This is a genomic window from Flavobacterium frigidarium DSM 17623, from assembly GCF_000425505.1.
Lineage (GTDB): Bacteria > Bacteroidota > Bacteroidia > Flavobacteriales > Flavobacteriaceae > Flavobacterium > Flavobacterium frigidarium.
The window spans coordinates 1-57,671 of record NZ_AUDO01000014.1; the positions used below are offsets into that span (position 1 = coordinate 1).

The 57,671-nt window shown below is 34.6% G+C and carries 54 protein-coding genes and 2 tRNA genes (1 of these 56 running past the window's edge); 22 read left to right on the forward strand and 34 right to left on the reverse strand.

The annotated features are described in order from the left end of the window. The first annotated feature begins 496 nt into the window (after window positions 1–496). Complete coding sequence (asnS, locus tag H603_RS0109820; protein ID WP_026708437.1) at window positions 497–1,933, forward strand: asparagine--tRNA ligase; 1,437 nt, start codon at window positions 497–499, stop codon at window positions 1,931–1,933. 92 nt (window positions 1,934–2,025) lie between these two features. Further along, a complete protein-coding gene (gene rpoN / locus H603_RS0109825; RefSeq protein WP_026708438.1) occupies window positions 2,026–3,489 on the forward strand; it encodes an RNA polymerase factor sigma-54 in 1,464 nt (487 codons plus the stop codon). Between the two features lie 131 nt (window positions 3,490–3,620). Here the strand turns inward: rpoN and H603_RS16685 are convergent, their stop codons facing one another. The 3 genes from H603_RS16685 to H603_RS0109840 form a co-directional block, all read right to left on the reverse strand. After that, on the reverse strand, window positions 3,621–3,854 hold the full coding sequence (locus tag H603_RS16685) for a type II toxin-antitoxin system RelE/ParE family toxin (protein ID WP_051219267.1): 234 nt from the start codon (window positions 3,852–3,854) through the stop codon (window positions 3,621–3,623). Further along, window positions 3,845–4,087: a hypothetical protein gene (locus tag H603_RS0109835; RefSeq protein ID WP_026708439.1), complete on the reverse strand. Its 243-nt coding sequence runs from the start codon at window positions 4,085–4,087 to the stop codon at window positions 3,845–3,847. Before H603_RS0109835 ends, H603_RS16685 begins: the two co-directional genes overlap by 10 nt. Before the next feature lie 222 nt (window positions 4,088–4,309). Further along, window positions 4,310–4,945, reverse strand: coding sequence for a thymidine kinase (locus tag H603_RS0109840; RefSeq protein ID WP_026708440.1), 636 nt, complete (start codon window positions 4,943–4,945; stop codon window positions 4,310–4,312). Window positions 4,946–5,186: 241 nt separating this feature from the next. On the opposite strand from H603_RS0109840, the gene H603_RS0109845 reads away from it, so the two are divergent. The 7 genes from H603_RS0109845 (at window position 5,187) to H603_RS0109875 (ending at window position 12,279) form a co-directional block, all read left to right on the forward strand. Next, entirely contained in the window at window positions 5,187–6,464 is a 1,278-nt protein-coding gene (locus tag H603_RS0109845; protein WP_026708441.1) for a hypothetical protein, read from the forward strand. 66 nt (window positions 6,465–6,530) lie between these two features. Next, window positions 6,531–7,253 carry a 16S rRNA (cytidine(1402)-2'-O)-methyltransferase gene (gene rsmI / locus H603_RS0109850; protein ID WP_026708442.1) on the forward strand — a complete coding sequence of 241 codons (723 nt, stop codon included), beginning with the start codon at window positions 6,531–6,533 and terminating at the stop codon, window positions 7,251–7,253. 8 nt (window positions 7,254–7,261) lie between these two features. Continuing rightward, window positions 7,262–7,606, forward strand: coding sequence for a HopJ type III effector protein (locus H603_RS0109855; protein WP_026708443.1), 345 nt, complete (start codon window positions 7,262–7,264; stop codon window positions 7,604–7,606). Between the two features lie 94 nt (window positions 7,607–7,700). Further along, window positions 7,701–9,398, forward strand: coding sequence for a single-stranded-DNA-specific exonuclease RecJ (recJ, locus tag H603_RS0109860; RefSeq protein WP_026708444.1), 1,698 nt, complete (start codon window positions 7,701–7,703; stop codon window positions 9,396–9,398). Continuing rightward, complete coding sequence (locus H603_RS0109865; protein ID WP_026708445.1) at window positions 9,388–10,671, forward strand: MFS transporter; 1,284 nt, start codon at window positions 9,388–9,390, stop codon at window positions 10,669–10,671. The genes recJ and H603_RS0109865 overlap by 11 nt, the downstream gene beginning before the upstream one ends. A 133-nt stretch (window positions 10,672–10,804) precedes the next feature. Next, on the forward strand, window positions 10,805–11,161 hold the full coding sequence (locus H603_RS0109870; protein WP_026708446.1) for a hypothetical protein: 357 nt from the start codon (window positions 10,805–10,807) through the stop codon (window positions 11,159–11,161). Between the two features lie 110 nt (window positions 11,162–11,271). After that, entirely contained in the window at window positions 11,272–12,279 is a 1,008-nt protein-coding gene (locus H603_RS0109875) for a TlpA family protein disulfide reductase (RefSeq protein ID WP_026708447.1), read from the forward strand. A 149-nt stretch (window positions 12,280–12,428) separates the two neighbouring features. Here H603_RS0109875 and H603_RS0109880 read toward each other — a convergent pair whose 3' ends face one another. From H603_RS0109880 to H603_RS0109890, 3 genes are all read right to left on the reverse strand, one after another. After that, a complete protein-coding gene (locus H603_RS0109880) occupies window positions 12,429–13,181 on the reverse strand; it encodes a UDP-2,3-diacylglucosamine diphosphatase (protein ID WP_026708448.1) in 753 nt (250 codons plus the stop codon). A gap of 22 nt (window positions 13,182–13,203) precedes the next feature. Then, window positions 13,204–13,656 carry a 6-pyruvoyl trahydropterin synthase family protein gene (locus H603_RS0109885; protein WP_026708449.1) on the reverse strand — a complete coding sequence of 151 codons (453 nt, stop codon included), beginning with the start codon at window positions 13,654–13,656 and terminating at the stop codon, window positions 13,204–13,206. Window positions 13,657–13,838: 182 nt separating this feature from the next. Beyond that, window positions 13,839–14,606, reverse strand: coding sequence for an enoyl-CoA hydratase/isomerase family protein (locus H603_RS0109890; RefSeq protein WP_026708450.1), 768 nt, complete (start codon window positions 14,604–14,606; stop codon window positions 13,839–13,841). Window positions 14,607–14,723: 117 nt separating this feature from the next. On the opposite strand from H603_RS0109890, the gene H603_RS0109895 reads away from it, so the two are divergent. Then, a tRNA-Ala gene (locus H603_RS0109895) sits at window positions 14,724–14,797 on the forward strand. 180 nt (window positions 14,798–14,977) lie between these two features. Here the strand turns inward: H603_RS0109895 and H603_RS16690 are convergent. The 8 genes from H603_RS16690 to H603_RS0109935 all read right to left on the reverse strand — a co-directional run bounded on the left by H603_RS16690 (window position 14,978) and on the right by H603_RS0109935 (window position 23,140). Beyond that, window positions 14,978–15,790, reverse strand: coding sequence for an HIT family protein (locus tag H603_RS16690; RefSeq protein ID WP_035675839.1), 813 nt, complete (start codon window positions 15,788–15,790; stop codon window positions 14,978–14,980). Further along, window positions 15,783–16,823 (reverse strand): HNH endonuclease domain-containing protein, encoded by a 1,041-nt coding sequence (locus H603_RS0109905; protein WP_026708451.1) that lies wholly within the window; start codon window positions 16,821–16,823, stop codon window positions 15,783–15,785. The genes H603_RS16690 and H603_RS0109905 overlap by 8 nt, the downstream gene beginning before the upstream one ends. 136 nt (window positions 16,824–16,959) lie before the next feature. After that, window positions 16,960–17,460, reverse strand: a complete 501-nt coding sequence (locus H603_RS0109910; RefSeq protein ID WP_026708452.1) for a GreA/GreB family elongation factor — start codon at window positions 17,458–17,460, stop codon at window positions 16,960–16,962. A gap of 313 nt (window positions 17,461–17,773) precedes the next feature. Further along, entirely contained in the window at window positions 17,774–19,276 is a 1,503-nt protein-coding gene (locus H603_RS0109915) for an aldehyde dehydrogenase family protein (protein ID WP_026708453.1), read from the reverse strand. Window positions 19,277–19,482: 206 nt separating this feature from the next. Then, window positions 19,483–20,319: a helix-turn-helix domain-containing protein gene (locus H603_RS0109920; protein WP_026708454.1), complete on the reverse strand. Its 837-nt coding sequence runs from the start codon at window positions 20,317–20,319 to the stop codon at window positions 19,483–19,485. 29 nt (window positions 20,320–20,348) lie between these two features. Further along, window positions 20,349–21,281, reverse strand: a complete 933-nt coding sequence (locus tag H603_RS0109925) for a lipid A deacylase LpxR family protein (protein ID WP_026708455.1) — start codon at window positions 21,279–21,281, stop codon at window positions 20,349–20,351. After that, a complete protein-coding gene (gene mtgA, locus H603_RS0109930) occupies window positions 21,282–22,028 on the reverse strand; it encodes a monofunctional biosynthetic peptidoglycan transglycosylase (protein ID WP_026708456.1) in 747 nt (248 codons plus the stop codon). It lies immediately after the preceding gene. Further along, window positions 22,028–23,140 carry an NAD(P)/FAD-dependent oxidoreductase gene (locus H603_RS0109935; protein ID WP_026708457.1) on the reverse strand — a complete coding sequence of 371 codons (1,113 nt, stop codon included), beginning with the start codon at window positions 23,138–23,140 and terminating at the stop codon, window positions 22,028–22,030. The genes mtgA and H603_RS0109935 overlap by 1 nt, the downstream gene beginning before the upstream one ends. A 126-nt stretch (window positions 23,141–23,266) precedes the next feature. Between H603_RS0109935 and H603_RS0109940 the strand changes: the two genes are divergently transcribed. The 3 genes from H603_RS0109940 (at window position 23,267) to H603_RS0109950 (ending at window position 28,969) form a co-directional block, all read left to right on the forward strand. After that, window positions 23,267–25,168: a S9 family peptidase gene (locus H603_RS0109940; protein WP_026708458.1), complete on the forward strand. Its 1,902-nt coding sequence runs from the start codon at window positions 23,267–23,269 to the stop codon at window positions 25,166–25,168. 78 nt (window positions 25,169–25,246) lie between these two features. Continuing rightward, on the forward strand, window positions 25,247–26,443 hold the full coding sequence (locus H603_RS0109945) for a C1 family peptidase (RefSeq protein WP_026708459.1): 1,197 nt from the start codon (window positions 25,247–25,249) through the stop codon (window positions 26,441–26,443). Between the two features lie 93 nt (window positions 26,444–26,536). Further along, on the forward strand, window positions 26,537–28,969 hold the full coding sequence (locus H603_RS0109950) for a hybrid sensor histidine kinase/response regulator (RefSeq protein ID WP_026708460.1): 2,433 nt from the start codon (window positions 26,537–26,539) through the stop codon (window positions 28,967–28,969). On the opposite strand, the gene H603_RS0109955 is transcribed toward H603_RS0109950, so the two are convergent. The 11 genes from H603_RS0109955 to pdxA form a co-directional block, all read right to left on the reverse strand. Next, entirely contained in the window at window positions 28,962–30,299 is a 1,338-nt protein-coding gene (locus H603_RS0109955; protein ID WP_026708461.1) for a sigma-54-dependent transcriptional regulator, read from the reverse strand. The two genes, H603_RS0109950 and H603_RS0109955, sit on opposite strands and share 8 nt — an antisense overlap. Window positions 30,300–30,568: 269 nt before the next feature. Continuing rightward, the gene (locus H603_RS0109960) at window positions 30,569–30,868 is read right to left on the reverse strand and encodes a hypothetical protein (protein ID WP_026708462.1); all 300 of its coding nucleotides are present in this window, start codon (window positions 30,866–30,868) and stop codon (window positions 30,569–30,571) included. Between the two features lie 44 nt (window positions 30,869–30,912). Then, on the reverse strand, window positions 30,913–31,209 hold the full coding sequence (locus H603_RS0109965) for a hypothetical protein (protein WP_026708463.1): 297 nt from the start codon (window positions 31,207–31,209) through the stop codon (window positions 30,913–30,915). A 44-nt stretch (window positions 31,210–31,253) separates the two neighbouring features. Continuing rightward, complete coding sequence (locus H603_RS0109970; protein WP_026708464.1) at window positions 31,254–31,550, reverse strand: hypothetical protein; 297 nt, start codon at window positions 31,548–31,550, stop codon at window positions 31,254–31,256. 38 nt (window positions 31,551–31,588) lie between these two features. Continuing rightward, window positions 31,589–31,888, reverse strand: a complete 300-nt coding sequence (locus H603_RS0109975) for a hypothetical protein (protein ID WP_026708465.1) — start codon at window positions 31,886–31,888, stop codon at window positions 31,589–31,591. A 261-nt stretch (window positions 31,889–32,149) separates the two neighbouring features. Beyond that, window positions 32,150–33,496, reverse strand: a complete 1,347-nt coding sequence (gene accC / locus H603_RS0109980; protein ID WP_026708466.1) for an acetyl-CoA carboxylase biotin carboxylase subunit — start codon at window positions 33,494–33,496, stop codon at window positions 32,150–32,152. Between the two features lie 88 nt (window positions 33,497–33,584). Then, complete coding sequence (gene accB, locus H603_RS0109985; RefSeq protein WP_026708467.1) at window positions 33,585–34,061, reverse strand: acetyl-CoA carboxylase biotin carboxyl carrier protein; 477 nt, start codon at window positions 34,059–34,061, stop codon at window positions 33,585–33,587. 23 nt (window positions 34,062–34,084) lie between these two features. Next, window positions 34,085–35,083 carry a beta-ketoacyl-ACP synthase III gene (locus H603_RS0109990; RefSeq protein WP_026708468.1) on the reverse strand — a complete coding sequence of 333 codons (999 nt, stop codon included), beginning with the start codon at window positions 35,081–35,083 and terminating at the stop codon, window positions 34,085–34,087. Between the two features lie 175 nt (window positions 35,084–35,258). After that, window positions 35,259–35,453 (reverse strand): 50S ribosomal protein L32, encoded by a 195-nt coding sequence (gene rpmF / locus H603_RS0109995; RefSeq protein ID WP_007137315.1) that lies wholly within the window; start codon window positions 35,451–35,453, stop codon window positions 35,259–35,261. Between the two features lie 9 nt (window positions 35,454–35,462). Then, window positions 35,463–36,014, reverse strand: coding sequence for a YceD family protein (locus H603_RS0110000; protein WP_026708469.1), 552 nt, complete (start codon window positions 36,012–36,014; stop codon window positions 35,463–35,465). A gap of 90 nt (window positions 36,015–36,104) precedes the next feature. Then, window positions 36,105–37,145 (reverse strand): 4-hydroxythreonine-4-phosphate dehydrogenase PdxA, encoded by a 1,041-nt coding sequence (pdxA, locus tag H603_RS0110005; RefSeq protein WP_026708470.1) that lies wholly within the window; start codon window positions 37,143–37,145, stop codon window positions 36,105–36,107. 61 nt (window positions 37,146–37,206) lie between these two features. Between pdxA and H603_RS0110010 the strand changes: the two genes are divergently transcribed. The 6 genes from H603_RS0110010 (at window position 37,207) to H603_RS0110035 (ending at window position 44,373) form a co-directional block, all read left to right on the forward strand. Further along, a complete protein-coding gene (locus H603_RS0110010) occupies window positions 37,207–37,797 on the forward strand; it encodes a riboflavin synthase (RefSeq protein WP_026708471.1) in 591 nt (196 codons plus the stop codon). A gap of 443 nt (window positions 37,798–38,240) precedes the next feature. Next, the gene (locus H603_RS0110015; protein ID WP_026708472.1) at window positions 38,241–38,762 is read left to right on the forward strand and encodes a hypothetical protein; all 522 of its coding nucleotides are present in this window, start codon (window positions 38,241–38,243) and stop codon (window positions 38,760–38,762) included. 387 nt (window positions 38,763–39,149) lie between these two features. Further along, window positions 39,150–39,671: a hypothetical protein gene (locus H603_RS0110020; protein WP_051219268.1), complete on the forward strand. Its 522-nt coding sequence runs from the start codon at window positions 39,150–39,152 to the stop codon at window positions 39,669–39,671. A 113-nt stretch (window positions 39,672–39,784) separates the two neighbouring features. Further along, on the forward strand, window positions 39,785–40,576 hold the full coding sequence (locus tag H603_RS0110025) for a fimbrial biogenesis chaperone (protein ID WP_026708474.1): 792 nt from the start codon (window positions 39,785–39,787) through the stop codon (window positions 40,574–40,576). After that, a complete protein-coding gene (locus H603_RS0110030) occupies window positions 40,569–41,567 on the forward strand; it encodes a hypothetical protein (RefSeq protein WP_026708475.1) in 999 nt (332 codons plus the stop codon). Before H603_RS0110025 ends, H603_RS0110030 begins: the two co-directional genes overlap by 8 nt. A gap of 10 nt (window positions 41,568–41,577) precedes the next feature. Further along, on the forward strand, window positions 41,578–44,373 hold the full coding sequence (locus H603_RS0110035) for a COG1470 family protein (protein WP_026708476.1): 2,796 nt from the start codon (window positions 41,578–41,580) through the stop codon (window positions 44,371–44,373). Window positions 44,374–44,476: 103 nt separating this feature from the next. Here H603_RS0110035 and H603_RS0110040 read toward each other — a convergent pair. The 4 genes from H603_RS0110040 to H603_RS0110055 form a co-directional block, all read right to left on the reverse strand. Beyond that, window positions 44,477–44,550 (reverse strand) — tRNA-Ile (locus tag H603_RS0110040). A 129-nt stretch (window positions 44,551–44,679) separates the two neighbouring features. Next, entirely contained in the window at window positions 44,680–45,081 is a 402-nt protein-coding gene (gene mce / locus H603_RS0110045) for a methylmalonyl-CoA epimerase (protein WP_026708477.1), read from the reverse strand. A 12-nt stretch (window positions 45,082–45,093) separates the two neighbouring features. After that, the gene (locus H603_RS0110050) at window positions 45,094–47,364 is read right to left on the reverse strand and encodes a hypothetical protein (RefSeq protein WP_026708478.1); all 2,271 of its coding nucleotides are present in this window, start codon (window positions 47,362–47,364) and stop codon (window positions 45,094–45,096) included. After that, complete coding sequence (locus H603_RS0110055; RefSeq protein ID WP_026708479.1) at window positions 47,324–48,328, reverse strand: hypothetical protein; 1,005 nt, start codon at window positions 48,326–48,328, stop codon at window positions 47,324–47,326. The genes H603_RS0110050 and H603_RS0110055 overlap by 41 nt, the downstream gene beginning before the upstream one ends. A gap of 184 nt (window positions 48,329–48,512) precedes the next feature. Between H603_RS0110055 and H603_RS0110060 the strand changes: the two genes are divergently transcribed. Then, entirely contained in the window at window positions 48,513–50,177 is a 1,665-nt protein-coding gene (locus H603_RS0110060; protein ID WP_026708480.1) for an Ig-like domain-containing protein, read from the forward strand. Here the strand turns inward: H603_RS0110060 and H603_RS0110065 are convergent. The 5 genes from H603_RS0110065 to H603_RS0110085 form a co-directional block, all read right to left on the reverse strand. Then, window positions 50,174–50,941, reverse strand: coding sequence for an amidohydrolase (locus tag H603_RS0110065; protein ID WP_026708481.1), 768 nt, complete (start codon window positions 50,939–50,941; stop codon window positions 50,174–50,176). The two genes, H603_RS0110060 and H603_RS0110065, sit on opposite strands and share 4 nt — an antisense overlap. A gap of 463 nt (window positions 50,942–51,404) precedes the next feature. Further along, window positions 51,405–52,151, reverse strand: a complete 747-nt coding sequence (locus tag H603_RS0110070) for a succinate dehydrogenase/fumarate reductase iron-sulfur subunit (protein ID WP_026708482.1) — start codon at window positions 52,149–52,151, stop codon at window positions 51,405–51,407. A gap of 44 nt (window positions 52,152–52,195) precedes the next feature. Next, on the reverse strand, window positions 52,196–52,522 hold the full coding sequence (locus H603_RS16695) for a four helix bundle protein (RefSeq protein ID WP_316930270.1): 327 nt from the start codon (window positions 52,520–52,522) through the stop codon (window positions 52,196–52,198). 75 nt (window positions 52,523–52,597) lie between these two features. Then, window positions 52,598–54,598, reverse strand: a complete 2,001-nt coding sequence (locus tag H603_RS0110080; RefSeq protein ID WP_026708483.1) for a fumarate reductase/succinate dehydrogenase flavoprotein subunit — start codon at window positions 54,596–54,598, stop codon at window positions 52,598–52,600. 12 nt (window positions 54,599–54,610) lie between these two features. Continuing rightward, window positions 54,611–55,276 (reverse strand): succinate dehydrogenase cytochrome b subunit, encoded by a 666-nt coding sequence (locus H603_RS0110085; RefSeq protein ID WP_026708484.1) that lies wholly within the window; start codon window positions 55,274–55,276, stop codon window positions 54,611–54,613. A gap of 557 nt (window positions 55,277–55,833) precedes the next feature. Here H603_RS0110085 and H603_RS0110090 point away from each other — a divergent pair. After that, the gene (locus H603_RS0110090; RefSeq protein ID WP_026708485.1) at window positions 55,834–57,126 is read left to right on the forward strand and encodes an aminopeptidase P family protein; all 1,293 of its coding nucleotides are present in this window, start codon (window positions 55,834–55,836) and stop codon (window positions 57,124–57,126) included. A gap of 396 nt (window positions 57,127–57,522) precedes the next feature. Continuing rightward, on the forward strand, window positions 57,523–57,671 hold the 5' portion of the coding sequence (locus H603_RS0110095) for a TIGR00266 family protein (RefSeq protein WP_026708486.1). Its footprint extends 652 nt past the window's final position; 149 of the gene's 801 nt are visible here — the first part of the coding sequence; it begins with the start codon at window positions 57,523–57,525; its stop codon lies beyond the right edge, outside the window.

Below are 57,671 nucleotides of genomic sequence, written 5' to 3' on the forward strand. Positions count from 1 at the left end.
AATTAGCTTACCCGATCTATTAAACCCAAACTTGTTCCGTTGAAAGCTTCTCTACACCGCGGTGCTACTTTCGTGAGACGCTTTCAGCGTGATAAACTATGTGAAGTACTGCGCTTCTAATTAGCTTACCCGATCTATTAAACCCAAGCTTGTCCCGCTGAAAGCGACTCTGCATCGTTGCGCTACTTTCGTGGTACGCTTTCAGCGTGACAAACTGTGAGGAGAAAATTCAATCTTGTCTTGGTTTTTTTAATCTTGAAAATAGTCTTAATACTCGTAATTCCACTATTTACTAGCCCCGATAGTAGAGGCATCCTTTTATATCTCCCGATAGCTATAGGGAGATATAAAAGATATAGCGAATAGCGGGAAAATGCTCCAAAAAAAAGCACTTTGTATGCTTCTAATGCATCATTACTATAATGACATTTAAAACAAATGATTTATATTTGCAGTTAGAACACGAGACAATTAAAAAATCAACTCTACACATAAAATGAGACATACAAAAGTTAAAGACTTACTAAACAGCACCACGACGCTTCAAGAAGTAAATGCAAAAGGATGGGTGAGAACTTTTAGAAATAATCAATTTATCGCTTTGAACGATGGTTCTACCATCAATAATATTCAATGTGTTGTAGATTTTGAAAATACGCCAGACGAATTACTTAAAAGAATTACTACGGGAGCTGCGATATCAGTAACGGGAAGCCTTGTTGAGAGTAAAGGTGCTGGACAAAAATTTGAAATTCAAGTTGCGCAATTAGAAATATTAGGAGACTCTGATGCAGAGAAGTTCCCAATACAACCTAAGAACAAACCAAGTTTAGATTTTTTACGTGAAAACGCACATTTACGTGTTCGTACCAACATGTTTGGTGCAATCATGCGTGTTCGATCAGTTTTATCATACGCCGTACACAGTTATTTTCAAGAGAAAGGTTTTGTGTATGTAAACACACCTATTATCACTGGATCTGACGCTGAGGGTGCCGGTGAAATGTTTAAAGTTACAGCTTTACCATTTGACGAAACACCAAGAAAAGAAGATGGAAAAGTAGATTATAGAGAAGATTTCTTTGGGAAAGAAACTAATTTAACGGTTTCGGGACAATTAGAGGGAGAAACTTTTGCGATGGCTTTGGGACAGATCTACACTTTTGGACCTACGTTTAGAGCCGAAAATTCAAATACATCTCGTCACCTTGCAGAATTCTGGATGATTGAGCCAGAGGTTGCTTTTAATGATTTGAATGACAATATGGATCTTGCTGAAGATTTTATTCAGTACGTTATTAAATATACGCTTGACAAATGTCCTGAGGATTTAAAATTCCTAGAAGGTCGTTTATTAGACGAAGAAAAATCTAAACCACAAGCTGAGAGAAGCGAAATGGCTTTGCTAGACAAATTAAACTTTGTTCTAGACAACAACTTTAAACGCGTTTCATACACGGAGGCAATTGACATTTTAAGAGATTGCACGCCAAATAAAAAGAAAAAATTCAACTATATTATCAATGAATGGGGAGCTGATTTACAGTCAGAACACGAGCGTTATTTAGTTGAAAAACATTTTAAATGTCCGGTAATCTTGTTTGATTATCCAGCAAATATCAAAGCATTTTACATGCGTTTGAATGAAGACGGAAAAACAGTTCGCGCTATGGACATCCTTTTCCCTGGAATTGGAGAAATTGTAGGAGGTTCACAAAGAGAGGAACGTTTTGACGTTTTGGTCGAAAAAATGAAAGCTCTAGGAATTGATGAAGAAGAATTGTGGTGGTACTTAGATACTAGAAGATTTGGATCAGCAGTTCACTCTGGTTTCGGATTAGGATTTGAAAGATTGGTGCTGTTTGTAACTGGAATGACAAATATACGTGACGTAATTCCTTTCCCAAGAACACCAATGAATGCAGAATTCTAGGAATAGTTTAAATTGTTTAAGGTTTAAAGTTGATTAAGATACGAACAACTTTAAACCTTAAACCTTAAACTTTTTTAAACAAAAAATATAAAATGCTAAAGCAATTCTTAAATTTAAAATTATCACAGAAATTATCTCCACAGCAAATCCAGCTGATGAAGTTAATTCAATTGCCTACGCAAGCCTTTGAGCAACGTTTATTAGAGGAGATGAATGAGAATCCAGCTTTAGAAACTGGAAAAGAAGATGATTATGAGAATGATGATTTTGAAAACGATGAATACGACGATTATGAAGACACAGATTCAGAGAGAATTGAAGCTGATGACATTAATATCGACGAGTATTTAAGTGATGATGATTCACCAGATTATAAAACACAAGCTAATAATTACAGTGACGATGATGAAGAACGCGAGTCACCACTAGCCTCGCCTATTAGTTTTCATCAAGATTTAATCAATCAATTGAATACTTTTATCATTGACGATCAAGAGCGAGAAATTGCAGAATTCCTAGTAGGAAGTATTGATGATATGGGTTACATACGCCGTAGTATTCCTGATATTGTCGATGATATGGCTTTTACTCAAGCAATTTATACCGATGAGGAAATGGTCGAAAGAATGCTTCACGTTATTCATGAGCTGGAGCCATCAGGTGTGGGAGCACGCGATCTACAAGAATGTTTATTGCTGCAGTTGAAGCACAAAACGCCATCAGAATATATTGACTTGGCTACTGATATTATCGAAAACCAATTTGATGCTTTTACAAAGAAGCATTACGATAAATTATTGCAAAAATATGGTGTCTCTAATGAGCAGCTGAAGAAAGCGATTAACGAAATCGAACGCTTAAATCCAAAGCCCGGTGGAGCCTTTACCGGAAATAATAAAATAACAGAGAATGTCGTTCCTGACTTTGCTATTCGAATAGTAGAAGGAGAATTAGAACTTACTCTAAACGGAAGAAACGCACCAAGCTTGCATGTCTCAAAAGACTATCAAGAGATGATGCAAACTTATAAAGAGTCTACTGATAAATCTGGAGCACAAAAAGATGCCGTACAGTTTATCAAGCAAAAATTGGACTCGGCTAAATGGTTTATCGATGCGATACGTCAGCGTCAAGAGACTTTGTTTGTGACCATGAATGCTATTATGCATTATCAAGAAGAATACTTTCTAGAAGGAGACGAAACCAAATTGAAACCAATGATCTTAAAAGACATTGCAGATATGGTGGGATTAGATATTTCGACAATTTCCAGGGTAGCCAATAGCAAGTATGTTGAGACACCTTATGGAACGAAGTTAATTAAGGAATTTTTCTCAGAAGCGATGAAAAATGATCAAGGTGAAGATGTTTCTACACTCGAAATCAAAAAGATATTACAAAATATAATCGAAGAAGAAGACAAGAAAAAACCTCATCCCGATGATCAGTTAGCTGAATTATTAAAGGAAAAAGGATATCCTATTGCTAGAAGAACCATTGCTAAATATAGAGAACAACTCGATATTCCGGTAGCTAGAATGAGGAAAAAAATCTAAGAATGACGATTTTTATTGAATGCAAAAAAAGGACTAAGTAAATTATTTTATTTGGTCCTTTTTATTTTAACGAGGTTTTGTTTGCAATTGAACACATCCCAAATTTCTATTTGATTTTTATTTGTGTTCACTCAATAAATAACTTTATAATCCTTACTAATTAAAACCCTAAAAACTCTAGATCGATCTACCAGTAATTCCTCAATTTTACCTAAGTAAGGATGGTTGCTGAGTAGTTTGACTTCATTAGTTATATCATTAATTGTATTTTTTGCAACAATTATAGTAGCAGTAGTTTTAAGAAATTCATAAATGTGTTGAAGTTCTATTTTGGCAAAGTCTGTCCAATAAACTTTTAATTCCATTTTTCTATTTCACTCAAAAAGTCTTCCATCTCAGTCAGTCTTCCCTTATTAGAATCATCTTCTGATTGGTCTATTCTTCTGTTTAAGTCTGAAATAGTCATCGAATTTAATTCTGTATTCTTAAGAGTAGTATTTTTATTTTTCAGCAAGTTTTCAAATCGAGAAATAAGCTCCTCACTTTCAATAGAAAGAAATTCCTGAACAAATGATATTTTTCGGCTTTGTAAATCCATTGCAATTAATTATAAATCAAAGATACAAAATTGAATTTAAAACGACCCTAAGCCACAAGTATCTATAAACGAGAGCCATGAGTATTCTTAAATTCAAATGGCTTAGAGGATAATTCATCTCATCAAAAACTCCAAATTATTTATCTATTAAACAGATGGATCAAAACAACTTCCCAGTTATAAAACAAAAAACCCTTTCTGAGCATTAGAAAGGGTTTTGAATTATATAGAATCCTTTTTCGTTTCGTCTCCCTCTCCTTTGGAGAGGGTTGGGGAGAGGACTTCCCGCATGGCATGATAATATGCCGCCCGACTCAACGGTTCGTATTCTTCGGTTTCCCCTAGCATAACCAATTTATCACTATCTGTTTTTCTAAAGCTGTAATTGGCCAAGTTCCCTGTTCGCGTGCATACCGCGTGCACTTTAGTAACATACTCAGCGGTAGCCATTAATGCAGGCATTGGCCCGAAAGGATTTCCTTTAAAATCCATGTCCAATCCAGCCACAATAACACGGATACCTTGATTGGCAAGATCGTTGCAAATTTTCACTATCTCGTCATCAAAAAATTGTGCTTCATCAATCCCAACCACGTCACATCCTTGTGCCAAAATAGCAATATTTGCAGCAGCAGGAACTGGAGTTGATCTAATTTCGTTTGAATCATGCGACACCACCATTTCGTCATGGTAACGTGTATCTATTTCAGGTTTAAAAATTTCAACTTTTTGTTTGGCAAATTGCGCTCTTTTAAGACGACGTATTAATTCTTCGGTTTTACCCGAAAACATGGAACCGCAGATGACTTCAATCCAACCAAACTGCTCTTTATGATTTACTGTATTTTCGAGAAACATTTCGTATTTTTCTAACTTAAAAAATGAATAGATTTTATTACTTTGTATTGTAATAATTCGGCTTAAGATTTTATACTTTTACACTGTCTCAAAAGTAGAAAAATTTTATCAATTCACGGATTCATCAGGACTTATTTAAAAAATTAAATAGGTTAGCTAACATCTTATGAATCAAAAGCAAGAATTTAAGCTGCATATCAAAACAAACAAAACACGCCATAATTACAATAATACAAAGGTTATGAAAAAAAGACTGGAAGCTGATTTAATTAGCATTGCTCACAGAGTATTACAACTTAAAAATAAATCTGATATCAATCAATTGTATTTGGAGAGTCAAAAATTATACGAAAAACTATCTGTTTTACGTTTTATTGACGCGCATTATGGTGATGTAAAACCTACAATAGGTCAAGCTGCGGCTCTAGAGGATATGGAGCGTTTCTATGATAAGGAAGAAGAATTACCTGCAGAAACTGAAATCGAAATGAACGAAGAAAACCTTCATCAAGACGAAACTCCAGAAGAAATCGAAACAGTTGAAGAAACTGAAGTTATCGAATCAGCAGAGGATGAAGATGAAGTAGAAGAAGAACCTACAATTGGACCTGAAAAAGAAATTGAAGAGGCTCCTATCGAAGAAGAAATCGAAATTGAAGAAGAGCAACTTCCAGAAAATGAGGAAGAAGAATTTACTCCTAAAATTGCAGAAGTAAATCCTGATTTTGAAGCTGATATTAAAGAAGAACAAGAAGTTTCTGAACATGTAGAAGAGTTAGCTGAGGAAACGCCTACAGAAGAAATTTTGGTTCCAGAAGAAGACGAAGAAACAGAAGAAACAAAAAACGAACATTTAACCGCTGTCGAAGAAGTAATTGACGGCGAAATTAATGCAGAAGAAACTGTACAAGTTGCTAATGAACCTATAATCGAAGAAAAGAAAGAAGAGAGCATCTTCTCATTCACTCCAAGTTTCGAAAACAACAAACCAACAGAAGAGCCTGCTCGTTTAGAAGCAGTTCAAATTTCGTTTGAAGATTTATTAGGATTGAACTATGGCGAACCACAATTTGTAAAAGTTGAGGACGTTGCGCCATTAGCTCCTGAGCCAATTTTTGATCCTATCGAAGAAAAAAGTGAAGTTGAAAATGTTATTCCAGAACTCCCTAGAACTGTAAGTAGAGAACATGCTACAACTGAAACAGCTAACACTCCTCCACCTATTTTTGAGAAATCAGAAGAAATGGCAACACCACTTGCTAAGAGCTTGTCATTGAATGATAAATTCTCAAAAGGAATCGATATTGACTTGAATGATAGAATTGCATTTGTAAAACACTTATTCGGAAATAGTGAAGAAGATTACAACCGCGTTCTAAATCAGCTGATTACCTTTGATAACTTTTACGAAACTCGTAACTTTATCGAAGAAATGGTGAAACCAGATTACAACGACTGGAAAGGTAAAGATGATTATGCAGAGCGTTTTATAGACATTATCGAGAAAAAATTCTTGTAATACGTTCAATAAAACTGCAGTTTAAATCACTAAACGCTCCATTTTAAAATACTTGTAAATACTACTATGTCAAAATTATATATTGTTCCCACGCCTATAGGTAACCTCGAAGACATGACTTTTAGAGCAATTAGAATTCTCAAAGAAGTCGATTTAATTCTTGCAGAAGACACCCGTACCAGCGGAAAACTGTTGAAACATTTTGAGATAGGCACGCACATGCACAGCCACCACATGCATAACGAACATAAAACGGTCGAGAATTTAATCGCTCGTTTGCAGGCCGGAGAAAACATTGCCTTGATTTCTGATGCGGGAACTCCAGCCATCTCTGATCCAGGATTTTTATTGACTCGCGCTTGTGTCGAAAATGGCATCACTGTTGAATGTCTACCCGGCGCAACAGCATTTGTGCCCGCACTTGTAAATAGTGGTTTGCCTAATGACAAATTTGTATTTGAAGGTTTTTTACCTGAAAAAAAAGGCCGTCAAACACGCTATTTAGAATTAGCCGAAGAAGCACGAACGATGATTTTATATGTTTCGCCACATAAGCTGGTAAAAACCTTAGTGGAATTTGTCACTTACTTTGGCGAAGACCGACAAATCTGCGTTTCAAGAGAATTATCTAAACTGCATGAGGAAAATGTAAGAGGAACTACTCGCGAAGTCTTAACCCATTTCGAAAAAACAGCTCCTCGTGGCGAAATCGTAGTGGTAGTGGCAGGAAAACCATTTGTAAAAGAAGCAAAGAAAAGTAAATTTTCTAAAGAAGATAATAAAGAATAAAACACATCATGACATTAACTACATTCCTAACTAACATAAAAGAAAATCCAAATTCAATTGCATTTGCAGATACAATCGCTGTAATTGAAGATAATTATGTTTTTACCCCTACCGCTTTTAAAAACGGAAACCAACAAAATGCTGCTGGTGAAAATTCGGGTTCTTGCAAGATTTTTGCTTTCGCGAAAGCGCAACAACTCTCTCTAGAAGAAACTTTGAATTGTTTTGGTACTTACTATACTGAAGACGTTTTGAAAAACCCTGAAGGAACAGACCACCAGAACATCCGTAACTTTATGGTAAGTGGTTGGAACGGAATTGCATTTGAAGGAGACGCTTTGCAATTGAAATAATAGCTCGTACCGCAATTTCACCATTATTTCAGTTGGCGAAATTGCGGTATTTTTATACGCAACAAATTACCAAAACAGAATAATCCCTAGTACTATGAGGTGGACCATAAAGCCAGAACCTTCTAATGAAAAAATTAACCATTTGGCGCAAGCCTTACATGTAGAAGATTTTGTAGCTACTTTATTAGTACAGCGCGGGATAGAAACTTTTGAAGAGGCCAAAGCTTTTTTTAGACCTTCCCTAGATCATCTACATGATCCGTTCTTGATGAAAGACATGGACAAAGCCGTGGAAAGAATCGAAAAAGCAATTGCAAATCAAGAACGCATTCTGGTTTTTGGCGATTATGACGTCGATGGTACTACGGCGGTTTCATTAGTATCATCTTATTTAAAATCATACTATCCAGACATCGCTACTTACATTCCGGATCGTTATCTTGAAGGATATGGCGTTTCGTATAAAGGAATTGACTTTGCCGAAGACAATGGTTTCACATTAATAATTGCGTTAGACTGCGGTATTAAATCTATTGATCATGTCGCTTACGCAAAAGAAAAACAAATAGACTTTATCATTTGTGATCACCACAGGCCGGGAGACCAACTACCCGAGGCTGCAGCAGTTTTAGACCCTAAAAGAAGCGATTGTAATTATCCTTACGACGAACTTTGTGGTTGCGGTGTTGGATTTAAATTGATTCAAGCATTAGGAAGTCGCAAGGGAGAAACAATTGATGATTTGATTCCGTATCTTGACTTAGTGGCTACAGCCATTGCAGCAGATATTGTCCCAATGACTGGAGAAAATCGTGTTCTCGCTTATTTTGGATTGCAAGTGATTAATGCTGAGCCAAGGCCTGGTATTAAGGCGTTAGTCCATCAAGTAAAAAAGAAAACCCTAGATATTACTGATGTTGTTTTTATCATTGCTCCGCGTATTAATGCGGCAGGGAGAATAAAACATGGTAATCATGCTGTAGAATTGCTAACCGAATTTGACTTTGATCAAGCGCAGCAATTTGCTTCAGAAATTGAGCAATACAATTCTGATCGAAAAGATTTAGACAAGCAAATCACTAAGGAGGCGCTTGCACAAATAATCGAAAATCAAGAAACAGAGAAATTTACATCGGTAGTTTTTCAAGAAGATTGGCATAAAGGCGTAATTGGCATTGTAGCCTCTCGCTTAATCGAAACCTATTACCGCCCTACGCTAGTATTTACAAAGAGCGGAGACAAATATGCGGCTTCGGCACGATCTGTAAAAGGATTTGATGTGTACAATGCACTTGAAGCTTGTTCAGAACATTTAGAGCAGTTTGGTGGTCACATGTATGCTGCAGGAATGACGATTCTACCTGAGAATTATCCTGCTTTTAAGGCAGCCTTTGAAAAACAAGTAAAAGATACTATCCAACCTGAAATGCTTACTCCCGAAATTGAGATTGATGCCGAAATTAATTTTGCTGATATCACTCCCAAATTTTTTAGAATCTTGAAACAGTTTGAGCCTTTTGGACCTCAAAACATGACACCTACCTTTTTAACAAAAAACGTGATCGATACCGGTTATGGAAAAACGATGGGTAAAGACGACGAGCACTTGCGTTTATTTGTAAAGCAAAATAGTTCAGAAGGGCTTGCAGCTATAGGTTTTGGTTTGGGAAATAAAATAGCACTAACAAAAGACCAACAACCATTTGAAATTGCTTATTGCATCGATGAGAATGAGTGGAATGGCAATATCACAACACAGTTACGATTAAAAAGTTTAAGAAATGAGTGCTGACAAATTAAAGAAAAAAGACCCTTACGCCGCCTTACGATATAAGGAGTTTAATATCTTTTTATTATTGCGTTTTGCCATGGTATTTGCTTGGTCTATGCAATTTATAGTTATCGAATGGCAGGTGTACAGCATTACTAAAGATCCTCTATCACTAGGACTCATAGGACTAATGGAAGTTATTCCTGCAGTTTCAATGGCATTGTTTGCCGGACATATTGTTGACCAGAAAGAAAAGAAATGGCTATTAGTTAAATGCATTTTGGCATTTTCAGTTATTAGTTTTGGTTTGTTTTTACTAACATGGCCTGCTGTAATTGGAGATTTTGATACGCAAAGTATCTTGTACGCTATTTACTTTCTTGTCTTTTTAGGAGGATTAGTTCGCGCATTTTTAGGACCAACAATATTTTCACTTTTATCTTTATTAGTACCAAAGAAAGTTTACCCTAATGCTGCCACTTGGAGTAGTTCGGTATGGCAAATTGCCTCAGTTGTAGGTCCAGCTGTAGCAGGGTTTTCTATAAACTGGATAGGTGTTCACTGGTCCATGTGTTTTGTATTTGCTTGTTCGTTGTTTGCTTTAATTTCCCTTTCGAGAATAGAGAAAAAACCTATTTTGAATCCTAAAATTGGAGAGCCTGTAATGCAAAGTTTATCAGAGGGGATTAAATTTGTTTTTAATAACAAAACTGTGTTAGGAGCTATTACGCTAGATATGGTTGCAGTCCTCTTTGGGGGAGCAGTTGCTTTACTGCCCATTTTTGCACAAGATATTTTAAAAGTAGGTCCAGAAGGCTTTGGCTTTTTGAGAGCTGCTCCCGCTGTTGGTGCCTTCATCACCATGTTGATCACAGCTTATGTACCTTTAAGTAAAAATGCAGGATTAAAATTACTATCAGCAATCTTTGCTTTTGGTCTCTGTATTATTGTGTTTGGTCTTTCTACTATATTTTGGGTATCATTAGCAGCACTGTTTTTAAGTGGTGTTTTTGATGGAATTTCAGTAGTAATCAGACAGACTATTTTACAATTAAAAACGCCTGATCACATGCGTGGTCGTGTATCAGCAGTTAATTCTATGTTTGTAGGTTCTTCAAATGAATTAGGTGCTTTTGAAAGTGGTTTGACCGCCAAATTAATGGGAACGGTTACCGCAGTGGTTTTTGGAGGAAGCATGACGCTACTCGTTGTTTTAACAACTGGAATCGTATCGCCAACCTTTAGGAAATTAGACCTTAGAAAAGATTTAGAAGAGCACGAAAACGAAGTTTAAGAATCTTATTCGAAATAAAGGAAGTCGGTATTGCATTTAAATGTGCAAACCGACTTTTTTTTATGCTTTTTTTAATCAGTTTTATTTAGAACAAATCTAAATAATTATTATATTTGTTTTAAACGACACGATTATGAACGAAATGAAACAGATATATTACAACGATGCCGGAACTTCTTTTTTCTGGAGAAAGGAGAACGAAATATTAAGTGATAAGATACAAATGATATTTAGAGAAACCGGTTTCTATTTTAGCCGACAAGAATTGAAACATTTTCGATGCTGCATTGATGAAAGTTACACGCTTAATAAATGTTGCGAGGAATGTGAGTTAAAAAATGATTGCCATAAATTTTTATTGAAAACACCTTGTTCTCAAATTGACTTGGCTGTATCTATGAAGGAATTAAAATCTATTAAAGATCTTGTAGAGGGTACGTTGTTTAAAATAGATTTAGATGAATATTTGTATGGCGAAGGGATGAACTAATTTCCGTCTTTTTTTTTTTAAAGCAGACTTGCTAAATCACATTGTTCTCACAGTTTACATTGTAAGAAAAAAAATAGTATATTTAGGACAAATTCTAACACTAGCAACTTATGAATAAAGTTATATTAATGCTTGTTGCACTACTAATTACTGTAAATGCAAGCAGTCAGGATAAAACATACGCTACAGTTGAATTTGATGTTGCAAAACAAAAAACAGATTCCCTCTTTATTTGGAGCATAGAAAGTGAAATCGTCCTCCTTAAAATCCTTAAAAAGGATAAAAATGGTGTTTTTAAAGATACTGTAACTGTGAAACCAACGATGCATCTTCTATCTTACACTAAAAACTCTTCGAGTTATCACACTATTTATTTAGCAAATGGATTTGATCTAAAAATCTCTTTAGACATTAATAAATGGGGAGAACCTATGCAGTTTAGTGGCAGAGGATCAGACGAAAATAATCTTTTTCAAGAGGTACCTAATAGTTTTCCAAGCGACTCTATATTTAAAGATGATAAAAATTTTAGAACCGAATTTGATAAGGCTAGAACGTTAAGTTTATCACTTATTGAAGGTAAAAAATTAAATCCGGAATTTTATACTGAAATAAAGAAACAAATTGAAGATCAATATCTAAGAATTGAAACCCAACACCAATTTCAAGTAGCTCAAAATAAATTGAATACTACTGTTTCACCTAACTTTTCTTTTATAAACTACAAAGGAGGACAGTCTATGTTAGGGGATTTCAAAGGAAAGTATGTATATATCGATATATGGGCAACTTGGTGTGCGCCTTGTATACGCGAGATCCCCTATTTGAAAAAAATGGAAGAACTATACCAAGGTAAAAATATTGCTTTTCTAAGTATTTCTTCAGATCAATATAGCGATATTGAAAAATGGAAAAAGATGATTGCAGCTAAGTCAATGTCAGGAGTACAATTACTTCAGGATGATAGAGTTACTACTGCTTTCAGCAATTACTTTAAAGTGGACACTATACCAAGATTCATACTGATTGACCCAAAAGGAGTAATCATAGATTCAAACACATTAAGACCCTCAGATCCATTATTAATAGAGAAATTAGATGGATTGCTTAATAAATAGTCGGTTATAAAAACTTCAAATACCCCTTTGAGATTAGTACTTAAATATTGCTTTCATACTGGTGAAAAAGAGCAAATTTAGAAATTTTGATATCGTTTCCTAGAGGTAAAATTGTGCTATTTACAAAAAGATAAATTAGTATTTATTTCTTAATACTTTTCTATTTCGAAAGTGTCTCCGTCAAAAACACCGTAGGTAAAATAAGAGATCCAATCTCCTAAGTTAACATATTCGGCATTTTCACCTACCGTGAGTTTCATAGGCAAATGGCGGTGTCCAAAAACAAGGTAATTGTAGTGTTTGGTTTCGAGTTTTTTCTTGGCGTAGATAATCAGCCATTCGTTTTCTTCCCCTAAATAAGTAACATCATCGTCACCTGAAATTAGTTTGTTTTTTACTGAAAGATATTGCGCTAAACCAACGCCGATATCAGGATGCAACCAGCGAAAAAGCCATTTAGAAAACGGATTTGTAAATACTTTTTTCATGCGTTTGTAGCCCATGTCTCCAGGACCTTTTCCGTCTCCGTGGCCAACTAGAAAAGTTTTATCACCAAAAGTATATTCTTGATTATCATGATAGACTGGAATATTCAATTCTTTTTCGAAATATCCGTCCATCCACAAGTCGTGGTTTCCTACAAAGAAGTAAATTGGGATTCCGCTGTCGCGAATTTCTGCGAGTTTGCCTAATACACGTACAAATCCTTTGGGAACCACAGTTTTGTATTCGAACCAAAAGTCAAACAAATCCCCTACTATAAAAATGGCTTCGGCGTCTACTTTCACCTCATCAAGCCAAGCTACAAATTTCTTCTCTCTGGGAGCACTTAATTCGGGCGTTGGCGCTCCAAAATGTTGGTCAGAAGCGAAATATACTTTTTTATTGTTAGGTAGTTTCATGAAACTAAAGTGTCAATTTGAATTATAGATTATCGCTAGCGTACCATTCAGCAAATGACGATTCTGTTTCTTGCAATTTTAAGGCAAAAAGTTTGATTTCTTCTGGCAATCTGCTCTTTATTCTAGCAGCAAAATCAATTACCATATTTTCACTTGTGGGTTGGTAATCAACTAAAATCACATGGTGTCCACGTTTTTTTAATTCTTCGGCTAGTTCAACGTGAGGCGTTGTTTCGTTAAAAACAGTAGCGTGATCAAACTGATCTACAATTTCTTCTTTTACAATTTTCTTTAAGTCCGAAAAATCGATTACCATTCCGAATTTCACGTTGTTCCTATCTGTAATAGGCGATCCAATAACGGTTACTGATAATTTGTAGCTGTGTCCGTGAACATTTTTACATTTTCCGTCGTATCCATAAAGGGCGTGACCGGTTTCGAAGTTAAATTGTTTTGTAATTCTGATATTGCTCATCTGGATATAATTTTGAGTGCAAATTTAGTCAATTGCTCTGAGATATGAATTGGAAATCTTGTCTTTCCTTTAGTGCAGGGAGTTTTAGCCCTGATAGCAGTGGAAATCCTTTTCCTTTTTTTTCTTTAAAAAAGGAAAAGATTGTAACGTATAGCAGGAAATAGCTCCTAAAAAAATGGGGTTTATTTCTTGAATTGGTTCAGTGCATTTTTAGTAAATTCGGAAAGCACTAACTCGCCTGAAATAGCGGCTCTATCTAGTAAAAGTGCATCCCAATCACTTGTTCCTTCCCAAATAATCTTTTTCATTTGTTGCAGTGCCTCTGGATTGTAAGATGCCAACTTTGTGGTGAAATTTGCCAAGTCATTATCTAACTCTGTTTGATCTAGGAGTACCTTTGCATAAAGGCCTTTATCAAGTGCCCATTCGGCTGTTTTCCATTCGTGAGCAGCAAGCGTCAATTGGGTCATTGCAGTCTTACCAATCTTGCGGCTTACAGCAGGCTCAATCACAAAAGGACCAATCCCGATTGCAAGCTCAGAGAGTTTTACAGCAGCATTTGTGGTTGCAAAAGCATAATCGCAGGCAGCGGCAATCCCTACTCCACCTCCTACTGCTTTACCGTGAATACGGCCCACAATAATCTTAGAACAGTTGCGCATGGCATTGATTAGATTAGCAAATCCAGAGAAAAAAGTAGTTCCCTCAGCAAGATTTGAAACCGCTAATAGCTCGTCAAAAGAAGCTCCAGCACAAAAAGCGCCATCGCCTCCGCTACGCAAAATAATAACAGAAACAGCATCGTTTTTACTTAGCTCATTCAAAGCGGTAGTCACCGCATCTAGCAATTGACGGGGGAAAGAATTGCTGGCAGGATGCGAAAATTGTACTGTTGCAATTTTATCTTGAATAGTTGTGGTAAGCGAACCTGATCTTGATGCTGCAGTCATTTTAGTTTTTAATGTAAAGTTAGTATTTTAATGAAGATAGAAAAGTTAAGTTCTATCGAAAGTTGTTTTTTTAATTGCCTTTTGAATTATAAATAATACTATATTTGTTGCAGTATTGGGGGATTAGCTCATTTGGCTAGAGTGCTTGCCTGGCAGGCAAGAGGTGACCGGTTCGAATCCGGTATTCTCCACTTTCAAAACCGTAAATCTTTTTTAGATTTACGGTTTTTTTTATAATATATACTAAATTGAACTGTAGTGTTTACTGAGACTTCGTTATTTTCTAAATAATTGAAGTTTATCTTAGAATTACACATTTTAAAGATCAATAAATATTCCTTCTTGCTTACCGTGACTGATTGAACTCGACTCTATGAACTTTCAGCATGATATTGTGGAATTATATAAATATTACAGTGTAAAATGGTATGACCAGCTTCTTCATTCATATTTATTCCAACGCTGAATCCATCAGGATTGTATTTTTCTTGAAGAATGTTTTTGACTTTGTTCACAGCTATCCAACAAGCTATTTGTTCCTTTAAAGTTAGATCGAAATAATTTGAAACCAATCTTTTGGGTACAATTAAAGCATGACCCTTAGTAACTGGAGATTCATCATAAAAAGAGAAAACAGTAGCTATCTCTACTACTAATACTCTCGATTCTTTCCCAATTAAAAAAGGGCTAATATCTGTTCTGCTTTTGTTCAAGGTTGTGTAATGCTGATATTCATAAATCTCACAATTTTTATTCTTATAAATTGATAGATAAGCTAGTTTTATTAGACATTGATAGGTTTGTTTATTATGCACTTTGTGAATTCTAAAACCTTCGTATTGGATATCTCTGCGTACAGCGAAGTATGCTTTCCCGTTTGGTTTTAATAGATGAGAGACATTCATTAGAACTTCAGCTTGCTCCTCTGGAAGCAAAACATTTAGTACATAAAAACATAAAATAGTGTCAAATTTTTCGGTTGGAAATGTTGGAAAATAAAACGGATCATATCCGATAATATCATTTCCTTTACCTTTCAACAATTCGACATCTTTTCCAATTCCACAACCAAAATCAAGAATTTTACCTTTAACTTTATTTTGATTCAGTAATACGCGTGCAGGATATGAAAGAGAAGTTCTTTCTATTGCAGTTAGGTGGCTATTTTGATTTTGATTACTCATTCATAAATAAAAATCCGTTATTACTAGCAATGGTAATTAAAGGTTGAATTGTACTAGAAAACCTTTCCTTTTCAAAAACTTCTATATTTGGAAATATGGTGAGAAATTCATCCATATATTTACTCTTGGGATTATTATGTTTATTGATTTCAAAAGCTGTCTTTTGCAAATCATAGAATTTATCAAAATAGGTCCCAAATAGTGGCAGTTTATCACTTTTTGAAGAATTAAAATTCTTTTCGATAGGTATTAAATTCCAAATTAAATCATGCGAAACGAAGGCATGAGGGACAAAATGGTCTAAGGCAAAATTCTTTTCATCAAAATACAACTTAGTATTTGTGAAAATACAGTTTATTGAGCCTAATTCTTGGAAAACTAATTTCCAATATTGATTTGTTTGTTTAACTAAACCATTTCTAATTACAGGTTTAATCAACTTATTTGGAATGTCAGGAACGTTTGGATTGCGAGTTTGAAGGAAAAGTGATAAATTCCAATAGGCAAAATCTTTTAGTACTTTAGCATTAGATTTTAAGTAATCTATCCAAATTGGATTTAATACAATATGATCTTTATGTAGAGCATATAGACTATCATTTTCAAAGGAATTGGACAATTTATAAATTTCGGATTTACCTTTCTTGGGAAACCAAGGAGACAAAAACCAATGCGGGACGTTTTTATCAAAATGAAACAGTTGATTTAAAGTTTCCCTATTATTTGAGTTTTCTAAACAAATTTCAAGTTTACTTTTCTTCTCGTCAATCGTTAAATTTTCTTCTTGCAAAATTCTTTCTACTGCAATTTGCAAGTTGTCTTGCTTCCCGAATGAAATATGAAAATAGTTAATGGTGTACCAAGAATTACTAATCATTCTTGAAAAAATTTTCTTTTTCGGTATTTCAATGTTTCCCTGTTCGACTAATTCAATTAAAGCAATAAACCAGTAATATTTATAGGTTGCAACTGTGTTTCCAAAAACAGATGCAAGTTTATTTACAGGTAAATTAGTTGAAGATGGTAGGTTCATTTTAATTTGATATTTAGCTAATATAAGTAAAAACTTAAACAGTTAAATTTCAGAGAAAGTTTATTTATTTTAAGTAAGACTAAAATAAGATGAAAATTACTCTTTCTTGCAATTAGGAAAAAACTGGAAATCTCTTTCAATACTCAATACCCAAAATTTTAAACTCCCTATCTTCTTTCGCTAATTTAAGTACAGCCACATCACCTACTTTTTTATTAACTAAGATTCTTGCTATGGGAGAAATAAACGAAATCTTAGCTTTAGCAATATTCGCTTCGTCTACTCCTACTATTTGGTACTTCTGGATCTTTGTATCGTTTCCTATTTGCATGCTTATTAGTGCACCAAATCGTATTTCGTCATGTGGTTGCTTATCTAAATCCACTACTTTTCCGCTAGCAATTCTTTGGTTTAGTAATTGTAATTTGGCGTTAATATAATTGATCGCAATACGTCTTTCGTTTTCATCGGTGTTTTGAACTGTCTCTATTTCGTGTAATAACGTTTCTTTTTCCTGTAATAATTCGTCCATACCGTTTGGCGTTAGGTAGTTTACCATTCCGTTAGGTAAATCAGCTCTAGGCGGTACTATCGGAATTAATTCTTGATCATCTTCTTTTACAAATCCTCTACTCATAATCTATATTTTTTCTATTGAAATACTAATACAAAAGCATACTATTTTACGCCCTGCTACTATTAATTAGTATCTCAATATTTTTAAATTTCAGTTAACTACAAAATTTTAGTACTTCCCACAACCCATTGATTGCAAGCTTACATACTAGAAATTAGGGTGATTACTAAGTTACAAAATATCATTTTTTTGGTTGTACTATAGCTGCCATCTTTAAGAAAACTTTAGCGCTTTGAAACCCCAAAACGAAAATATTAGAAACAAAAAACCTCGGAAAATCCGAGGTTTAAAATTGTAATTGTATTGCTTTAGATTAAAAGAAACCCATTGGTTTTTTATCATAAGAGATCAACATATTTTTTACAACACGGTAATGGTCTAATGCCATTTTGTGATTCTCACGTCCAAAACCTGATTCTTTTACTCCACCAAACGGTGCGTGAGCTGGATACGTATGGTATTGATTAACCCATACTCTACCTGCTTGAATAGCACGTGGAACTTGGTATAATTCATGCGCATCACGAGACCAAACTCCTGCTCCTAATCCATAAGGAGTGTCATTTGCGATTTCGATTGCTTCTTCAGTATTGCTGAATGTTGTTAAGGCAACTACTGGCCCAAAAATTTCTTCTTGGAAAACACGCATTTTGTTGTTTCCTTTAAGAACTGTAGGTTGGATGTAATATCCTTCCGAAAGATCTCCCTCATAGTTTCCTGCTTCTCCACCTGCAATTACTTCAGCACCTTCTTCTTTACCAATGTTGATATAGTTAAGGATTTTGTCGTATTGTGGTTTAGACACTTGAGAACCAATCATAGTTTCTGGATCTAAAGGATTTCCTGTTTTGATCGCTTTCAATCTTACTTTCATTTTTTCAACAAAAAGATCAACGATATCTTCGTGTACTAAAATTCTTGTTGGAGCAGTACAAATTTCACCTTGGTTTAAAGCAAACATTAAAGCTCCTTCGATAGCTTTACTAAAGAAATCGTCATCATGGGCCGCTACAGATGGGAAGAAAATATTAGGTGATTTACCTCCTAATTCCATTGTTACTGGAATAATATTTTCGGCTGCATTATGGTACACTTTCTGTCCAGTTGCTGTTGAACCTGTAAATGATAATTTAGCGATTCTTTTTGAAGTTGCTAGCGCTTGACCTGCTTCCGCACCAAAACCTGTTACAATGTTTAGAACTCCTGGAGGCAAGATGTCTCCAATTAATTCCATTAACATAATTACACTTGTAGGTGTTTGCTCTGCTGGTTTAACTACTGCAGTACATCCTGCAGCTAATGCTGGAGCTACTTTCCAAGCTAACATTAACATTGGGAAATTCCATGGAATAATTTCTCCCACTACTCCAATAGGCTCGTGCAATACGATACTTACTGTATTTTTATCATGCTCAGCAATTGATCCTTCATCTGCACGAATTACTCCTGCAAAATAACGGAAGTGATCTACACAGTAAGGAATATCTGCTGCACGTGATTCACGAATAGGTTTTCCGTTGTCAATTGTTTCTAATGTTGCTAGGTATTCTGCATTATCTTCCATCACTTGCGCAATTTTCAATAACATATTACTACGCTCTGTTGCTGATGAAGTACTCCATGCTGGAAACGCTTCGTGTGCAGCATCAAGTGCTAAATCTATATCTTCTTGAGTTGAACGTGCTGCCTGAGTAAATACTTTACCATCAACTGGTGATATATTATCAAAATATTGTCCCTTAACTGGATCAACAAATTTACCTCCAATAAAATTTCCGTATCTTTCTTTAAAGTCCGGTTTCGTTACATTTGCCATATTTGTTTGTTTTAACTTGATGTAATAATTTTCAAAAACACTTTGTTTTAATTACATCACAAATATACCTACAACAAAAACCAACTCTATTATCAATACAGTTCATTAACTTATGAAAACAGTTCAATAGTAAAATAGTTGCACTATTGTTCTTGCAAATTATATATAATTAATTGAAATTCAGCTATGTGAAAAATTACTGGTTGCTAAGAAATATCTGTTGGACTTATTCCAAATTTGTTTTTGAACGCAATACTAAAATTAGAAAGGTTATTGTAACCCGCATCTAAATACACATCAGAAGGTTTTAAGAGTCCTTCAAGCAACAAGTCTTTGGCGCGCTGCAAGCGTTTGTCTTGCAACCACTTTCCCGGAGCCTCCTTATATTCTACTGTAAAATGACGCTTAAAAGTCGACAAACTCATATTGCATAAAAAAGCAATTTCCTCAAGCTTTAGGTTCGAATAAACATTGCTTTCAATAACGTTTTTAAATGGTGAAACCTCCTTTGAAATTAATGAATGCAGGTAGTATTCGAAAGCAGCTTTATATTTAGCCAAAAGATACAGCATGATTTCCTCAAACTTTATTTCTAATAAATTAGCACTGTAACTTGAGTTTTCGAGATTTAAAATGGATAGCGAATTTAAAAATGAAACAATATAGTCGTCATTTTCAATCACAAAATAAGCGACATCATTGGCCGCAGGCTGTATGTTTTTAGTATGCTTTTTTAAAAACTTCAAAAGTTGCTCTTCTGAGAAAAAGAATAATTTGCAATAATAAATCGTTTCAGTATCTAATAATTCCGTCCACAGCCAGTTCCCTTTTTTTAAAAGCAACGATTGCTGACTATTGACTGCAATTGAGGTATCACTAAAGTGCACTTGTTTTTTACCTACTTGCAAAAAGCTAAACATATTCATGCTTAAATTCACCTTACTTTTTACAACATCACTGGTCATTTTAAAGTCATAAACCAGCAAGCCACTGTTTACTTCTTTTTCTTTAATATATACTTCAGGGATATTTTCTATTGGCATGGCGCTTTCTTTCTAAATTAGTGGGTTGGTTATAATAAATACGAAAGTCCGATTGAGCCGTAAAAATAACCTGAATTTGTTTGGTGGTGCAATTCGCGACCGCGATACATAAAAATATAGGATAGATTTAAATTATTCTTTCGATACTTAAAACCAGCCTCACCATTAAATCTCAATGGCACTAGTTTAAAAGTGACCGGACTATTATTATTAAAAAGACTTCCTTGAATCGTGGCATCATAGACTTGGTAGTTGATACTAGGCGCTATATAAAAGTAAAATTCGCTAACCGAACTCCCTACAGCACCGCCATACAAATTAGAATCATAGATAGGCGCGAGTTTTTTAAATCCTATTCGGCTTACTAATCCCGTTGAGGCTCCAGTAAAAATTGTTCCCACATTCGCTTCTGATTTAAAATGCAAATCAACAAAATCGCTTGACCTATTTGGAAACATTTTTTTCGAATATACAGCATGCGCTTGTAACGCTAATGCATTTTGGATTTGGAACTCCCAACCAAAAACTTGCTTATAACCTACCAAATCATGAAAACTATTTTGGGTTTCTCTACCAAAAGAATTTGGACCAAGATAACCCAAACGAAAATCAACTTTGAGAACCGATTCATTTTTATAAAAGAGCGAACTCCCCACTTCTCCAAACAAATAGCCTGCATAAGGACGATCCATTATTTCTTTTTCGGGGGTATTTATAAATCGAGGAGTATAAATGTATTGCCCTACTTTAAATTCTATCGTTTGCTTTTGAATTTTGTCACTGCTGTTAGGAATCAATCGTTTGTAAAAAAGTTCTAATCCATTGGTGTAATACATGTCGTATTTAGAAGAAGTGTACAAATCATTGTCGGTGATAATTCCAATTTCAGCATTCTTACGCTGTGAAAACGAGTGACAACTAACTAGCAATAAGATTGCGATAAAGCTATATTTGATGCTCATCTAGTATTTAATTTTACCCACTGTTCGCATCAAGCGAACAATTTTTGTTTTCCTCCTGTTAATATAACTAGAGGAACTCGTTGCCGTAAAACGTCGCGGATTAGGTAAAATAGCAGCAATTCCAGCAGCTTGAATTGGTGTCAGGTTACTAGCATCTTTGCGGTACCAATGTTCTGCTGCAGCTTGCGCTCCATAGACACCATCCCCCATTTCAATGCTGTTTAAATATACTTCCATGATGCGCTCTTTACCCCAAATAAGCTCTATTAAAACTGTAAAATAAGCTTCGAGACCTTTACGTAAATAGCTACGCCCTTGCCACAAAAACACATTCTTAGCTGTTTGTTGCGAAATAGTACTTCCTCCTTTGATGTTTTTACCTCGGGAGTTGTTTTTATATGCTTTTTGCAAGGCGATAAAATCAAAACCATTGTGGTTCAGGAAATTGCCATCTTCACTAGCAATAACTGCTTTTTGTAAATTAACCGATATATTTTCTAGCGGTTCCCAATCGTGACTGCAAACAGCCTCTTTACCCGCTTTTTTATGTTCGATAGCACGAATCGCCATTAAAGGTGTAAATGGAACGGGAACAAACTTAAAAAGCACGACAAAAAACAACGAAAGCGCGATACAAAAGAGGAAAAACTTTAAGATAAATTTTCTAATACTACCCATAAAACTGCTTGATGATTTAGTTGCTCTTCTTTTGTTTGTATTATTTGTTGGTCTAACTTTTATTCCCATTATATTAAATCTGCTAATTCTTGTCCTATTAAACTCCCTATTGCCACACCCATTCCACCAAGTCTTACCCCACAATACACATTGTTTGATAACTGAGAAACAATAGGGTTTTTACTATTCCCTATTCCCATGATGCCACTCCAGCGGTGTGCAATTTTAAAATCTTTCTCGGGCAAAATTACTTCTTTTAATAATTCTTCCAATCTGTTTTGTATAATTTCTGTTTCACCAAATTCTGTTGTGGTTTCCGTCTCAAAATCGAGATTTCTTCCGCCTCCTAGTAAAATACGATCGCCTATATTTCGAAAATAATAATAGCCTTTATCTAAATGAAAGGTCCCTTTTATGTCTAAATTTTTAATAGGCTCTGTGATCAAAACTTGAGCTCTTGCAGGCTTTACAGCTCCATTTGTGATTTGGTTCGAAAATCCATTAGTAGCAAATAACAACTTTTTCGAATAAAAACTAAAATCTTTCAAAACGACTTCGACAGCATTTTCCTTATCAGCATAAGAAGTAACCGTTTGTTGATTTAAAATTAAAATAGTAGCAGCATGCGCTTTTTTAAGCAAAGCTTGCATCATGTTACCTGTATCGATTTGTCCTTCAAACGGATTGAATATTAAATACTCATTTGTGCCTTTAAAATTGAACCGATCAACATCTTTATTAAAAACATCCGACTTGAATAAAGGTCTTAAAATTTCGTTTACAAACGGTAGCGCGCGCAGGCAATCCTGAAACAAATTTTCGTCTTGCTCAGTAAAGAGTTCGTACCCACCATAGGGCTTGAAATCAAGAGCATCATCGCTTAGGTTTTTACGCAGTAATTGCAAACCTCTCCATCTTTTTTCGATTAAGGAAATTACTTCATCTTCGGTATGGGAATTCAAGTCATCCATGATTTCTGAAAGACTTCCAAAACAGGCAAAACCAGCATTTTTTGTACTCGCTCCCTTCGGAAGCACTCCTTTTTCTAACAGTAAAATCTTGGCGTTTGGGAATCTTTCGCGCAAGCGTAGAGCAGCGTGCAGTCCTACGATTCCGCTTCCTACGATGGTATAATCGACATTAGAAAACCAATTTTTTAATTCCCAGTAACTCAAATTCATGCCCTAATTTTTTATAAAAATAATATTTTAAACGCAAAAACTAACATTTAGAAATACTTAACAGAATCACCAAGCCCGATTTAGAATTAAATTGTATTTTTAGATTCCAAAAACAAAAGCATTTTCATGAAAAAAATTCTTCTTACAACATTAACAATGATGAGTTTAAGCGCTATGAGCCAAGAGGTAATGACCCCAGAATTGCTCTGGAAACTAGGCCGAGTATCTCCCTTAGGCATTTCTAGAGACAGTAAAAATATCGTTTACAAGGTAACTACACCCTCTATCGAAGAAAACAAATCTTCTTCTAAATATTTTACGATCCCGGTAAATGGAGGAAATGCCACCGAAGTAAAAGATTATGAAGGACTTGTGACTAACAAAAATATTTCACTAGACTCGAAGTATTTAGCTTACAATGAAGAGGTGAAAATCAACGCAGTAAATGGGAAAGATTTCTATCCAGAATTAGAAAAATCAGAAGTTCAAATCTATGATGGTCTAGATTATCGTCATTGGGACACTTGGAATGAAGGTAAATTTAATCATGTTTTTTATAAAGAATTAAAAGATAACGCCACCGGAATCGACATTTTAAAAGGTGAAGCGTATGATAGTCCACAAAAACCTTTTGGAGGTGACGAAGATTACATTTGGTCACCAGACAGCAAAAGCATTTTATATGTAGCAAAGAAAAAAGCGGGCACACAATATGCTATTTCGACCAATACTGACATTTACGAATACAATCTAGCAACTGGTAAAACAATTAATAGAACGGAAGGAAACCTAGGTTACGACACAGCACCACAATTTTCTCCTGAAGGAAATTTAACGTGGTTGCAAATGAAGCGTGACGGCTATGAGGCTGACAAAAATGACTTGATTGTTGATTTTAAAGGCCAGAAAATGAATTTAACAGCAAACTGGGATGGTACAGTTGAAAGTTACAAATGGAGTGTTGATGGCAAAAAAATCTATTTTATTGCAGCGGTTGATGGAACTAAGCAACTATTTGAAGTTAACTTTCCAGGACTTACAAGAATTGCAATAAGAGTATCTCAAATTACAAAAGGTGATTTTGATGTGAACGAAATCATAGGCTTCACAGCAAATAATGTTCTTGTAACCCGAGGCGATATGAATCATGCAGCTGAAATTTTTTCATATGACTTGAAGAAGAATGATTGGAAACAAATCACAAATGTAAATACTGATGTTTATAAAACATTGGCGTTAAGCAAAACTGAAAGAAGATATGTAACGACTACCGATGGCAAAAAAATGTTAGTTTGGGTAATTTTACCACCTAATTTTGATGCAACAAAAAAATACCCAACGCTTTTATATTGTCAAGGAGGACCACAAAGTGCTTTGACTCAGTTTTACTCTTTCCGTTGGAATTTTCAATTAATGGCAGCAAACGGTTACATTGTTGTAGCGCCTAACCGCCGTGGTATGCCAGGTCATGGTGTAGAATGGAACGAACAAATTAGTAAAGATTGGGGTGGCCAAGTGATGGATGATTACCTATCTGCGATTGATGATGTAAGCAAAGAAAGCTATGTAGACAACAGTCGTTTAGGATGTGTAGGAGCAAGTTATGGTGGGTATTCGGCATTTTACTTAGCTGGAATTCATGAAAATAGATTTAAAACATTTATCGCTCACGATGGTGTTTTCAATACACAAAGTATGTTTGGAACTACTGAAGAGGTTTTCTTCAACAACTGGGATTTTGGTGGAGCCTACTGGGAAAAAGACAATGCGGTAGCACAAAAAACGTACACTACTTTTAACCCAATTACTTTAGTAGATAAATGGAATGCACCTATTTTAGTGATTCAAGGAGGTAAGGATTTTAGGGTACCAATAGGGCAAGGACAAGAAGCATTTCAAGCAGCACAATTACGAGGTATAAAAAGTAGGTTTTTATACTTTCCAGAAGAAAATCACTGGGTTTTAAAACCACAAAATGCACAAGTGTGGCAAAAAGAATTCTTTAAATGGCTTAAAGAAACCTTGTAATCAAGTTTACGATTTCGTACCAAAATAGATTTAGAAAATGACTTTTAGTCAACTTATATTGTAAATAAATAATAACACATGTATAAATTCCCTATTAAAAACTTATTCATTGCATCAGCATTAGTATTGAGCATGAATGCTGTGACGGCACAAGACGGATTGGTAAATTCTTTAAAAGTAAACATCAGTGCAAAAAGCGCTGAGAGTTTCACATTTACAGATGTAATCAACCTTGGAAACACCTCCATAAAAAATCAAGGTTCGTCAGGAACATGCTGGAGTTACTCGACTAACTCTTATTTAGAGTCAGAAATGATTAGAATGGGAAAAGAACCTGTAGAGCTTTCTCAAGTATTCTCGGCACGTAATGCTTATGTCGAAAAAGGTAAAAATTATGTGCGCATGCATGGAGCAGTAACTCTAGGTGATGGTGGAGAATTGCATGATGTAACCAATATGTTTAGAAAATATGGAGCCGTACCGCAATCCGTTTACAGCGGATTAAATTATGGTACAACAAAAAACAAATTTGCTGAAATGGCGGGTATAACAGAAGCGTTATTAGCAGCTGTTGTAAAAAATCCAAATGGCGAACTTACCCCAAACTGGGAAAAAGCATACGCAGCAGTTATCGATTCATACCTAGGAGAAGTGCCTAAAAACTTTGATTACAAAGGTAAAAATTACACTCCGCAATCTTTTGCCAAAGAAGTAGTAGGAATCAACCCAGATGAATACGTTGAATTTGCTTCTTACTCAACAGAACCATACTATGCCAAAACAATGATGATGGTTCCTGATAACTGGTCGTTTGACTTGGTTTACAATGTAAAAATGAATGACATGACGGCCATTATAGATAATGCTTTAAAAAGCGGTTTTACTGTTGCATGGGCATCTGATGTGAGTGAAAAAAGTTTCAGTTGGAAAAATGGTGTTGCGTATGTTCCTACTAAAAAGACTGAAGACATGACAACTGAGGAAAAAGAAAACATGTTCAATGGTCCTAAACCAGAACTAGAAATTACTGAGGAATTGCGCCAGAAAGCCTTTGATAATTATCAAACTACTGATGATCATGCTATGCACATCGTGGGACTTGCAAAAGATCAAACAGGAAAAGAATATTACATTGTTAAAAATTCTTGGGGAGTGACAAATGACTATAAAGGATATTTGTATGTAACTAAGAATTTTGTAAAATACAAAACAACTTCTTTCATGGTTAACAAAGCAGGAATTCCAACAGATATTGCAAAGAAAATAGGTGCTTAATTTTAAGCATTTACATCATAACAAACAGGCGAAATTGTAGCAGTTTTTACAAAAATTCGCAAATTTAAATCTACCCCGCATTAAGACTATACAATGGGAAATAAGAGCAGTAATATACCTGTTAAGGTTTTTATAAGTTACCTAGCCCTTGCGGCATTAGTAATGAGTGTGGGGTGGATTTTATATTCAGAAAATGTTGTTTACACCAACATAGAAAAGAAGATAATATTCGAAAAAAACAAAGTTTTAAAAGTAACGAAGCTTTTTACCAGTGTTTATAAAACGGAAAGTTTAGCTCGAAAAACAATTCAGACCAATTCTGAAGCTGATTTTAAAAATTATGTTTTAGAAACTGATTCATTGCAGTTTAAAATAAACGCATTAAAGAAGATTGTTTCAACAAAATACCAAATTAAATTATTAGACAGCGTCAACATATTATTATCAGAAAAAAACAACAATATTAGGCAATTGCGTGCTATAAAAAATCAAGGCACAGACGAACAATCTGTAAGCAATGCTATTAATGAAATTTCGAAATTAGAATCATCATTGCGCAAACTTGAGCTCAATGATTTTGCTAAAAACCCAACAGCGCTAGGCACTTACCAGCGCAATGTATTACAAAAATATGTGGATTACCTGAATCAAAACATCCCTGATGACAGTACAAACACACTAACTAAAAAAGTAACAGATTCTATACTCGCAGCTTCTAAGCGACTGTTAAGTACCGTCAAGAGAGAAACTGCAAAACAAAAAGAATCAGTAAATATTCAAGAAAACAAACTCTTGCGCAATGAGATTTTAATCTCAGAGAAATTGCGAAAAGTGTTGCGAATTATTGAGCGTGAAATCATCATATACTCTGTTCAAAACAATACCGAAAAAGAGAAATCATTAAAGAAAATCAATCAAATAGTCACTGCCGCCGCCGCTGTAGGATTACTATTAACTGTTTTCTTTTCGATTCTGATTACAAGCGATTTTTCGAAAACGCAATCCTATAAAAAGCAGTTAGAAATTGCCAATTTTAAAACTAAAAATTTATTAAAAAGTAGGGAGCAGTTAATTTCTACAGTAAGTCATGATCTTAAAACACCCTTGAGCACAATCATGGGCTACACCGAATTGCTAACAAATTCATCCCTAAGTGCGAAACAGAAATATTACACTCAGAATGTCAAAAATTCATCTGAGTATATTTCGAGACTTGTGCAAGATCTACTGGACTTCTCTCAAATTGAAGCTGGAAAAATTGCTATTGAAAACATTAGCTTTTCACTACCTGAAATGATGGAAGAAATAGCAAAAAATATTCAATCTGTATTTTCACATAAAAAAATAGCCCTAAAAATTACCGCTGATGCAGTACTGAACCAAAATATAATTGCCGACCCCTTCAGGCTAAAACAAGTACTGACAAATATTATTGGCAATGCATATAAATTCACTGAAGACGGCCATATCAAAATTAATGCTGGTGTTATAGAAGGAGGTTCTAAACTTTCTATAACCGTTCAAGATTCAGGTATCGGGATTGAAAGTGGTAGCAAAGATCTAGTTTTTGAGGAATTTGCACAGGCAAATGAAAATATCGAGAAAAAATACGGTGGCACAGGTTTAGGCTTGGCTATTTCGAAAAAAATAATAATGCTTTTAGGAGGAGAATTGCGTTTGAAAGAAAGCAGCAATAAAGGGAGTACATTTGAAGTTATTCTGCCTTTACTATATGATGATAGTATCCCTTCAGTTCCTAAGAATCAATTTTCGAATATAAAACCTATAGGATCAAAAATAATTATAGTAGTCGATGATGATGGTGATTTATTAAAGTTAACTACAGAAGTATTAAAGCAAAACAATTACACCGTTTTGGCTTTTGACAATGCGCATAACGCACTAAAAGAAATGGCACTGACTGCATTTGACTTAATCATAACCGACATACAAATGCCCGCAATGGATGGGTTCACGTTTTCTAGGGCCGCAAAAGACATTGGAAATTATAACGACCAACCAATTGTTGCTGTAACCGGCAGAAATGATTTAGGACCAGACATCTATGGCAAAACTGGGTTTACCACTGTCATTAAAAAACCATACACTACGACTACTTTATTGACCACAGTTAATGCTGTATTAAATGAGCAGATGGTTCCTATACAGCACGAGGCCGAAACTTTGAAAGAAGATAGTGAATTGTTTACTTTGCGGTCACTCCAATCCTTTTTAAATAATGATGAGGAAGCTGTACATGCGGTGCTGACAAGCTTTTTAGAATCAACCAAGTCAAACATGACCTTATTAAAAGAGGCAATTGAAACAAATAAATTTGACATTGTAAAAAGCTTAGCACACAGAATGGCGCCTATGTTTAAACAAATTGAAGCAACTGATAGCGCAACAATTTTAACTAATCTTGAGATAAATAATCATAGTCAAGAGTCGTTAATTGAGCTTTATGAAACCTTAGAACAAAATGTAAAGTTATTAATGACAGCTATACAAGATGAGATTAATTAATCTCGTATAGCTTAATTTTATTGTAGAGTGTTTTTCGAGTGATATTAAGCAATTTGGCCGCCTCCGACTTGTTATTTTGTGCTCGTGCCAATGCATTTACTATAGCTTCTTTTTCGTTAACTGATAAAGAAAATTCCCCAGCAGTAGAAGCTGTTCTTTGAAAAAATTCAGCAGGCAACACGTTGCTCTCAATAAAATCAGTTTGAGTTAATAACGTAGCTCTTTTTACACAGTTTTGAAGTTCTCTTAAATTACCTGGCCAAGGGTATTTTTGGAAGATACTAACAACCTCCGGAGAAAAACCAATTACCTCTTTATTCAATTGATCGTTTGCTTTTTCTAAAAAGAACTCAGCAAAAAGCATTAAATCTTCCCCACGTTCAGATAAAGCGGGAGAATGAATTGAGAATTCGTTAATTCTATGGTATAAATCTTCTCTAAAATCACCATTTTTCACGGCTTCTCTTAGATCTTCATTTGTAGCAGTTAATATTCGAATATCTACTTTGATTTCTTTATTACTACCTACAGGTTTGATTTTTCTTTCTTGTAGCGCACGCAATAGCTGAATCTGGTTTTCATATGATAAATTTCCTATCTCATCGAGAAAAACAGTCCCCCCATTTGCGGCTTCGAAATAACCAATTTTGTCAGAGATAGCACCCGTGAATGATCCCTTTAAATGACCGAAAAATTCACTTGCAGCCAGTTCTTTAGGAATAGCTCCGCAATCTACAGCGATAAAATTTTTGTCCTTGCGTAGGCTTTGCTGATGGATACTTTTGGCAATAATCTCCTTTCCAGTTCCACTTTCACCAATAATTAAAACGGACATATCAGTAGGACTAACTAATTTTATGTGCTCTGATAACATTTTTGAAGCTTTTGAAATACCTTGAACAAATTCTTCATTATCTGTTGGAGTAGTTTTGACTTTTTGTGGCTTTTTCTCAAGTTTTTGCTCAGGCACATTATTTTCTAATGCATTAGTAATAACAATTAAAACTTCGTCAGGATTGAAGGGCTTCGATATATAATCTGAAGCACCATTTTTTATTGCTTTCACAGCAGTATTTACATCAGAGTAACCAGTCATTAGGATAACAGGAGTATTGGGATATGAAATTTTTATTTCGCCCATCAATTTTATACCATCATCGTCTGGCAATCTTAAATCAGTCAGTACTAAATCAAAGTTATCTTTAGTCAATGCGGCTTTTGCCTCAGCAGCAGAATACGACGCAGTTACGGTATACGCATTTTTAGTTAGGAATTTATCTAACAGTTTACAGAAAGAAATATCGTCTTCAATTATTAAAATCTTCGGCATATTTTGGCTACATTTTATGCTAAAATAGTATTAATAAAATTGTATTTTCACAAAATTTTGCAAAAAAAAAGAGAAGCTACATTAAGTAGCCTCTCCTTTTCAAACCTAAATCTGTACCTCTATTAATTTTACAATCAACAGTCATCGACATCTGCTAATACAGTAGCCTTTTGACCTTGTACTGTAATTATAAATTGCATTTTTCAAAGTTTCCCCAAACACTTAAAATGCATATTTGTCTACATTAATAAAGGAAGATTATAGTTTATTTATTTTTGCATGATAGTCCCATCAGCATCTGTATAAACAGTAGCTGTTTGTTCCCCAGCTTTTACCTCGAGTTTGTACTCTTGGTTTTCATTTATGTAAGCCTTTTCGATAACTGCTCCAGGCATTGCTGTAGCAACCGCGCTTTTTACAGCATCGGGCAGGGCGTCAACTGCAACTTCAGTATATTCTTCTTGAATTGCAATTTCTTGCGTATTTACTTGTTTTTCTGTAATGGTCGTGCTTGCAAAAGTTGTTAAACTTCCCAATAATACCGCCATTGATACTACTAACTTTTTCATAATAATGTCTTTTTGTGGTTAATTAATAAGCTGTTATTTGTCAACTATTTTTGAATCCAATTTCCGTTCTCATCTGCAAAAAGTGATCCTTCTTGATCAGCCATTTTTACATCGATTTTGTACTCTTCAGTTTCACTAACGTAAGCTTTTGTGATTACCGCATCTGGATAAGCGACTTTCAATGCATCACTAATAGCTGTTGGTAATTCTTCTAATTTAATTTCTGTGTACTCGTCAGCGATTGTAATCGTGTTTTGAACTGAGTTTTGAACTGGTGCAATTGCAGCATATGCTGATAAACTTCCTAAAACTATTGCTGCTGATAAAATTAACTTTTTCATAATGTTTGTTTTTTAATTACTAATGTATGTTGTTTGTTTGTTGCTTATTTTTGGATCCATTTCCCACTTGCATCAGCAAATAATGATCCTTCTTGATCTCCCGTTTTAATGTCTAAGCGATACTCTTTGTTCTCGTTCACAAATGCCTTATTAATTACTGCATCTGGATAGGCTGTTTTTAAAGCATCTTGTACTGCCATAGGCACTTCTTCAACTTTGATTTCTGTATATTCATCTTGAATAGTAATTACTTTTTCAACTGAATTTTGAACTGGTGCTACTGCAGCGAATGTTGTTAAACTTTCTAATAAAACTGCTACTGATAATACTAACTTTTTCATAATATGTATGTTTTAAATTATTGTTTACTTATTTTAAATTATTGTTTTTGAATCCAATTTCCGTTTTCATCTGCAAAGACAGCACCTTGCTTATCTCCTAATGTAATGTCTAATTTGTATTCTTTGTTTTCGTTCACATAGGCTTTATTTACCACTGCATCTGGATAAGCTGTTTTTAAAGCATCTGTAACTGCTGATGGAACTTCCTCTATTTTAACTTCAACAAATTCTTCCGCTACTATGATTGCTTGAATCGTTACATCTTTTACTGGATTTGCCGAAGCAAATGTTGATAAACTTCCTAAAATAATCGCTGCTGATAATACTAACTTTTTCATAATATGTATGTTTTAATTAAATGTCTTGTTATTGTGTTACGCTTTAGATAATGAAATAATTGTGCCGCAACAATAATATCAGGCACCAACCTCGTTAATTACTGTAAAACAGCCGATTAGCATATTTAAATTTTTACACACTTTGTGAACTTTTGTGTATTCTAGAGAAGATTTGTGTATATTTTACTCAAAAAAATAAAAATTTGGCATAAAAAAAAGCCGCACATTGCTGTGCGGCTTTCTTAAAATATGTTTTACTTACTATTCGATACCTTTCATCTTGAAAGTATCCATAAAAGCAGTAGTGTAATCTCCCTCAATATATTTAGGATCATCCATTAATTGTCTATGGAAAGGAATAGTTGTTTTTATACCTTCGATAACAAATTCATCTAATGCTCTTCTCATCTTGCTAATTGCTTCTTCCCTAGTTTGAGCAGTAGTAATTAATTTTGCAATCATTGAATCGTAATTAGGCGGAATTGTATAACCCGAATAAACATGAGTATCTAAACGAACTCCGTGCCCACCAGGCATGTGTAATGTCGTAATCTTTCCTGGAGACGGGCGAAAATCATTATAAGGATCTTCGGCATTGATACGGCATTCGATAGCGTGTAATTCTGGTAAATAATTTTTACCTGAAATAGGCACACCAGCAGCAACCAATATTTGCTCACGAATTAAATCGTAATCAATTACTTGCTCTGTAATAGGATGCTCTACTTGAATACGAGTATTCATTTCCATGAAATAGAAGTTGCGGTGTTTGTCTACTAGAAACTCAACCGTACCTGCTCCCTCGTATCTAATGAATTCTGCTGCCTTAACAGCTGCTTCACCCATTTTAAAACGTAAATCATCAGTCATAAAAGGAGAAGGAGTCTCCTCAGTTAATTTCTGGTGACGTCTTTGAACTGAACAATCTCTTTCAGAAAGGTGGCATGCTTTACCATATGAATCACCAATAACTTGAATCTCGATGTGACGAGGCTCTTCGATTAACTTTTCAAGATACATACCGTCATTACCAAAAGCTGCAGCAGACTCTTGACGAGCACTTTCCCAAGCTTTTAATAAATCCTCTTCTTTCCACACTGCACGCATTCCTTTTCCTCCACCTCCAGCAGTTGCTTTAAGCATTACTGGAAAACCAAATTCTCTAGAAAGCTGTAAAGCTTGATCGTAAGACTCTAAAATTCCAACAGATCCTGGTACACATGGTACACCAGCTTCAATCATGGTTGCTTTAGCCGAAGCTTTATCTCCCATTCTATCAATCATCTCTGGAGAAGCACCAATAAACTTAATACCGTGCTCTTGACAAATTTTAGAAAATTTAGAATTCTCAGATAAGAATCCGTAACCTGGATGTATTGCATCAGCATTTGTAATCTCTGCAGCAGCAATAATATTTGACATTTTTAAATATGACAAGTTACTAGGAGGCGGCCCTATACAAACCGCTTCATCTGCAAATCTAACGTGCAAACTTTCTGCATCTGCAGTAGAGTAAACTGCTACAGTTTTAATGCCCATTTCTTTACAAGTTCTAATTACACGAAGTGCAATCTCTCCTCTATTGGCAATTAATATTTTTTTAAACATCTAGTTTTAAATTTAAATTATGACTTTAAATTTTAAATTATCCTTAGGCAACAATACTGCTACTTACAGATATATAATTTAAAATTAATTAAGATGGATCAACTAAAAATAATGGTTGGTCAAATTCTACTGGAGACATATCATCTACAAGAACTTTAACGATTTTACCTGAAATTTCAGATTCGATTTCGTTAAACAACTTCATTGCTTCGATTACACAAAGAACATCCCCTTTTCCTATTGACGTACCTACTTCAACAAACATTGGTTTGTCTGGTGATGGTTTTCTATAGAATGTACCAATGATTGGTGACTTAACAACGATATATTTTGAATCTTCTGCAGGTGGAGCAGCAGCAGGTGCTACTGGCGCTACCGGCTGAGGCGCTAATGCTTGTTGTAATGTATTTTGAGCAGGCAATTGTTGCACGTAGGTTGTCTCTGTAGTATTACCTTCTAGAGTTGTTCTAATAGTGATTTTTACATCATCCATTTCCAATTTAACTTCTGCAACTCCCGAATTTGCTACAAATTTGATTAAGTTCTGAATTTCTTTTAAATCCATAATTATTTGTTTTTAGTTTAAATTTATTTTGCGTCGTATGCCCATTTCAAATAAATGGAACCCCAAGTAAAACCACCTCCAAAGGCAGCAAAAATAACTGTATCTCCTTTTTTGAACTTATGTTCGAAATCACTCAATACTAATGGTAATGTTGCTGAAGTAGTATTACCATATCTTTCAATATTCATTAATACTTTAGATTCTTCAAGGTTCATTCTACTTGCCGTAGCATCGATTATTCTTTTATTTGCTTGATGTGGTACCAACCAATCAACATCTTGATTTGTTAAATTATTTCTTTTCAAAATTAATTCGCTCGCATCAGCCATGTTTGTAACAGCATATTTAAATACTGTTTTTCCGTCTTGTACGATACTGTGCCTTCCTTCTTTTAATGTGTCAATTGAAGTAGGATTCAAAGACCCACCAGCGTCGATTTTCAAGAAATCACGACCTATACCATCACTTCTTAAATATTCATCTTGCAGACCCAAACCTTCAAAATTAGGTTCGAATAAAACTGCGCCAGCTCCATCACCAAAGATGATGCAGGTAGAGCGATCTTTATAATCTACGATAGATGACATTTTATCAGCCCCTATAAGTAGTACTTTCTTGTATCTTCCTGATTGTATGTATGCTGCTGCAGTAGACATTCCGTATAAAAAACTAGAACAAGCAGCTTGTAAATCGTATGCAAAAGCATTAGTAGCGCCAATATTTGTTGCAACATAAGCTCCAGTTGATGCCACAGGCATATCAGCTGTTGCAGTTGCCATGATCAATAAATCGATTTCTAAAGGATCTATTCCAGATTTAGCAATTAAATCTTGAGCAGCTTGTATAGCTAGGAAAGAGGTTCCTTTACTATCATCCTTAAGAATTCTTCTTTCTTTAATTCCTGTACGAGAAGTAATCCACTCGTCATTTGTGTCAACCATAGTTTCAAGAATTTTATTCGTAAGAACAAAATCAGGAACATATGAACCAACAGCGGTAATTGCGGCTGTAATTGTATTCATGGTATTTGAATATTTTTTACTAAATGTTGCCATTTAATAAAACGTTTAAAAGAGTTGAAAATTACAAAAAAAAATCTAAACGCATTGTTTTAGAACTTCTTATTTAATAAAATCACAAACAACAAAAAAACTCTCACGATGTGAGAGTTCAGATATCATTTATAAAAAAAATGCATTAAGCAACAGCTACAGACTTATCTATAACAACTTGCCCTCTGTAATACATTTTCCCTTCATGCCAGTAAGCTCTGTGGTATAAATGCGCTTCACCTGTAATTGGGCAAGTAGCGATTTGTGCTACAGTAGCTTTGTAATGTGTTCTTCTCTTATCTCTTCTTGTTTTCGAGATTTTTCTCTTAGGATGTGCCATTTTACTATATTATTTATCCGTTAATAGTTGCTTTAATTTGTCCCAACGTGGGTCAATATCTTCTTCTTTTTGTACTTCTTTTTCTTCCTGCTTAGGTTCCTTTACCTTTAATTCATTCAGTTTTTCAAGAGCTTCAGTTTTCAAACTTCCGTCTTTAACTCCTGGATGAACACGTCTTAGAGGTATCGAAAGCACAATCATTTCATACATATATTGCGCAATGTCAATTTCAAATTCGCCGAAAGGCAGAATAAGCAATTCTTCATTGTCGTTGTTAAACTCTTCTCCAAAACGCACAATTAATTTCATTTTACCTTTAATAGGCAAATCAAATTCCTCGCTTGTTAAATCACAAGGCACATTTACTGTTCCTTGATGCTGGAAAACCAACTCTAACATACTACTCTTCTTCTCTAAAACTACATTTACTTTGATATTAGAATTTTCAAATTCATCATAATCAAAGATTTCAAAGAACGCATTATTTAATTGATACTCAAAATGATGTTTTCCTTGCTTTAATCCCACAAAAGGAATTAAATATTCTTTTGTCTTCTTCATTTCAACATGATTTTGCCCCAAACTTCGGGAGTGCAAAGATATAAAATTATTATAAAACTAATAATGTTATTTATCTTTTTTTATTTACCACTATTTTTCTCTTACTCTTAATGGTTTCTCAGTGATTTCTGCGTATTGAATTCTTGATCGATACACATCTAGAGCCAAGTAAACCGCCTCTTTAAACGAATTATTATCTGCCAATCCTTTTCCAGCGATATCATACGCGGTACCGTGATCAGGCGATGTTCTCACCTTATTTAACCCTGCAGTATAATTTACACCTTTACCAAATGACAATGTTTTGAAAGGAATTAATCCTTGATCGTGATAAGTAGCAATGATAGCGTCATACTTTTCATACTGTCCACTACCAAAAAATCCGTCTGCAGGAAATGGTCCAAAAACAAGTGTCCCTTTATCGAATATTTTTTTTAACGCTGGTCTTAAAACCGCATCATCTTCTTTACCTATTACTCCACCATCTCCACAATGTGGATTTAAACCCAATACAGCGATCTTTGGATTATTAATGCTAAAATCTTGAATCAATGATTTTCTTACCGTTTCGATCTTTTTCATAATCAACTCCTCAGTAAGATGCGACGCAACCTCACTCAAAGGAATGTGATCTGTCAACAAACCTACCCTTAAGTTATCCTGTACCATTAACATCAATGCATTTCCTTCTAATTCTTGATCTAAGTAATCTGTATGACCAGGAAATTTGAACTCTTCTGATTGTACATTATATTTATTTATAGGCGCCGTAACTAATACGTCTATTATTCCTTCTTTTAATGCTTGAGTTGCAGCGGTAAAAGATTTAATAGCATAAGTCCCTACTTTTTCATCGTTCACACCTAAATTTAAATCAACACCTTCTTTCCACAAATTGAAAACATTAATTTTTCCTGGAACTATTTGATCTAATTTATCGATACCATGCAATGCAGTAGTAGCGTCTAAATTTTTCTTGATGAAGGTCATTATTTTCACATTAGCAAATATAACTGGTGTGCACAACTCAAGCATTCGACTATCTTCAAATGTTTTAAGAACTACTTCGCTTCCAATACCGTTTAAATCTCCAATCGAAATTCCAACAATAATATTTTCTGCTCTATTCATAATGACTACTAATTATTTATTACTAATTTTGAAGTACAAATTTAGTAAAATAAAACAAGAAATGTTCACAGGAATAATAGAAACCCTTGGTACTATCCAAGAAATTCAAAAAGACAAAGACAACTTACATATCACGGTCGAAACAACAATAACAAACGAATTAAAAATCGACCAGAGTGTAGCCCACAATGGAATTTGCTTGACCGTAGTTGCAATAAACGGAACCAAATACACTGTAACCGCAATCGACGAAACGATACAAAAAACTAATTTAGGTGACTGGAGAGTTGGTGACACTGTTAATCTAGAAAGAGCCATGAAATTAGGCGATCGTTTAGACGGACATATTGTTCAAGGCCATGTAGATCAAACTGGAACATGTGTTGCCACTGAAGAAACTAACGGAAGTTGGTCATACACTTTTGAGTACGATGAGGCGCTTAACAACCTGACGATTGAAAAAGGATCTATTACTGTTAATGGCGTAAGTTTAACCGTGGTAAACTCAAAGAAAAATCAATTTAGTGTTGCCATTATTCCTTACACTCATGAACATACTAATTTTAGCGATTTTAAAGTTGGAACTAAAATCAATTTAGAATTTGATGTTATCGGTAAATATGTATCGAAATTACACGCTAATAAACTGTAAGCACCTCATGCATCTTATAGAAATTACAATACCAACCTCAGTTAATTACTGAGGTTTTTTATTTAAATCAATAATGCAAAATTATAATTATCGAAAGTCGCACACAAAGCCAAATGATTTGCATTTAGACCACCCTATAAAGAAACAATAGCTACAGCTAAATCAAAAACATTATAGTTGTGTCACAAAAACAAGAAAATTTAAAGTACTAAAATGGAAGCGCTCTAGAGCTAACACCACAAATCACTTAACCGTTATCAAATAATATTCCTTATAATTATATAATTTTATATCAAAACAAGCTAAATAATCATCTTTAATTTATATATTTAGACATGGATAAAAAGTAGCGTCCATTAATATAGTGTATAGCCGCATTTATCTTTAGAATACATATCATATTCATAGCAGAAACAAATCAAAAATTTAAAACATTTGCCCAAATGAAAAATTTAATAATTGTATCTTTTATTGCATTAGGACTACCTACAGCCTACGCACAAAACGTTACACTAAATGTAAAATTAAAACCAATCCAGACACTCGTTGTTAATTCTGGTCAAAGAACTGTTGATTTAGAATATAATTCGAAAGAAGATTATAAAAATGGCGTTAGCAAAACAAATGCAGATCATTTAAATATTTATAGCACAGGAGGTTTTCAAGTAAACGTAAAAAGCGCCACGGCAACGATGGTGAATGGAACTAAAAAAATAGATGCTAACGGTATTCAGCTAACAGTAAGCGCAGGAAGCGATGCGGTAGCTGGAGCAACATATTTATCGAATGTGAAATTATCTAATGCAGAAACTCTCTTAGTGTCATCTACAGCCGGCGGAGTAGATAAAAAAATCTCAATTGCATATAAAGGAGCTGGAGGAGACGCCTACCTTGATAATTACATCGCTACTCAAACCCCAACAATCTACACTACCGAACTTACATACACAATGATAAGCCAGTAATTAAGTAATCTTATAGAGAAATAACCCATGATGCCGCAAGAAATTGCGGCATTATTTATTTGCAATAGCATCATTACAGATTTAAACAACTTGTTTTCAGCACTACTTTATATCTTTCTAAACTTCATTAGAAGCCTTTTTTGCATCAAAAATCTTTATTTGAACTCGAATATTACAAACAAAACAGATCTTCTTTGTTACAAATACATCGAATATTGCAAAATAACCGTAATCTTTTACCTACTTATTTGACTATTTTCAAAATTCAAAAGTAGTTTAACAGAAATATATGCACATCATCTGAAATATGAAAATTCATAAAAATCGTACTTGAATTTCACCATACATTTGCACCAGAAAACAAATCAAAATTTAAATCATACCCCAATGAAAAATTTAATTATCGCATCTTTTATCGTATTAGGACTATCTACAGTTCAAGCTCAAAACGTTACTTTAAACGTAAAATTAAAACCAATTCAAACACTTGTTGTTAATACTGCTCAAAAAACTGTTGACTTAGAATACTCTTCAAAAGATGACTACAAAAATGGTGTTACTTCTACAAATACTGACCACTTAAATATTTATAGCACTGGAGGTTTTCAAGTAAAAGTAAAAAGCGCAACTGCATCAATGACTAAGGGAACTAAACAAATTGAAGCAAACAGCATTCAACTTACTGCAACTGCTGGAACTGACGGAATTACAGGTGCTACATATTCATCTAATTTAAAACTATCTACCGCGGAGACACTTCTTGTATCTTCTACATCAGGTGGAGTAGACAAAAAAATATCTGTAGCTTATAAAGGAGCTGGAGCAGATGCTTACCTTGACAATTATATTGCTGGTCAAACACCTACAGTTTACACTACAGAACTTACTTATACAATCATAAGCCAATAAATATAAGTTTTTATAATAAATAAAATAGTGCTGCAAGAAATTGTGGCACTTTTTTATTTACTAACTTTGTGTTTTTCAATTAACTATAATTGTAGCCCCATAAAACACTTACAATGAACAAGTTTCTTTTCATTTTTACCTTTCTTATCCTACAAGCAAATGCTCAGACAGGTATTTCGGTTTCACCTCCTAGAATTTATTTTGATTCACAATCAGGTATTAGTAACACACAATTAATATCTGTAACTAATGTCAGTGCAAAAAACACATTAGATCTTGCTGTTAGTCTTGGTGACTGGGAATACGATGAAAAAGGCGAAAACCAAATGTCAAGTGCCAACACACTTGCAAACTCTTGTGCGAACTGGATTTCGATAAAAAATAATGACAATTATTTCACTTTAAAACCAGGAGAAAAAAAAGAACTTGAAATTACTGTTACACCTCCTAAAGTTGCCACTGATACATTAGCAGCGCACACTGCGGTTTTATATGTTAGTCAAATGAATCCGGTTGATGATGTTGACAATAAAGGAGCGTCTATTAAAGTGAGTATCCGTTCTGGAATTAAAATTTTTCATAGTTATCCCGAGAATTTTATTCGAAAAGTAGAAATAGAAGATTTAAAGTACGATCAAACTCTTAACTTGATCAATTTAAAGTTTCGCAACCAATCGAAATTATGGGTCGACGGAAAAATTTCTGGCGAGATATTAAACACCCAAACTGGTAAAAAATCAGTATTAGACAACGTTGTGTTTTATACTTTACCAGGCAACTTGCGCGCTCTTAGTCTACCCGTAAAGGATGTTTTAGAAAAAGGACCTTATAATGCTTCGATAATCATTGATTATGGAGATGCTGCCCAATTAGAAATGGCTGAACTAAATTTTAATTATGAATAAATTCATCATTATTGCATTCTACTTCTTTCCACTGTGCGGCTTTTCCCAAGTAGCCTTCACATCCTGGTCAAATTCGTATTTACAAGTGAATTCATATAATGGTAATAGCAAGTCTGACGCATTAACTTTTAAGTTAGATGGGAATGGTAATTTAAATATACCAAATTGGAAGCTGTCAATAAAAGCAAATAGTTCACAGTTTCCTACAAACAAAATTTCCTTCCAACCATCAGCTACAAGCGGAACACAAACACCAGGAACCACTCCAACTTTCACGCAAATTGGAGCGCCATCAAATGTTATTTTGCAGGAAAATACCGAAGTGTTTCTAATACCAAATTCTAATGCACCTTTAAATAACCAAACCCAGTCAAACTCTTATTACTCCTTACAAATGATGTTCAATTACACCGTTCTTGGAGGTACTTATTTGGGCAACTATAATGCGTACACCACATTTAATGTGCCCTTAGAAATTACTGCTTATGATGATAAGAACAATATAATAGGTAAATCTAATCAAACGTTGCAAATTCAAATAGGTAGAATCACCGATGCTCCGCCCGCAGCTGATGAGATGTCAATGCAAATTAATTTGAGTGCATCAAAAGGTGTTTTAGAGTTTAAAAGCATTCAAGATTACAGCAATGGTGCTAGCGTGACCTACACTGATGGTTTATCAGTGAAGAGTAACACTAATTTCCAAATAAAAGTTCGTTCTGCTAACAGTATCCTACAATCAGCAACTGGTAATACCATCCCAATTGACGTAGTCAACCTTACTTTGTCAGGAGGCTCAAACAGCAATCAAAAAATTACACCAATTGTTTTGAGCACAGCAAGTCAAGTACTCGTAAAAACAAACACAAGCACTTTGACGACTTACAAATACGATATTAAATATTATACCACAGGTCAAGATCAACGATTGATTAGCGCGAAGTCTGATGATTATGCTACAACTTTAGTATACGAGATAACCCCTCAATAAACCCCAAAAAATGCCCTTTAATAAATTGAGACTTTTATCGAAATTTATTTTTTTCCTACTTTTCAGCACGACTGTTTTAGCGCAAAATAGTGGTGGCGGAGTATTGATGCGTTTAGAAAATGATACTTCGTTCAAGCAGTCTACACTTTTGAGCTTGGTCGTGGTAATCGAGAATACTAATACTACGCCAATTAGGGGAAAAATAGACTTCGATGCCATTCAAGGGTTTCGAAATTTAAGTGGCGGTAATTTATCCGTAAAGTTGGCCCCTGGAGAAATCCGCCATATCCCTGTTAAATTTATTATTGGGACAGATGTTGTTGCTGGAACTTCAATTTTTGTTTGCAAACTGACCTCTTTAGACGGCACGATTCTAGCCCAGCAAACCACTAAGCACATTATAGATCAAGAAAATACTTTAACCATTTCTCCCATTGAAAGCACCATTTATCGCTTATCTAATAACCAACCCATAGCTCTTAAAGTAAAAGTTAGCAACAAGGGGAATATGCCACAAAACATAACGCTAGTTTGTAAATTTCCAGACCCTTCAAATTCCAACCTATTTATTGAACAACAGGCGACTCTCGGGGTTAAAAGAGACTCCATTTTTACCTTTACCTACTTACCTTCTAAAGCTTTAGCAAAACAATCTACTTACACTGTAAGAATTTCTGGATTTAGAAATCCTGATAAGGAAATTTTTGGAAATACAAATGTTGATATACAGAATATTTCCAGTACACAACAATATCAAGCAGTTGACTTTACCAATTTCACACATGAAACATCCAATGAAATTAGCGCTAGTTATAGAAGATTGGGTGGTGATGTAGACTTTTACCAAATTCAAGGTTCAGGCGGAATAAATACTCCGTCAGGTTATTTGTTCCTTCGCGGTAACGTTGCGTTATCTAATAGCCTGCAAACACCATTAATCACTAACACCAATTTAATTTATCACCAAGGTAGCAACGAGTTCAGTGTTGGGAATATCAATAAATTATTTGAAATGGTATTTGTGGGAAGAGGTGCAGAATATAGTCACACATTTAATAAAAAACAAAAGATTGAAGTTGGATTTATTGATCAAAACTACAACCTAATTGAGGAAAACAACTGGTTAAAAAACGGTTACGGATTCTATGCAAATGCCCTTTTAAACCCTGAAAACAGCACTAAGAATTTAACCGCAAATTACCTTTATAGTTACGATCCATTCGAAAAAGCAAAACATAATATTGTTGGAACCGCCGCAAAGTATGATTTTAATAGTGACTGGAATGTAGCTGCAAAGCTAAATGGGGGATTAAGTACGTATGATTCGAATGCATCAACAAAAACCTCATTTGCAGCCGAGTCAAACTATGTGGGGAAAATAAAAGAGATTAACCTGAACGGAAATTACTTTTTCAGCACGGATTATTATCCTGGTAATCGCAGAGGAAACATACAGTTACAACAGAGTTTTTCAAGTCCTTTAAAGAAGCATAATATATATGCCAACGCAACCTATGCTAATTTCTCACCAAAGTACTATTCATTTGAGACTAATCAGGAGTCAGCAAATACGCGTTTAGAAGTGGGAAATAGATTCCCTAAACGTGAAAATTTTAGTTACAACTTAGCATATCAATATCAGAGCGAACAATCAAATAGCTTTAGCACCTTATTAGGCAACCTGGACAATAACGGACCACAGAGAATGGTTGCCAGCCGCCTCACTCAACAATTTTCATGGGTAAATTCAATTTCGAGACAGTCTGCTCTTTTAGGAATCGAAACGGGAGCGGTGCGTTACCCTATCTATGTTAAAGATCAATATCAAATGAGAATTAACGCCAACTACAACTATAAAAATTTCAACATCAATTCGGTTTACCAATTAGGAAGTTACTACCTCTCTGAATACATTTTTTCATCAGTAAATAATGCCAACAAAGAGTATCAAAAACTCTCCCTTTCTCTATTTTATACCAGCAATTTCTTTGATGACAAACTAAATTTAAACAGTGGATTTACTTACATTGACGATATTGTATATGGTAAATCTCCTTCGGCATTTATAAACACAAGATACAATGGCAAATCATTTAGCACCTTTCTTAATTCCTCTTGGTACAATTATAATATTGCCGGACTAGCAAACAACACTATCACAGTAGAACTAGGTGTAACAGTAAAATTGAACAACACTATCTTAAACCCTGATAAAAAGAGCACCATTAAGGTCACTGCATTCTATGACAAAAACAATAATAACATAAAGGATTCTGATGAAATAGTAGCACCAAACTACACTATTAATATCAATACAATCGCATTGCGAACAGATGATAGCGGGACCGCTTCTTACAAGAAAATCCCATACGGAATCTACTATTTAAAGCAATTCACGCAGGATGGATGGTATTATAATGATGCTGCAATAAATGTAGATCGCCACAATTACAATTTAAATTTACCTTTACATCAAAGCGGGAAAGTAGAAGGTAAAATTGTCTTTAACTACAATACAGAAACAGCATTAGATTTTGAAAAGCGAGGTTACGGAATCGCCTTTAATGTTATGCAAGAAGAAAAATTCATCCAGAAAATTCAAACTAATGACGATGGTAATTTTACTATTTTTCTTCCTACTGGCGATTATAGCATTATGATTGACGAACAATCTTTACCTGCCAATACTTATTGCACTTTAAAAAGCCAAGACGTAAAACTGGAAACTGGTAAGATTGCTGTGATTCCTCCGTTCATAATCAATGTAAAACAGAAAAAAATCAATACTAAGAAATTTACAAATTAGTCGATTAAAAATAACAAATATCCTGATTACATTTAAATAGAACTACTTTCTAAAAGTACCCCATAAAAAAAGCCTCTCAATTTCTTGAAAGGCTTGTTTTCTGTGGTCCCACCTGGGCTCGAACCAGGGACCACCTGATTATGAGTCAGGTGCTCTAACCAGCTGAGCTATAGGACCGGTTATGAGAGTGCAATATTACTACTATTTTTCCTTTACTCCAAATAATATTCGTCTAGTTTTTATATAATTATTTAAATAATTTAAAAGGTCCTGATTACTAGATTTATAAAAAAAAACACAATCAAATTATTTAATCTCTTGACACAATTCTATCAAGACGCCATTTGTACTTTTGGGATGTAAAAAGGCTACGATTTTGTTGTCTGCTCCCCTTTTTGGCACCTCATTTAGGATAACGAAACCCTCTCCTTTTAACCTTTCAATTTCTGCGACAATATCATCTACATCAAAAGCAATGTGATGAATCCCTTCACCTTTTTTTTCTAAGAACTTAGCTATTGGACTATCTGGATTTGTCGCTGCCAAAAGTTCAATTTTATTTGGACCGTTCATAAAAAAGGAAGTCATTACTCCTTCACTCGCTACTGCTTCTGATTTATATGGCGGAGCACCAAATAATTTTTCGAATAAATCATTTGAAACATCCAAGTCATTTACTGCAATTCCAATATGTTCTATTTTGTTCATCATGTATTTTGCTTATTTAGTGGCATTCATTGTGTACGTATCAAAATACCCGCATTCGTTAATCACTTCTTGATAATACTGAGTATCAGAATATTCTTCTCGCAAGGCCTTAAAACTATCCCATGCTTTAAAGTTTACTTCACTATCATAAATATCCCACCAGCCCTTATCTTGAAAATAGTAATTTGTATTGTAATAATCATTACGTTCACACTTGCTAATCATGTATAAGCATTTTGCTTTTTGTTCTTTGCTGCTAGCTGCCTCAAATGCTTGCTTGTAATATCGCTTAGCGGTACTGCAATCCACAATCATTTTCATCATTTGCGTTCTAAAATTTGTAGGACTCGATCCTGAACCAACTATGGCACCTTCATGATATATGCGGGCATTTCCAAAAAATGAAATGTTATAAAATGCATTTCCTAGCAGTAAGCTATTGTTGTAAACATCCTCATTCACTTTTAATTTTTGCTGCATTTCACCAACAATTTTTAAAAATTGTAAGGCAGTAAATTTTCTAGATTGTGGCGCCTGGTGTTCGCAATCATGACAATCTTTAATATTTCCATTGAAGGGGTTAGCCAACAAGATCATGTTTTTCTTCTCAGTTGTATTTTCCAAGTGCGAAATTGCACTATTAATGTTATTTTCAAAGGTCGCTTGAACAGCTTCATAATTCTCGATATCCTCTATTTTAGTGCTATAAATCTTTTGTGCTAAAACTTCCCAAGCTGATTTATTTTCTTTTAAGATAAATTCCTTCATTGCTTGAACATTCCTTTTCGAATCATAAAATTCTTCTTGTGGAGCAAAAATTTCACTCATTACAACATTCTTCTTTTTCGAATAAAGCGTAGCTAAATATTTCTTGCTCCACTCTGTAGCATTATAGTATCTAAATTTTTGGTTTTCACTATTTGGTAGAGTAATGTATAACCAATTTAAATCAGATAAGAGCGCATTTTCTGCTGAGCTACTAATTTTACCAACTTGGCTTAAATTATTTATTAACTGTAGTAATCTCAATTGATTTGAAGCTAATTCTGTTTTAGGCAATTCTGACTTAACACCTTTAAAAGTTTTATCAGCCATGGCGTGCTCCCCCTTCAAGACTTGAAGATAACCCATTGCAATTTTCCACAAATAAGGTTGGTCTGTTTGATTTGATTTGGCAATTTGACTCACTAAAGCATATACTTCAGAATCGACTTTAACGACTTTCTTTTTACCTCCTTCATTGGAATCAGTAGCTGTAACGTTAATCTTATTTTCCTGCTTATTAATCAAACGTGTCAATAAATAATTCAAATGTTCGCTTCCTGGATCTAATTTAAATATTTCCGATACTGCATTTTGCTCGTCTTTGTAGTACCCATGAATGGCCCATAAAGCTGCTTTTTCTTTATTATTTTTGGCTAAAGCCAAAGCGCCATTCCAGTCAGTTTCGTTATTTGGACGAAAACTATAAGTTGCCACCACCCTCATTGTCGGACAATTATCAAATAGCACACTATACATATAATTAGACACAGCATAATTTCCCCTCGAATAATTTACTCCTGCACAATATCCAAAAGCACGATAATACAAAGTGTTTTTCTCCACCTTTTGGGCAGTTTGATTAAAAAAATCAATTGCTTTTTGCTTGTTGTCACTGTAGAAATATGCTTTCATCAACTGAAACCAATACCTATTTTTCATAAAATCATCGGTAGTTGTCGCATACTGTTTTTCAAGAGAACGTATTACTTTCCAATCGGTATAAACTTTTTGATCTGAAGAATCATATTCCCAATAGGATTTTCTTAATGAGGCTGTTTCTGTTTTCTTAGCCAAGGCTAAAAAAGTGATAAAGCGCTTGACCCTCTCATTACCTAATGCTACAGTTGTAGCCCATTTTGCAACAACCTCATTTGATTTTTGAGTAGTATAATAATTATCTAATGCGATAATATCTTGCGCACTTTCTTCTATTAAAAAGAATTTTACCGTTTCTTTAGGCATTGCTTCTTTTAAATAATTTTCCCAGTCGCTAGTGATTTCGTCATTGAATCTTGAATTGTGCCTGTCATCAAAGCCAATTCCGTAGAAAATTTCACCCGATAAAAACAGTGGCGAATATGACTCCTCTACAAATGCTTCTGGCGTAAAATTAGAATTGTAGCTATAATACCAATCATCAAGCCAGTCACCGCCGCCACAAGCTTGAATTACACCATAGGAAAGTAAAAGTACACCACTAAAAATAAGCAGTAATTTTCTTGAAAATGTTTTTATCATAATTTCTAATATTGATTTCGTCTAAGTCGTAAAAAATAATCTCTTTTGCTATATGTTCCGAATTCTCGCTCAAATCCTCGGCCATTTCCTCTAAGTTTGAAGTACTTATTGCTTCGATTTTAACCACATCTCCCTTTTTATAAAAAACACTCTTTTTATAATGAGATTTTAAAACCTCAAAAGAGAATTCATTGATTTGCTTGTAATTTATATCCGAAACTAAATCAGCCGTATTTAATTTATTTCGCAAACCAATCACTCTGCCCTCGCTTATGTGAATTCCCCATGAATATATAGGTAACGCAAAATTTAATGCCATAGGATATTTTTTCAAACTCTTAACATATTTGCTAGCTGTCTCTCGATTGTAAATCGAGTTGAAAGATTCTACCGCAATGGTACCCATGTTGTAATACATCAATACTGCCCTATCAGCATTTGGGATTTTTGTTTTCTCAAAATACTTTACTTGATGCAATCGTATTGTGACTGATATTTGCTTTTTAGACATACGCTTGAAATCTTCGATAAATTGTAAATAGTTATTTTTACTAGTTAAAGTCCAATCGCAATCAATTTGAATTTCAGAACATTCAAGGTTATTTTTTTTATTAATCAAGGCAATAAAATCCATTGTTTTTTTAGCCAAAGCTTTGCTATCAAATCCTTCTTCCAGCATCACTTTATTTTGAATAAAGACAACTGGAACAATAGATGCAACGGTAGGTTTAACTTTAAAATGTATCGGACTTACAGGAAAAACTTCTTTTGTTGAAGGATTTACATCCAAATCAAAATAGCGAATATATAGTTTGCTAACTTTATTTTCACTTAACGCTTCTTGTTCTAAACTAGATAAATCAAAGTTAGTTTTCCAGTAGTAAAAAGACACAGCAGCGTGCTCCTTGCGATCACATGATGCAATAATCAAAATAAAAACAATATAGAGCCAGAAGTTTCTCAACTAAAAAATTTTAATAAGTAGCAAATGTACCATTTTGAAAACTTTTGTCGTGCTCTTCGCCTCATTTTTAAACGAGGTTTTTTACAGCAAATTCATACAAGAAGGATGTGTCCTAATTAATGTATAAAAATTTCGATTACAGAAAATATAATTGTTATTTTGTAGTTATAAATTCAAAGATTTTATGTTCAAGAATTCCGCAATACTTATCTGCATACTTTTAGCGCTGTCATTAACCAATTGTGCCAAAAGAGGTACCATTACAGGTGGTTTAAAAGACACGCTTGCCCCTACCTTAAGAATCAGTTTCCCCGAAAATTTCAACACGCAATTCAAGGGAGACGAAATTAAATTGGTTTTTGACGAATACATCAAACTTACCAATTTAAGCAAGCAGCTGATCATCTCTCCTCCTATGGAGCGTGAACCGTTAATTTTACCTACAACCGCAACTAAGTTCTTGACAATTAAATTAAAAGACACATTAAAACCCAATACAACATACAGCTTTAACTTTGGTCAAAGTATTGCTGATAACAATGAGGGAAACGCCTTGAACCAATTTAAATATGTTTTTTCAACAGGAGATTATATTGACTCGCTATCGTTAAGTGGTAAGGTGAGAGATGCCTACGAAAAAGAAGCAGATGCTTTTATATCTGTGATGTTATATGATATGGATGAAACGTTTAATGACTCTATTGTTTACAATAAATCACCACGTTATATCACTAATACATTAGACAGTTTAAAAACTTTTAAGTTAGAAAATCTAAAAGCGGGTAAATACTTATTAGTCGCAATGAAGGATCAAAATAGCAATAATAAATTTAATCCTAAAGAAGACAAGATAGGATTTTTGAAACAAGTTATTACGGTTCCGAATGACACTGCATACACTGTTGACTTGTTCAAAGAAACCTTAGATCTTAAAACATTCAAACCAACCCAGTCTTCTGGAAACAAATTATTATTAGGGTACAATGGGAAACAAAGCTTTAAAGCTAATCCTCCTAAGGTTACTATTACTAGCAATAAACTAGTAGTTCCTTCTATCGTTACACAAATGCCCGAAAAAGATTCGTTGCAAGTATGGTACAAACCCTTAAAAGCAGATACGTTAGCTGTTAATGTTATGCGAGACAACTACAAAGAAGAGTATATAATAAGAGTAAAAGATCAAAAAAAGGATAGTTTAGACATCAAAGCGCTTCAAAATGGAGTCTTAAATTTTAGAGATCGCTTTACACTAGAAGCCTCTACGCCACTTGTAAAATTTGATAAATCTAAAATCCAGATTCTTTCTAAGGATTCTACCGCCGTTGACTTCACTACAGAATATGATGATTTCAACCAAAAATTTTATTTAGATTTCAAAAAAGAGGTTTCAGAGCAATATAGCGTTTCATTTTTACCAGGAGCTTTAATAGACTTTTTTGAGCAACCTAATGATAGTTTAAATTATAACTTGACAACTAAAACGGCTGCAGATTATGCTAACTTAAGAATACAACTGCAAAATGTAAAACGTTTTCCTGTAATTGTACAGTTAACAAATAGTAAGGGCGATGTGATTGCTTCAGAATATTCAGAGGAAAAAACCACCGTAGATTTTAACTTGGTCGAACCTACCGTATTGACATTGAGACTAATCTACGACGATAATAAAAATGGCATTTACGATACCGGTAGCTACTTACAAAAGCGCTACTCTGAAGAGGTTATATATTCCTCGAAAGAGATAAACATTCATGCCAATTTTGATTGGGAAGAAACTTTTGATGTCAGTTTACCTTACACTCCACCACCAAAAGAAAAAGTTGGTAATAAAAAGAAATCCTCTTTTTAATCTTTGATAGAAAAATAATCTCTATCACTTAAAAAGCGGAACCGATCTCTTGTTTCTACTTGTGTGTTTTTATGTAGAGTAGTGATAAAAACACCTTCGCTGTTAGCAGCTGCAAGAATAGTTTGACCAAGTGCATCAATTATTTGTGATTGTCCGTTATACTCGTGATTATTACCATCAACACCTATTCTATTTACCCCAATGGTGTAACTCATATTTTCTATTGCTCTAGCGACAAGGAGACTATTCCAAGCATGAATACGTTTGCTAGGCCAGTTCGCTACATAAATAAGTAAATCATAATCTTCGGCATTTCTCGAAAAAACAGGAAAACGCAAATCGTAACATACCAGAGGTGCAATGCGCCATCCCTGGTATTCTACAATTAACTTTTCGCCTCCTTTAGCGTATTGTTTTTCCTCACCAGCTAAAGTGAATAAATGTCTCTTGTCATAGAATTGTACTTCTCCGGATGGAAATACAAATAATAGTCGGTTATAAAACACTCCTCCTTCTTCAATCACAAAACTACCGGTTATTGCAGCTTTGTTGGCTTTCGCCAAAGTCTGCATCCACCCTACTGTTTCTCCAGTCATGGTTTCGGCTACGGCAGCAGGATTCATCGTAAAACCTGAAGTGAACATCTCAGGAAGAACAATTAGGTTGATCTCTCCCTTAATTGAGTTTATTTTTTCTTCGAAATTTTCTCTGTTTGCTTGTGGGTTTTCCCAAACTAATACGGATTGGATTATAGCTACTTTCATTTTATAAAATTACTAAAAATTGCCATACTGATCGAATGCTTGACTTGTAAATTACAGCCAAAAATCCTCCTAAAACATAAAGTCTGTATGAAAACATCAAGCAGCTATTATTAATAAAAATTTCGCATGTTCTTTGCGCTACCAGCTAATTAGTAAAGACAATCTAGGAGAACTAACTTTTATTCAGCGATAATTACCTATAAAAACTAAACACTATTTATTAACACTTATTCACAGAAAATAAGTCACTTTTGGCTAATGGCTAATCTCTACTGACTAGTTTGGGTGAGGGATAGCAGAGGAAAGCCCACAGCCCGACAGAGGAGGTGCGAGGACTTGTAACGAATAGCCCGACCGAAGCTTTTGCGGAGGGCACCCCCAAAAACAAAAAACGCATCCAAATAAATGAATGCGTTTTTTGATCATTACCATAAAGCATAAACTTTATGACATTATATTTATGCTATCCTTGAGCACTTGCTGATAAGTATTCTCTGTTCATACGAGCGATGTTTTCTAAGGAAATTCCTTTAGGACATTCAACTTCACATGCTCCAGTATTACTACAGTTACCAAAACCTTCAGCATCCATTTGGTGTACCATATTTAATACACGGTCAGTTGCTTCGATTCTACCTTGTGGTAATAATGCATATTGAGAAACTTTTGCAGCAACGAATAACATTGCTGATGAGTTTTTGCAACTCGCCACACAAGCACCACAACCAATACAAGTTGCAGCATCAAATGCTTCGTCAGCATCTTTTTTAGTAATAGGAATAGAATTGGCATCGATGGTATTACCAGAAGTATTTACAGATATAAATCCTCCTGCATGTTGAATTCTATCAAATGCGCTACGGTTTACAACTAAATCTTTTACTACTGGGAACGCAGCTGCACGGAAAGGCTCGATTGTGATCGTGTCGCCATCCTTAAACATACGCATGTGTAATTGACAAGTTGTTACTCCTCTATCTGGTCCGTGTGCTTCACCGTTGATGTATAATGAACACATTCCGCAAATTCCTTCGCGACAATCGTGGTCAAATGCAACTGGCTCACCACCTTTGCTCATTAAATCTTCATTGAAAACGTCAAGCATTTCAAGGAAAGACATGTCTGGCTCAATTCCGTCGATTTGATAATCAACCATTGCTCCTTTATCTTGGGCGTTTTTTTGACGCCATATTTTTAATGTAAGTTTCATTGTATTTTAGTTTATTAGCCAAAAGTCAAAAGGCAGAAGCTTAACTACTTACTCAATGACTTTATGAAGGCGTTTAACATTTTACTTTCTTCAGTAATAATTTGTGTTAGCTCGTTAAATTTTAAATCTCTTAAAAAATTCAACTCATTTGCAATAATTAATTGTGTTTCTAACTCAAACAAAGAACCTCTAGCAATTTTCAAAAAATGAATATAACTTAAAGTTGAACCTCTACCCCAGCCCTCTGTTATATTAGAAGGAATAGAAACAGCTGATCTTTTTATTTGATTAGTTAAACCAAAGACTTCATCTTTGGGAAAACCTTCAACATTATTGTAAACAACTTTTACAAGTAAAATGCCTTTTGCCAAATCAATAAATCTTTATACGCTTTTATATCGCTCATGATCTCTTACTATTGGCTAGTGGCTTCTTACTCTATACTTTTACTTGTAATTTCTTTGAACTAGTTTAACGGCATCAAATACCAACTCTTCTTTATGTAAAACAGCGTCACTAGGTTTTCCTTTGTACTCCCAAGCAGCAACATAAGCGAAGTTTTCATCGTCACGTTTTGCTTCACCATCTTCAGTTTGGTATTCCTCTCTAAAGTGACCTCCACAAGATTCGTTACGGTGTAAAGCATCTTTAGCAAACAATTCACCTAATTCTAAAAAGTCAGCTACACGAGTTGCTTTTTCTAGCTCTTGGTTGAATCCTTTATCTGTTCCAGGAATTTTTACATCTTTATAAAACTCTTCACGCAAAGCAGCGATTTCATTAATTGCCTCGTTTAATCCTTGAGCATTACGAGCCATTCCAACTTTGTCCCACATGATTTTTCCTAATTTCCTGTGGAAATAGTCAACAGAATGTGTTCCATTGTTATTCATGAATCTATCGATTTGGTCTTTAACTCCTTTTTCTGCAGCAGCAAATTCTGGAGAATCTGTCGAGATAGGACCCATTTTAATATCTGGTGATAAGTAATCTCCTATTGTATATGGCAATACAAAATAACCATCTGCTAAACCTTGCATTAAGGCAGAAGCTCCTAATCTATTTGCACCGTGATCAGAGAAATTTGATTCTCCAATTGAGAAACAACCAGGAATCGTAGTCATTAAGTTATAATCAACCCATGTTCCACCCATTGTGTAGTGAACCGCTGGATAAATCATCATAGGTGAAGTATAAGGATCCTCATCTACAATTTTATAATACATTTGGAACAAGTTCCCGTATTTATTTTTTACAACCTCAGTTCCTAATTTAGTAACTGCTGCAGTATCGCTAACATCAATACCTTTTAAGAAAGCTTGCTCTTTACCGTAACGTTGTATCGCTGCAGCAAAATCCAAGTAAACTGCTTCACCTGTTTTATTTACTCCATAACCGGCATCACATCTTTCTTTTGCAGCACGAGAAGCAACATCTCTAGGAACTAAGTTACCAAAAGCAGGGTATCTTCTTTCTAAGTAGTAATCTCTTTCAGCTTCAGATAAATCAATAGCTTTTTTCTTTCCTTCGCGAATAGCAATAGCATCTTCTAATTTTGCAGGAACCCAAATACGTCCGTCATTACGTAAAGACTCTGACATCAAAGTTAACTTTGATTGGTGGTCTCCAGAAACTGGAATACATGTTGGGTGAATTTGTGTGTAACAAGGATTTGCAAAATATGCTCCTTTTTTATGGATTTTCCATGCTGCAGTAGCATTAGATCCCATTGCATTTGTAGACAAGAAGAAAACGTTACCATATCCACCAGAAGCAATAACTACCGCGTGAGCAGAGTGTCTTTCGATTTCACCTGTAATCAAGTTACGAGCGATAATTCCTCTTGCTTTACCGTTTACGATTACTAAGTCTAGCATCTCGTGACGGTTGTGCATTTTTATTTTTCCACGACCTATTTGACGGTTCATTGCAGAGTAAGCACCTAGTAACAATTGTTGTCCTGTTTGCCCTCTAGCATAAAACGTTCTCGATACTAATGCACCACCAAAAGAACGGTTATCTAATAAACCTCCATATTCACGTGCCAATGGTACCCCTTGAGCAACACACTGGTCAATAATATTTGTTGAAACTTCTGCAAGACGGTGTACGTTAGCTTCACGAGCGCGGTAATCACCACCTTTTACAGTATCGTAAAATAATCTAAAAACAGAATCTCCATCTCCTTGATAATTTTTTGCAGCGTTGATTCCTCCTTGTGCAGCGATTGAGTGCGCACGACGTGGTGAATCTTGAAAACAAAAAGCTTTTACGTTATATCCTAATTCTGCTAATGTGGCAGCAGCTGAACCTCCAGCTAATCCTGTACCAACAATGATAACATCTAAGTTACGTTTGTTTGCAGGATTCACTAAATTAATATGATCTTTATAATCTGTCCATTTATCCGAAATTGGACCATTTGGAATTTTTGAGTCTAATGCCATTATAATTTAATATTAATGATTGAAATGATGAAATAATGCAATAAAAATAAATCCAAAAGGAACGATGAACGCAAACGCTAATCCAAAAGTTCTTAACCCTCTAGAATATTTATTATTGAAACCAACCGATTGAAAAGAAGAACTAAATCCGTGTTTCAAGTGTAGTGCTAACAATACAAAAGAAATACAGTACAAAGCAGTACGCACAGGGCTTTCAAACTTTTCAGCTAATTCATGAAAATATCTAGTTTCATCAAGTGGATTAAAAGCAACATACTTGTAAACCATTTCAGGAAACCAAAAATCGTAAAAGTGTAATCCTAAAAATGCAAGGATCACAGCTCCTGAATAAATCATATTACGAGATGCCCATGAAGAATTTGCAGCACCGTTATTTTTTGCATAAGCAATAGGTCTTGCGCTTCTATTTTGAATTTCTAAAACAAACCCCATAATAAAGTGAAAAATCACTCCTACTATTAAAATAGGCTGAATCACAAATTGTACTAAGGGATTATTTCCCATGAAATGAGAAATCGAATTAAATACGTCGGAACTAAATACCGAAGTCATATTAATGAAAAAGTGCTGTGCTAGAAACAACATCAGAAAAAGTCCTGAAAGCGCCATAGCAACTTTTTTAGCTATTGACGACTTCAATAATGCAGATTTTGCCATAAGATTTGAATAATTTGTTTTAAAAAATATTACAAAAATAAAGCAAATACTCTTGAACTACAACCTTTTCGTTGTTATTTATAATGAGTTTAAAGTGTTTTAACAACCAATTTAATAATCTCTTAAATCATAAGCGCTAACCCATTATAAGACGGTAAGTTAGTTAAACAACTATCAAAAAAGACTTAATTATCTTTTAAAATCAGCCCCAATAATAGCTTTTTATACCCCCTATTTCACCAGCGAAACAATAATTTTAAATTTGCATTCGAATAAAAATAATAAAAACACAAATTTTAACATTTTTGTTTATTTATTTCAGGCATTTTTTAGGCAATCTCGGCTCAAGTTTTGGTCAAGGCCATGCTTATATACTAACGGTAAAATTTGAAATTATTGTCATAGCTATTTTTCATTTTTCAAAACCCAACACTTTACTGTAATTGAGACATAGTCACCATATTGTACTAGCTACAAAGATAAATTAGCGAATTCATAATGAGAAACAATTTAAACTTAGTATTTTTGAGTAATTAAAAGTAAAAACAAGAAACGTTATGAAATACCATCAAATTGACCGTGACTTATTTATAAAAAACCGTGCAAAATTTACGGCTCAGATGAAGCCAAAAAGTGTTGCCGTTTTTAATTCAAATGATATATATCCTATAAGTGCCGATAGTACAATGCCGTTTGAGCAACACCGAGATATTTTTTACCTATCGGGAGTTGATCAGGAAGAGAGCATCTTACTACTATTTCCAGACGCACCTTATGAGAACCAAAGGGAAATTCTTTTTTTAAAAGAAACAAATGACCATATTGCTGTTTGGGAAGGAGAAAAACTAACTAAAGAACGCGCTCTAGAGGTATCAGGAATCAAGAATGTACACTGGTTGCAAGATTTTGATAAGGTATTAAACGAAATGATGACCTATGCTGATACCATGTACATCAATACAAACGAACATTATCGCGCTGCTGTTGAAACAGAAACTCGTGAGGCTCGTTTTGTAAAAAAATGGAAAGAGAAATATCCTGCGCATGCCGTTGCAAAAAGTAATCCTATCCTACAACGCATTCGTTCTATAAAAGAGAGCGAAGAGATTGACTTAATTCAAAAAGCGTGTGACATCACCGAAAAAGGTTTTAGAAGAATCCTTTCCTTTGTAAAACCAAATGTTGCAGAATACGAAATCGAAGCCGAATTTATTCATGAGTTCATTCGCAATCGCTCTAAAGGTTTTGCTTATACGCCAATTATCGCTTCGGGAAACAATGCAAACGTATTGCATTATATCGAAAACAACCAACAATGTAAAGCAGGTGATTTGATCTTGCTAGATGTAGGAGCTGAATACGGAAACTATTCTAGTGATATGACGCGTACGATTCCGGTTTCAGGGAAATTCTCTGATAGACAAAAAGCGGTTTACAACGCGGTTTTGAAAGTAAAAAATGAGGCTACAAAAATGCTTGTTCCAGGAACTTTGTGGAAGCAATATCATATCGAAGTAGGGAAATTAATGACATCTGAATTGCTAGGCTTGGGTCTTCTTGACAAAGCCGATGTGCAAAATGAAAATCCAGAATGGCCCGCTTATAAAAAATATTTCATGCACGGAACTTCACACCACATGGGATTAGACACACATGATTACGGACTATTGACTGAGCCAATGCAAGCTAATATGGTTTTTACCGTAGAGCCTGGAATTTATATTCCTGCTGAAGGTTTTGGGATTCGTCTCGAAGATGATGTCGTAATTCAAGAAAATGGTGAACCGTTCAACTTAATGCGCAACATTCCTATTGAAGTTGACGAAATTGAGAGTTTGATGAACTTGTAAAAAGTTTCAAGTTTAAGGTTTAAAGTGAACAGTCTAGAATATTCTAGGCTGTTTTTTTATGCCCATAATTCAAATTAAATAACATCTAAACGATAAAAAAAATCTTTGGGCGCATCCCGCCTCCGTAAACTCCGGCAGGGTCGGGCTGTACGCTATTAGTCCTCGTCCCTGAAAAACGGGACTGTGGGCTAGCCGCTGCCATCCCTTGCGCATTAAAAGAACGTTAATTCTTCCAAAATAATATTCCTAAAATCGTCACAACATGTAACTTTACAAGACAATTTACGTCATATACTTATTAGACGATAAAGCATTATTTAAAAAGAGTGAATTTCTATTGATAATGGTTTAACGACAAACAAAATCATCTTTTAAAAATCAAATACAATCAAAATTATGACAGCACACGAAATAGATTATGAAATTTTTGGCGAAGAAATGCAATACGTCGAAATCGAATTAGATCCACAAGAAATTGTTATCGCTGAAGCAGGAAGCTTCATGATGATGGACAATAATATCCAAATGCAAACCATCTTTGGTGA

Excerpts from the sequence above, each read along its gene's own strand:
- asnS (WP_026708437.1), top strand. The coding sequence starts at position 497 with ATGAGACATACAAAAGTTAAAGACTTACTAAACAGCACCACGACGCTT.
- rpoN (WP_026708438.1), top strand. The coding sequence starts at position 2,026 with ATGCTAAAGCAATTCTTAAATTTAAAATTATCACAGAAATTATCTCCA.
- H603_RS16685 (WP_051219267.1), bottom strand. The coding sequence starts at position 3,854 with ATGGAATTAAAAGTTTATTGGACAGACTTTGCCAAAATAGAACTTCAA.
- H603_RS0109835 (WP_026708439.1), bottom strand. The coding sequence starts at position 4,087 with ATGGATTTACAAAGCCGAAAAATATCATTTGTTCAGGAATTTCTTTCT.
- H603_RS0109840 (WP_026708440.1), bottom strand. The coding sequence starts at position 4,945 with ATGTTTCTCGAAAATACAGTAAATCATAAAGAGCAGTTTGGTTGGATT.
- H603_RS0109845 (WP_026708441.1), top strand. The coding sequence starts at position 5,187 with ATGAAAAAAAGACTGGAAGCTGATTTAATTAGCATTGCTCACAGAGTA.
- rsmI (WP_026708442.1), top strand. The coding sequence starts at position 6,531 with ATGTCAAAATTATATATTGTTCCCACGCCTATAGGTAACCTCGAAGAC.
- H603_RS0109855 (WP_026708443.1), top strand. The coding sequence starts at position 7,262 with ATGACATTAACTACATTCCTAACTAACATAAAAGAAAATCCAAATTCA.
- recJ (WP_026708444.1), top strand. The coding sequence starts at position 7,701 with ATGAGGTGGACCATAAAGCCAGAACCTTCTAATGAAAAAATTAACCAT.
- H603_RS0109865 (WP_026708445.1), top strand. The coding sequence starts at position 9,388 with ATGAGTGCTGACAAATTAAAGAAAAAAGACCCTTACGCCGCCTTACGA.
- H603_RS0109870 (WP_026708446.1), top strand. The coding sequence starts at position 10,805 with ATGAACGAAATGAAACAGATATATTACAACGATGCCGGAACTTCTTTT.
- H603_RS0109875 (WP_026708447.1), top strand. The coding sequence starts at position 11,272 with ATGAATAAAGTTATATTAATGCTTGTTGCACTACTAATTACTGTAAAT.
- H603_RS0109880 (WP_026708448.1), bottom strand. The coding sequence starts at position 13,181 with ATGAAACTACCTAACAATAAAAAAGTATATTTCGCTTCTGACCAACAT.
- H603_RS0109885 (WP_026708449.1), bottom strand. The coding sequence starts at position 13,656 with ATGAGCAATATCAGAATTACAAAACAATTTAACTTCGAAACCGGTCAC.
- H603_RS0109890 (WP_026708450.1), bottom strand. The coding sequence starts at position 14,606 with ATGACTGCAGCATCAAGATCAGGTTCGCTTACCACAACTATTCAAGAT.
- H603_RS16690 (WP_035675839.1), bottom strand. The coding sequence starts at position 15,790 with ATGAGTAATCAAAATCAAAATAGCCACCTAACTGCAATAGAAAGAACT.
- H603_RS0109905 (WP_026708451.1), bottom strand. The coding sequence starts at position 16,823 with ATGAACCTACCATCTTCAACTAATTTACCTGTAAATAAACTTGCATCT.
- H603_RS0109910 (WP_026708452.1), bottom strand. The coding sequence starts at position 17,460 with ATGAGTAGAGGATTTGTAAAAGAAGATGATCAAGAATTAATTCCGATA.
- H603_RS0109915 (WP_026708453.1), bottom strand. The coding sequence starts at position 19,276 with ATGGCAAATGTAACGAAACCGGACTTTAAAGAAAGATACGGAAATTTT.
- H603_RS0109920 (WP_026708454.1), bottom strand. The coding sequence starts at position 20,319 with ATGCCAATAGAAAATATCCCTGAAGTATATATTAAAGAAAAAGAAGTA.
- H603_RS0109925 (WP_026708455.1), bottom strand. The coding sequence starts at position 21,281 with ATGAGCATCAAATATAGCTTTATCGCAATCTTATTGCTAGTTAGTTGT.
- mtgA (WP_026708456.1), bottom strand. The coding sequence starts at position 22,028 with ATGGGAATAAAAGTTAGACCAACAAATAATACAAACAAAAGAAGAGCA.
- H603_RS0109935 (WP_026708457.1), bottom strand. The coding sequence starts at position 23,140 with ATGAATTTGAGTTACTGGGAATTAAAAAATTGGTTTTCTAATGTCGAT.
- H603_RS0109940 (WP_026708458.1), top strand. The coding sequence starts at position 23,267 with ATGAAAAAAATTCTTCTTACAACATTAACAATGATGAGTTTAAGCGCT.
- H603_RS0109945 (WP_026708459.1), top strand. The coding sequence starts at position 25,247 with ATGTATAAATTCCCTATTAAAAACTTATTCATTGCATCAGCATTAGTA.
- H603_RS0109950 (WP_026708460.1), top strand. The coding sequence starts at position 26,537 with ATGGGAAATAAGAGCAGTAATATACCTGTTAAGGTTTTTATAAGTTAC.
- H603_RS0109955 (WP_026708461.1), bottom strand. The coding sequence starts at position 30,299 with ATGCCGAAGATTTTAATAATTGAAGACGATATTTCTTTCTGTAAACTG.
- H603_RS0109960 (WP_026708462.1), bottom strand. The coding sequence starts at position 30,868 with ATGAAAAAGTTAGTAGTATCAATGGCGGTATTATTGGGAAGTTTAACA.
- H603_RS0109965 (WP_026708463.1), bottom strand. The coding sequence starts at position 31,209 with ATGAAAAAGTTAATTTTATCAGCAGCAATAGTTTTAGGAAGTTTATCA.
- H603_RS0109970 (WP_026708464.1), bottom strand. The coding sequence starts at position 31,550 with ATGAAAAAGTTAGTATTATCAGTAGCAGTTTTATTAGAAAGTTTAACA.
- H603_RS0109975 (WP_026708465.1), bottom strand. The coding sequence starts at position 31,888 with ATGAAAAAGTTAGTATTATCAGCAGCGATTATTTTAGGAAGTTTATCA.
- accC (WP_026708466.1), bottom strand. The coding sequence starts at position 33,496 with ATGTTTAAAAAAATATTAATTGCCAATAGAGGAGAGATTGCACTTCGT.
- accB (WP_026708467.1), bottom strand. The coding sequence starts at position 34,061 with ATGGATTTAAAAGAAATTCAGAACTTAATCAAATTTGTAGCAAATTCG.
- H603_RS0109990 (WP_026708468.1), bottom strand. The coding sequence starts at position 35,083 with ATGAATACAATTACAGCCGCAATTACCGCTGTTGGTTCATATGTTCCT.
- rpmF (WP_007137315.1), bottom strand. The coding sequence starts at position 35,453 with ATGGCACATCCTAAGAGAAAAATCTCGAAAACAAGAAGAGATAAGAGA.
- H603_RS0110000 (WP_026708469.1), bottom strand. The coding sequence starts at position 36,014 with ATGAAGAAGACAAAAGAATATTTAATTCCTTTTGTGGGATTAAAGCAA.
- pdxA (WP_026708470.1), bottom strand. The coding sequence starts at position 37,145 with ATGAATAGAGCAGAAAATATTATTGTTGGAATTTCGATTGGAGATTTA.
- H603_RS0110010 (WP_026708471.1), top strand. The coding sequence starts at position 37,207 with ATGTTCACAGGAATAATAGAAACCCTTGGTACTATCCAAGAAATTCAA.
- H603_RS0110015 (WP_026708472.1), top strand. The coding sequence starts at position 38,241 with ATGAAAAATTTAATAATTGTATCTTTTATTGCATTAGGACTACCTACA.
- H603_RS0110020 (WP_051219268.1), top strand. The coding sequence starts at position 39,150 with ATGAAAAATTTAATTATCGCATCTTTTATCGTATTAGGACTATCTACA.
- H603_RS0110025 (WP_026708474.1), top strand. The coding sequence starts at position 39,785 with ATGAACAAGTTTCTTTTCATTTTTACCTTTCTTATCCTACAAGCAAAT.
- H603_RS0110030 (WP_026708475.1), top strand. The coding sequence starts at position 40,569 with ATGAATAAATTCATCATTATTGCATTCTACTTCTTTCCACTGTGCGGC.
- H603_RS0110035 (WP_026708476.1), top strand. The coding sequence starts at position 41,578 with ATGCCCTTTAATAAATTGAGACTTTTATCGAAATTTATTTTTTTCCTA.
- mce (WP_026708477.1), bottom strand. The coding sequence starts at position 45,081 with ATGAACAAAATAGAACATATTGGAATTGCAGTAAATGACTTGGATGTT.
- H603_RS0110050 (WP_026708478.1), bottom strand. The coding sequence starts at position 47,364 with ATGATAAAAACATTTTCAAGAAAATTACTGCTTATTTTTAGTGGTGTA.
- H603_RS0110060 (WP_026708480.1), top strand. The coding sequence starts at position 48,513 with ATGTTCAAGAATTCCGCAATACTTATCTGCATACTTTTAGCGCTGTCA.
- H603_RS0110065 (WP_026708481.1), bottom strand. The coding sequence starts at position 50,941 with ATGAAAGTAGCTATAATCCAATCCGTATTAGTTTGGGAAAACCCACAA.
- H603_RS0110070 (WP_026708482.1), bottom strand. The coding sequence starts at position 52,151 with ATGAAACTTACATTAAAAATATGGCGTCAAAAAAACGCCCAAGATAAA.
- H603_RS0110080 (WP_026708483.1), bottom strand. The coding sequence starts at position 54,598 with ATGGCATTAGACTCAAAAATTCCAAATGGTCCAATTTCGGATAAATGG.
- H603_RS0110085 (WP_026708484.1), bottom strand. The coding sequence starts at position 55,276 with ATGGCAAAATCTGCATTATTGAAGTCGTCAATAGCTAAAAAAGTTGCT.
- H603_RS0110090 (WP_026708485.1), top strand. The coding sequence starts at position 55,834 with ATGAAATACCATCAAATTGACCGTGACTTATTTATAAAAAACCGTGCA.